39 protein-coding genes, 6 tRNA genes, 3 rRNA genes and 1 pseudogene (1 of these 49 cut by a window edge) are annotated in these 57,671 nt (G+C 41.6%); 31 read left to right on the top strand and 18 right to left on the bottom strand.

The annotated features are described in order from the left end of the window. The 9 genes from AB1Z56_RS24140 to AB1Z56_RS24100 all read left to right on the top strand — a co-directional run. A protein-coding gene (locus AB1Z56_RS24140; RefSeq protein WP_313268908.1) for a SurA N-terminal domain-containing protein crosses the window boundary here: on the top strand, positions 1 to 106 show its 3' end. Its footprint begins 2,000 nt before the window's first position; 106 of the gene's 2,106 nt are visible here — the last part of the coding sequence; its start codon lies beyond the left edge, outside the window; the stop codon is at positions 104 to 106. A gap of 61 nt (positions 107 to 167) precedes the next feature. Further along, a complete protein-coding gene (locus tag AB1Z56_RS24135; RefSeq protein ID WP_426790367.1) occupies positions 168 to 689 on the top strand; it encodes a DUF2480 family protein in 522 nt (173 codons plus the stop codon). A gap of 118 nt (positions 690 to 807) precedes the next feature. Further along, positions 808 to 1,593, top strand: a complete 786-nt coding sequence (locus AB1Z56_RS24130; RefSeq protein ID WP_309364744.1) for a DUF3108 domain-containing protein — start codon at positions 808 to 810, stop codon at positions 1,591 to 1,593. A gap of 5 nt (positions 1,594 to 1,598) precedes the next feature. Next, complete coding sequence (locus AB1Z56_RS24125) at positions 1,599 to 2,162, top strand: DUF3109 family protein (protein ID WP_046672325.1); 564 nt, start codon at positions 1,599 to 1,601, stop codon at positions 2,160 to 2,162. Positions 2,163 to 2,212: 50 nt separating this feature from the next. Then, complete coding sequence (locus tag AB1Z56_RS24120; protein ID WP_309364745.1) at positions 2,213 to 3,184, top strand: polyprenyl synthetase family protein; 972 nt, start codon at positions 2,213 to 2,215, stop codon at positions 3,182 to 3,184. Position 3,185: 1 nt separating this feature from the next. Further along, positions 3,186 to 4,238 carry a TerC family protein gene (locus AB1Z56_RS24115; protein ID WP_309364746.1) on the top strand — a complete coding sequence of 351 codons (1,053 nt, stop codon included), beginning with the start codon at positions 3,186 to 3,188 and terminating at the stop codon, positions 4,236 to 4,238. 223 nt (positions 4,239 to 4,461) lie between these two features. Continuing rightward, positions 4,462 to 5,649: an aminopeptidase C gene (locus tag AB1Z56_RS24110; RefSeq protein ID WP_309364747.1), complete on the top strand. Its 1,188-nt coding sequence runs from the start codon at positions 4,462 to 4,464 to the stop codon at positions 5,647 to 5,649. Between the two features lie 111 nt (positions 5,650 to 5,760). Continuing rightward, positions 5,761 to 6,999: a thioredoxin family protein gene (locus tag AB1Z56_RS24105; protein WP_309364748.1), complete on the top strand. Its 1,239-nt coding sequence runs from the start codon at positions 5,761 to 5,763 to the stop codon at positions 6,997 to 6,999. A gap of 54 nt (positions 7,000 to 7,053) precedes the next feature. After that, positions 7,054 to 8,292, top strand: coding sequence for a thioredoxin family protein (locus tag AB1Z56_RS24100; RefSeq protein ID WP_426790366.1), 1,239 nt, complete (start codon positions 7,054 to 7,056; stop codon positions 8,290 to 8,292). 102 nt (positions 8,293 to 8,394) lie between these two features. On the opposite strand, the gene AB1Z56_RS24095 is transcribed toward AB1Z56_RS24100, so the two are convergent. Next, positions 8,395 to 10,518 carry a prolyl oligopeptidase family serine peptidase gene (locus tag AB1Z56_RS24095; protein WP_426790365.1) on the bottom strand — a complete coding sequence of 708 codons (2,124 nt, stop codon included), beginning with the start codon at positions 10,516 to 10,518 and terminating at the stop codon, positions 8,395 to 8,397. 320 nt (positions 10,519 to 10,838) lie between these two features. Between AB1Z56_RS24095 and AB1Z56_RS24090 the strand changes: the two genes are divergently transcribed. The 9 genes from AB1Z56_RS24090 (at position 10,839) to AB1Z56_RS24050 (ending at position 16,452) form a co-directional block, all read left to right on the top strand. After that, a complete protein-coding gene (locus AB1Z56_RS24090; protein WP_426790364.1) occupies positions 10,839 to 13,007 on the top strand; it encodes a M1 family aminopeptidase in 2,169 nt (722 codons plus the stop codon). A 59-nt stretch (positions 13,008 to 13,066) separates the two neighbouring features. Further along, positions 13,067 to 13,822 (top strand): UDP-2,3-diacylglucosamine diphosphatase, encoded by a 756-nt coding sequence (locus AB1Z56_RS24085; protein WP_309364752.1) that lies wholly within the window; start codon positions 13,067 to 13,069, stop codon positions 13,820 to 13,822. Continuing rightward, a complete protein-coding gene (locus tag AB1Z56_RS24080; RefSeq protein WP_309364753.1) occupies positions 13,804 to 14,394 on the top strand; it encodes a Crp/Fnr family transcriptional regulator in 591 nt (196 codons plus the stop codon). The genes AB1Z56_RS24085 and AB1Z56_RS24080 overlap by 19 nt, the downstream gene beginning before the upstream one ends. A gap of 67 nt (positions 14,395 to 14,461) precedes the next feature. Beyond that, positions 14,462 to 14,791, top strand: a complete 330-nt coding sequence (locus tag AB1Z56_RS24075) for a DMT family transporter (protein ID WP_288065263.1) — start codon at positions 14,462 to 14,464, stop codon at positions 14,789 to 14,791. Between the two features lie 98 nt (positions 14,792 to 14,889). Continuing rightward, positions 14,890 to 15,963 carry a peptide chain release factor 1 gene (gene prfA, locus AB1Z56_RS24070; RefSeq protein ID WP_309364754.1) on the top strand — a complete coding sequence of 358 codons (1,074 nt, stop codon included), beginning with the start codon at positions 14,890 to 14,892 and terminating at the stop codon, positions 15,961 to 15,963. Between the two features lie 73 nt (positions 15,964 to 16,036). Beyond that, positions 16,037 to 16,110: transfer RNA gene (locus tag AB1Z56_RS24065), tRNA-Asp, on the top strand. A gap of 59 nt (positions 16,111 to 16,169) precedes the next feature. Continuing rightward, positions 16,170 to 16,246 (top strand) — tRNA-Asp (locus AB1Z56_RS24060). 31 nt (positions 16,247 to 16,277) lie between these two features. Continuing rightward, positions 16,278 to 16,351, top strand: a tRNA-Asp gene (locus AB1Z56_RS24055). Between the two features lie 24 nt (positions 16,352 to 16,375). Beyond that, positions 16,376 to 16,452, top strand: a tRNA-Asp gene (locus tag AB1Z56_RS24050). A 63-nt stretch (positions 16,453 to 16,515) separates the two neighbouring features. Here the strand turns inward: AB1Z56_RS24050 and AB1Z56_RS24045 are convergent. The 3 genes from AB1Z56_RS24045 to AB1Z56_RS24035 form a co-directional block, all read right to left on the bottom strand. Then, entirely contained in the window at positions 16,516 to 16,740 is a 225-nt protein-coding gene (locus AB1Z56_RS24045; RefSeq protein ID WP_426790363.1) for a (4Fe-4S)-binding protein, read from the bottom strand. Between the two features lie 48 nt (positions 16,741 to 16,788). Beyond that, positions 16,789 to 18,030, bottom strand: a complete 1,242-nt coding sequence (locus tag AB1Z56_RS24040) for an MFS transporter (RefSeq protein ID WP_426790362.1) — start codon at positions 18,028 to 18,030, stop codon at positions 16,789 to 16,791. Between the two features lie 224 nt (positions 18,031 to 18,254). Next, a complete protein-coding gene (locus AB1Z56_RS24035) occupies positions 18,255 to 22,301 on the bottom strand; it encodes a glycoside hydrolase family 2 TIM barrel-domain containing protein (RefSeq protein WP_426790361.1) in 4,047 nt (1,348 codons plus the stop codon). A 384-nt stretch (positions 22,302 to 22,685) separates the two neighbouring features. On the opposite strand from AB1Z56_RS24035, the gene AB1Z56_RS24030 reads away from it, so the two are divergent. Beyond that, positions 22,686 to 23,258 (top strand): RNA polymerase sigma factor, encoded by a 573-nt coding sequence (locus tag AB1Z56_RS24030; protein WP_426790360.1) that lies wholly within the window; start codon positions 22,686 to 22,688, stop codon positions 23,256 to 23,258. Positions 23,259 to 23,273: 15 nt separating this feature from the next. Further along, a complete protein-coding gene (locus AB1Z56_RS24025) occupies positions 23,274 to 24,389 on the top strand; it encodes a S1 family peptidase (RefSeq protein WP_075990960.1) in 1,116 nt (371 codons plus the stop codon). 78 nt (positions 24,390 to 24,467) lie between these two features. Here AB1Z56_RS24025 and AB1Z56_RS24020 read toward each other — a convergent pair whose 3' ends face one another. Beyond that, the gene (locus AB1Z56_RS24020; RefSeq protein WP_075990959.1) at positions 24,468 to 25,103 is read right to left on the bottom strand and encodes a peroxiredoxin; all 636 of its coding nucleotides are present in this window, start codon (positions 25,101 to 25,103) and stop codon (positions 24,468 to 24,470) included. Positions 25,104 to 25,596: 493 nt separating this feature from the next. Here AB1Z56_RS24020 and AB1Z56_RS24015 point away from each other — a divergent pair. After that, positions 25,597 to 26,734, top strand: a pseudogene (locus AB1Z56_RS24015) (acyl-CoA dehydrogenase). A gap of 147 nt (positions 26,735 to 26,881) precedes the next feature. Here AB1Z56_RS24015 and AB1Z56_RS24010 read toward each other — a convergent pair. From AB1Z56_RS24010 to uvrB, 5 genes are all read right to left on the bottom strand, one after another. Then, complete coding sequence (locus tag AB1Z56_RS24010) at positions 26,882 to 27,286, bottom strand: hypothetical protein (RefSeq protein ID WP_309364759.1); 405 nt, start codon at positions 27,284 to 27,286, stop codon at positions 26,882 to 26,884. Between the two features lie 9 nt (positions 27,287 to 27,295). Then, entirely contained in the window at positions 27,296 to 28,546 is a 1,251-nt protein-coding gene (locus AB1Z56_RS24005) for a glutamate-5-semialdehyde dehydrogenase (protein WP_309364760.1), read from the bottom strand. Further along, positions 28,543 to 29,574: a glutamate 5-kinase gene (proB, locus tag AB1Z56_RS24000; protein ID WP_309364761.1), complete on the bottom strand. Its 1,032-nt coding sequence runs from the start codon at positions 29,572 to 29,574 to the stop codon at positions 28,543 to 28,545. Before proB ends, AB1Z56_RS24005 begins: the two co-directional genes overlap by 4 nt. 327 nt (positions 29,575 to 29,901) lie before the next feature. After that, complete coding sequence (locus AB1Z56_RS23995) at positions 29,902 to 30,510, bottom strand: outer membrane beta-barrel protein (RefSeq protein ID WP_309364762.1); 609 nt, start codon at positions 30,508 to 30,510, stop codon at positions 29,902 to 29,904. A gap of 130 nt (positions 30,511 to 30,640) precedes the next feature. Continuing rightward, positions 30,641 to 32,674 carry an excinuclease ABC subunit UvrB gene (uvrB, locus tag AB1Z56_RS23990; RefSeq protein ID WP_309364763.1) on the bottom strand — a complete coding sequence of 678 codons (2,034 nt, stop codon included), beginning with the start codon at positions 32,672 to 32,674 and terminating at the stop codon, positions 30,641 to 30,643. 283 nt (positions 32,675 to 32,957) lie between these two features. Here uvrB and upp point away from each other — a divergent pair, with 283 nt between their 5' ends. The 8 genes from upp to AB1Z56_RS23950 all read left to right on the top strand — a co-directional run bounded on the left by upp (position 32,958) and on the right by AB1Z56_RS23950 (position 41,624). After that, positions 32,958 to 33,605, top strand: coding sequence for a uracil phosphoribosyltransferase (gene upp / locus AB1Z56_RS23985; RefSeq protein ID WP_309364764.1), 648 nt, complete (start codon positions 32,958 to 32,960; stop codon positions 33,603 to 33,605). Between the two features lie 104 nt (positions 33,606 to 33,709). After that, positions 33,710 to 34,183 carry a ribonuclease H-like YkuK family protein gene (locus tag AB1Z56_RS23980; protein WP_046672303.1) on the top strand — a complete coding sequence of 158 codons (474 nt, stop codon included), beginning with the start codon at positions 33,710 to 33,712 and terminating at the stop codon, positions 34,181 to 34,183. Between the two features lie 51 nt (positions 34,184 to 34,234). Further along, positions 34,235 to 34,837: a nicotinamide riboside transporter PnuC gene (gene pnuC, locus AB1Z56_RS23975; protein ID WP_309364765.1), complete on the top strand. Its 603-nt coding sequence runs from the start codon at positions 34,235 to 34,237 to the stop codon at positions 34,835 to 34,837. A gap of 23 nt (positions 34,838 to 34,860) precedes the next feature. Then, on the top strand, positions 34,861 to 35,394 hold the full coding sequence (locus AB1Z56_RS23970) for an AAA family ATPase (RefSeq protein WP_426790359.1): 534 nt from the start codon (positions 34,861 to 34,863) through the stop codon (positions 35,392 to 35,394). Positions 35,395 to 35,546: 152 nt separating this feature from the next. Then, positions 35,547 to 35,957 (top strand): BrxA/BrxB family bacilliredoxin, encoded by a 411-nt coding sequence (locus AB1Z56_RS23965; RefSeq protein ID WP_333865591.1) that lies wholly within the window; start codon positions 35,547 to 35,549, stop codon positions 35,955 to 35,957. Between the two features lie 271 nt (positions 35,958 to 36,228). After that, entirely contained in the window at positions 36,229 to 37,863 is a 1,635-nt protein-coding gene (locus AB1Z56_RS23960; protein ID WP_426790358.1) for an amidohydrolase, read from the top strand. A gap of 195 nt (positions 37,864 to 38,058) precedes the next feature. Next, the gene (locus tag AB1Z56_RS23955) at positions 38,059 to 38,964 is read left to right on the top strand and encodes a GLPGLI family protein (protein WP_426790357.1); all 906 of its coding nucleotides are present in this window, start codon (positions 38,059 to 38,061) and stop codon (positions 38,962 to 38,964) included. Beyond that, complete coding sequence (locus AB1Z56_RS23950; protein WP_426790356.1) at positions 38,964 to 41,624, top strand: hypothetical protein; 2,661 nt, start codon at positions 38,964 to 38,966, stop codon at positions 41,622 to 41,624. The genes AB1Z56_RS23955 and AB1Z56_RS23950 overlap by 1 nt, the downstream gene beginning before the upstream one ends. 295 nt (positions 41,625 to 41,919) lie before the next feature. On the opposite strand, the gene lipA is transcribed toward AB1Z56_RS23950, so the two are convergent. Next, positions 41,920 to 42,801 (bottom strand): lipoyl synthase, encoded by an 882-nt coding sequence (lipA, locus tag AB1Z56_RS23945; protein WP_046672297.1) that lies wholly within the window; start codon positions 42,799 to 42,801, stop codon positions 41,920 to 41,922. Between the two features lie 149 nt (positions 42,802 to 42,950). Here lipA and AB1Z56_RS23940 point away from each other — a divergent pair, with 149 nt between their 5' ends. Both AB1Z56_RS23940 and carB read left to right on the top strand, forming a co-directional pair. Beyond that, the gene (locus AB1Z56_RS23940; RefSeq protein ID WP_426790355.1) at positions 42,951 to 45,209 is read left to right on the top strand and encodes a beta-N-acetylhexosaminidase; all 2,259 of its coding nucleotides are present in this window, start codon (positions 42,951 to 42,953) and stop codon (positions 45,207 to 45,209) included. Between the two features lie 261 nt (positions 45,210 to 45,470). After that, positions 45,471 to 48,290 (top strand): carbamoyl-phosphate synthase large subunit, encoded by a 2,820-nt coding sequence (gene carB / locus AB1Z56_RS23935; protein WP_313268837.1) that lies wholly within the window; start codon positions 45,471 to 45,473, stop codon positions 48,288 to 48,290. 44 nt (positions 48,291 to 48,334) lie between these two features. Here the strand turns inward: carB and AB1Z56_RS23930 are convergent, their stop codons facing one another. The 7 genes from AB1Z56_RS23930 to AB1Z56_RS23900 form a co-directional block, all read right to left on the bottom strand. Then, positions 48,335 to 49,273: a formylglycine-generating enzyme family protein gene (locus AB1Z56_RS23930; protein WP_426790354.1), complete on the bottom strand. Its 939-nt coding sequence runs from the start codon at positions 49,271 to 49,273 to the stop codon at positions 48,335 to 48,337. A 168-nt stretch (positions 49,274 to 49,441) separates the two neighbouring features. Next, on the bottom strand, positions 49,442 to 50,848 hold the full coding sequence (locus AB1Z56_RS23925; RefSeq protein WP_309364773.1) for a Gfo/Idh/MocA family protein: 1,407 nt from the start codon (positions 50,846 to 50,848) through the stop codon (positions 49,442 to 49,444). A gap of 809 nt (positions 50,849 to 51,657) precedes the next feature. Next, positions 51,658 to 51,769 (bottom strand): 5S ribosomal RNA (gene rrf, locus AB1Z56_RS23920). 103 nt (positions 51,770 to 51,872) lie between these two features. Beyond that, positions 51,873 to 54,756 (bottom strand): 23S ribosomal RNA (locus AB1Z56_RS23915). A 228-nt stretch (positions 54,757 to 54,984) separates the two neighbouring features. Then, positions 54,985 to 55,058: transfer RNA gene (locus AB1Z56_RS23910), tRNA-Ala, on the bottom strand. Positions 55,059 to 55,068: 10 nt separating this feature from the next. Next, positions 55,069 to 55,142, bottom strand: a tRNA-Ile gene (locus tag AB1Z56_RS23905). Positions 55,143 to 55,262: 120 nt separating this feature from the next. Then, a 16S ribosomal RNA gene (locus tag AB1Z56_RS23900) occupies positions 55,263 to 56,789 on the bottom strand. The 16S, 23S and 5S rRNA genes sit together here with 2 tRNA genes alongside, the layout of an rRNA operon. Between the last annotated feature and the right edge of the window lie 882 nt (positions 56,790 to 57,671).

The raw sequence follows: 57,671 nt of genomic DNA, 5'->3' as shown, positions 1-57,671 counted from the left end.
AAAGAAACAAATGCTTGCAGCAAAAGCACAACGCGCTTGGGGATCTATTTTCCGCGCATTGCAAGACAAAGCTGAAATCATTGACAATAGAGTGAAATTCTTTTAGAAGATTTTTAAGTAAATTTGTAGCCGGACGAATTATCGTCCGGCTTTTTTTTGATGTAAATATGGATATTCAAACAAATATTGTCAACAAAGTTGCGCAAAGCGGGTTAGTCACTGTTGACTTGGCCGACTACCATCCCAAAGCAGACAATGTAGTATATGATATTAAGGATAATCTCTTCCATGGTCTAATTCTGAAAGAAAAGGATTTCCGGGAATTCATTAAAACACACGACTGGTCGCAATATACAGACAAACATGTCGCCATTACGTGTACAGCCGATGCTATTGTCCCAACATGGGCTTATATGTTATTGGCCAACAAATTGGAGCCCTATGCCCCGACAGTTATTTTTGGCGATCTAGATGAGTTATTGCGTATTCAGTATGCTGCGGCAATTGAACAGATTGACATGGAACAGTTCAGGGATCAACGTGTGGTTGTGAAAGGTTGTGGTGATACGTTTATTCCCGAGTCTACATTTGTACAGTTTACGGTAAAACTAAGTAAGGTAGCGAAAAGTATTATGTACGGCGAACCTTGTTCTACGGTTCCTGTGTTTAAGCGTGCACGGCCTAGATAAAGTTGGTCAAAAGTCAGTATAAGTCACCGTCCATGAGCACTTCATTAACAGCAAAAGTTAAATTTATTTGAATGAAATTAACATTTCTTTTTCAAACAAATTTCGTAAACTTACGTACATGAAACTTATATCGACTTTGCTCCTTTACTTATCCGTTTTAGTAAGTACTGCTTTTGCTCAAGATTTACCGCATTTAAAAGAATCAGCATTTAAAGGCGGCGAGAAATTAAAATATAAACTCCGTTATGGCTTTATTTCTGCCGCAACGGGAACATTAACTGTTGAAGATACTAAGGATGGATCTGGAAATCCCTCCTTTCATTTATACGCTGCCGGTAAAACAGCGGGTGCCTTTGCAATATATACAGTAAGAAATGAATACAACTCGTATATCAACAGCAAAACATTTTTACCGTATTACTATACGGAGAACATTCGCGAGGGGGGATACAGACGCAATGATAAGGTACGCTTCAACCAAGAGACAAATACAGTTGTAGGTAATAAAGGGACTTTTAATTCGAAGGTAGATCAGACTTTCGACTTGCTTTCCTCCTATTATTTCGCCCGTAATCTAGATCTATCGACTGTTAAACCAGGAGAATCTTTTAAGCTGACTTATTTTTTGAATGATGAGATTGCCACTTTAGGCATACAATATATTGGAATAGAAAAAATAAAAACAGAATTAGGCACATTAGAATGCCTCAAATTCAGTCCTGAGATTAAACCGGGACGTATCTTTAAAAAAAATAGCAAGCTTTATTTGTGGGTAACCAATGATGGCAACCGCATTCCGGTCAAAGCCAATGTAGATATTCTAATCGGCTCGGTAACATTGGAATTACTCGAAGCCAGTGGATTAAAATACAAATTGGGACAAAGAGCAAGCTACTCAAAATAATTAGAATGATTGAAGTAGGAAATGTATTGGTACACGAAGATCTAATCAACAATGACTTTGTGTGTAATTTATCAAAATGTAAAGGAATCTGTTGTATTGAAGGCGATTCAGGCGCTCCTCTATTGGAGAGTGAAAAGGCTATATTGGAGGAGATTTATCCAAAAGTAAAGCCCTATATGACCGAGAAAGGTATTGAAGCGATTGAAGAGCAAGGGAAGTATGTTGTCGATGTTGATGGCGATCTAACCACCACCTGTGTCGATGGAAATAAAGAATGTGCCTATGTGACCTGGGAAAATGGTATTACAAAATGCGCTATCGAAAAAGCTTACGAACTTGGCGAGGTCCATTGGCGCAAACCCGTTTCGTGTCACCTCTACCCTATCAGAACAACACATTATCCCGAATTCGACGTACTTCACTATGACCGTTGGCATATCTGTAAAGATGCATGCTCATTTGGCAAAGAATTACAGGTCCCTGTATTTAAATTTTTAAAGGATCCTCTCATCCGCACCTATGGTGAAGAATGGTACAAAAATCTTGAGAAAGCAGTCGAAGAGTTGTAACAAAATCACTATCTTTAAGCTTTAACTATTTTGGTATTTCACCCCAATTCATGTCAAAATTAAGAGAGATCCAACGCCCTATTGTCCACGAACTTGAGGCTTTTGAAAAAAAATTCAAAGCTTCAATGAAAAGCTCCGTCCCCTTGTTGGATCGTATTACCCAATACCTGATCAAACGTAAAGGCAAACAAATGCGGCCTATGTTTGTGTTCTTTTCTGCTGGTATATGCAACGGAATTAATGAATCCACTTACAGAGGGGCTGCTCTCGTAGAATTGCTGCATACCGCCTCACTGGTACATGATGATGTGGTGGACAATTCCTACGAACGCAGAGGTTTTTTCTCCATCAATGCATTATGGAAAAATAAAATCGCTGTTTTGGTAGGTGATTTTCTGCTGTCAAGGGGCCTGCTTCTTTCTGTAAAACATCAGGATTATCACTTACTCAAAATTGTATCAGAAGCTGTTGATCAAATGAGCGAAGGTGAATTGCTTCAAATCGAAAAGGCCCGTAAACTGGATATTGAAGAGTCTATTTATTTTGAGGTCATCCGAAAGAAAACAGCTTCGCTGATTGCCTCTTGCTGTGCCTGTGGATCGGCTTCTTCAAATGCAGATCAGGAAACAATAGATAAGCTCCATCAATTTGGTGAAAAGATCGGAATTGCATTCCAAATCAAGGACGATTTATTCGACTTTGGGCTAGATGACGTTGGCAAGCCACTCGGCAATGACATCAAAGAGAAGAAAATGACCTTACCGCTAATCTATGCCTTGAATCAAGTGACTTCAAGTGAAAAGCGAAGGATCATTAATTTGATTAAAAACCATAATGAAGACACACACAAAGTGGCCGAAGTCATTGACTTTGTCCGCCAGAGTGGAGGACTCGAATACGCTACAAATAAGATGCTCGAATACCAACAAGATGCTTTCCTGATTTTGGAAGACTTTCCCGACAGTGAATACAAAGCGGGGTTGGAGCAGCTGGTAAAATATACAACAGAAAGAAAAAAATAAAATGAGTCACGAATTAATGTTTTTTGGCGGATTCCTTATCTTTATTGCACTTATGCTAGCAATAGATCTAGGTTTATTCTCCAAAGGCGACAAACCAGTTAGCCTAAAGATGGCTAGCATCATGAGCGCCATCTGGGTCTTATTCTCATTGGGTTTCTATTGGCTTCTTCGTCACTATGGGTTTGAATTACACAATATCCATGACTTGGACCACCTTCAAGAAATCATTACCAAACACCACCACGATATTAAAATAATTCCGGGTGATTTAGCCGCCAGTCTCGAGGTCTATAATAAGAATCTCGGTCTGGAATATCTCACAGGCTATGTTGTAGAATATGCCTTGTCCGTAGACAATATCTTTGTGATGGTCCTATTATTCACCTCTTTTGGTATTCCGGAGCGCTATTACCATAAAGTTTTGGTATGGGGAATCTTGGGCGCAATCATTATGCGATTCTTATTTATTTTCCTTGGCGCGACCCTTATTGCTAAATTCGGCTGGATCCTCTATGTTTTTGGCGCTTTTCTGGTCTTTACAGGTGTCAAAATGTTTATCAACCGTAATCAGGAAGAAGAAGTGGATCCACAGAATCATCCAGTTGTTAAATTCGCTTCCCGATACTTTAAGGTAACACCAAAATTAGATGGCGGGCACTTCTTCCATGTAGAAAACGGAGTGAAATATATGACGCCACTATTTCTTGTACTACTGGTCATAGAATTTACGGATTTGATTTTTGCGGTGGATTCTATCCCTGCCATTTTCTCGGTGACCAAAGATGCCTATGTGGTATTTTTCTCCAATATTTTTGCAATCCTCGGATTACGATCTATGTTCTTCCTATTGGTCAACATTATCCACAAATTCCAATACCTCAAAGTAGGCTTAGCCTTTTTGCTGGTCTTCATTGGTCTAAAGATGCTGCTGCACCATTGGTTGGCCGAAGTAGGTTTCACAACAACACATTCGCTGATCGTTATTGTCGGCATACTTGCATTGAGTATTATTGCTTCACTGGTTTTCCCAAAAAAGGCTGAACCGGCTGATTAAGCCAATGCGGCTTAAAAAAATGGTTTTACTAAAACACAATGGTCAGAAAGAAATTTCTGGCCATTTCTGATCAATATCGCTGCTTTTTAAGCATCCTATTTTCCAGCAGCAGAATAGCAGAAAAACAGCCAATTTTTAAGAACAATTATTTTACAGAGGAATTTACCTTACTAAATTTTATTTATTTAATTTAGCACCACATTAAATTAACAAAACACTAACAATGAATTGGAATAAAACGATTGTACTAGCCGCATCACTTTTCGCAGCTTCCTTCCAAGTACAAGCACAAGACAATTTGATCAATGCCTTAAAAGCAAATCAAAATGACAATAGCAAATCCGGATTTACCTTTACTGAAGTTATCAATCTAGGTAACACATCCATCAAAAACCAAGGTTCATCAGGTACTTGTTGGTCCTATTCAGGTAATTCTTTCCTGGAGTCAGAAATGATTCGTATGGGTAAAAAACCTGTTGAGATCTCCCAAATTTATACTGCACGCAACACATACTTAGACAAAGCACGTACTTATGTACGTCTTCACGGAGGATTGTCACTAGGTGAAGGTGGTCAATTCCATGATGTATTGAACTCATTCCGTAAATACGGTACAATGCCACAATCGGCTTATACAGGTCTTCACTACGGTACTACACGCAACAACTTTGGTGAAATGACAAATATGTTGGATGCCATGTTAGGTGCAGTAGTAAAAGGTAAAACATTGACGCCAAACTGGGAGAAAGCCTATACAGCTGCAATGGATTCTTACCTTGGTGAGGTCCCTGAGAAATTTGATTACAATGGTAAATCTTATACACCACGCACCTTTGCAGATCAGGTAATTGGTATCAATCCGGATGATTATGTAGGTATCGCTTCTGTAACTGATCACCCTTACTACAGCCAATTCGTATTGTTGATTCCAGACAACTGGTCATTCGACCGTTTCTATAATGTGAAGATGAATGATTTAACGGATATCATTGACAACGCATTGCAAAAAGGTTATACGGTAGCTTGGGCAACTGACGTATCAGAAAAAGGTTTCTCTTGGAAAAATGGCGTAGCTTATGTACCCGAAAAACCATTTGAAGAAATGACTGACCAAGAAAAGTCAACCATGTTTGTTGGTCCTAAGCCAGAGTTAAAAGTAACAGAAGAAGAAAGACAAAAAGCCTTCGACAACTGGCAAACTACAGATGACCATGGCATGCATATCGTAGGTCTTGTCAAAGATCAAAACGGAAAAGAGTATTACATCGTTAAAAACTCTTGGGGCACAACAAATGACTACCACGGTTACTTATATGCATCGAAAGAATTTGTGCGCTATAAAACAACTTCTTTGATGTTACATAAAGACGGTCTAACAAAAGATTTAAAATCGAAGATAAATATCAAATAAGCGATTTATCAGTCCACGAAAACACCTCTGAAATTAATACTTCAGAGGTGTTTTTGTTTTCAGATTAATTTAATAACTTAAACATAATTATGAATCTTTTGTTGAGTGAGTATGAGAAGTATAATCGCATTATGCCTTACGATTTTATTCGGGAATTTGGCGCAGGCCCAAACTAAGGGGGTGAAATTTGTAGATGGGTTGAGTTGGAAACAAGTTAAGGAGCGAGCACAAGCCGAGAACAAGTTTATTTTCGTGGAGCTATTTGCAACCTGGTGTGGCCCCTGTCAATATATGAGCAATGAAATATTCCCTTTAGAACAGGTTGGACAGCCAATTAATCAGAACTTCATTAGCGTTAGGGTACAAATGGATTCCACAGAGTCCGACAATGCCAATGTCAAAAAGTGGTATGCCGATGCGCGTACCCTTTCCAATGAATACAATATTCAATCGTTTCCAACATTTCTTATCTTTAATCCCAATGGACAAGCGGTGCATCGTATAGTTGGTGCAAGTGATGCCCCTGAATTTATCAGTCATGTGATGGATGGGCTCTATCCCGAAACACAGTATTACACGCTGCTAAAAAAATTCGAGAAAAGGCCTCAGGATATTTACACCGCCAAACAGATGCTGAAAGCCGCGAATATCGCCTACGATGAAAATACTGCGCAAAAGGCAGAAAATACCTTAGCAAACTCATTGGGAACGGATGAATTATTCAAAAAAGAAAATGTACATATTCTATTGGCTGCCGCTAAATTCACCAACTCCAAAGCCTTTAATCTGATCCGCAACAATAAAGAAAAAATTGATATTCTATTAGAATCACCGGGGATTGCCAACCGCACGCTGGCTAATGTTGTCGTCAACGAATTATTTCAGATTAAAATAGATGCCAAACATGAACCCAACTGGGATAGTTATCAAAATGAACTTGCTGCAAAATATCCAGACATCGATTTTGTCCCGATGTTCAAGAAGATAAAGGCACACTATTACCTTCAGGTGAAAAATTATGTAGCCATGAAGAATACCATCAATGATTACCTTTCGTCGGAAGATTTTACCCCCCATCAATTAAATACCTTTGCCTGGACGATATTCAACAATAGCAGTGATCCTGCCTGTATCGAATCCGCATTAAGCTGGAGCAAAAAATCAATTATTGAAGATCCAAGCAGTGCATTTTTGGATACCTACGCAAATCTACTCTATAAGAAAGGAGAAAAAGATAAAGCCCTAAAGTGGCAAAACAAAGCTATTGAAATGGCCAGTGAGGACGATCGTCCGATTTATCAGGAGACACTCGACAAAATGATGAAGGGTATAAAGACTTGGGACAACTGATGCTATCCTGCACAAAAGCTAACTATTAAATTAAAATTCTAAAATACCAACGTTATGAAAAAATTGATTTTAATGCTATTTCTCATTCCAACCTTACTATTTGCGCAAAGCGAAGGTGTCAAATTTGAGCATGGCCTCAATTGGAGCCAGATAAAAGAAAAAGCGGCTAAAGAAAATAAATTCATATTTGTAGACTGTTTCACAACCTGGTGCGGGCCATGTAAATACATGTCGAGCACCATTTTCCCACAAGCCAAAGTAGGTGATTTCTTCAATGCTAAATTTATCAATGCGAAGATCCAGATGGATAAAACCAAGAATGATAATGAAGATGTGAAATCATGGTATGAAGAAGCGGATCGTTTTGCAAAAGATTATAAAGTAAGAGCTTACCCTACCTTTTTGATCTTTGATGCCAAAGGAACTCTTGTTCACCGTATCGTCGGTGGTGGTGAAGCAGATGATTTTATCGCCAAAGCCCAAAAAGCACTTGATCCAAATACACAATATGAAACCTTATTGGCAAAATTCAATGCTGACCCCCAGAATGTAACTATTGCAAAAGCCATGGCGCAATCAGCAAAAGATGCCTACGATCAAGAGACTCAAGCAAAAGCGGAAGGCATTGTATTAGCATCTTTATCAACAGATCAAATATTTACAAAAGAGAATGCCAGCTTGTTACTTTCTGCAGCTAATGTAGTCGATTCGAAGGCATTTAATTTAATCAAAGACAATCCTGCTAAATTTGATGCCGTTAGTGAAAAAGTAAAAGCAAATGATTTCTTGTCGCAATTATTGGTGAGTAACGCTGTAAATACCAAAATTCGTGCGAAGGAAGCTGTTGATTTCGCGAGCATAGAAAAAGAGTTGGCGCAAAAATATCCTACGATCAATACTGAGAAAGCAAGCCTCGAAATGCAACCACGTTATTATGGTTATACAAAAAACTATCCTGGATTGAGAGATAGCTTTAACAAATACATTGCAAAATACGGTTCCAGCATCACCGCAGCAGAATTGAACAACATGGCTTGGTCCATTTTTGAAAACTGCAATGACCCGGCATGTTTAAAAGCAGCAGCTGAATGGAGCAAATTGTCCAATGAGAAAGAAAAAGATACACCAATGTATCTAGATACATTTGCAAACATCCTGTATCGCCTTGGAGAAAAGGAAAAAGCGATTAAAACACAGGAAAAGGCCATCTCACTTATTACAGATGCGACGCAAAAAGAAGAATATGTAGCAACCTTACAAAAAATGAAAAAAGGTGAAAAGACATGGCAATAAGAAGATCTTCTTCTCGTCAATAAATAAAAATACCCGATCAATAAATTGATCGGGTATTTTTTATCATGCATCTGCCGAAAGCCTTTTCAAAGGGCAGTTTGCTTATTTTAATTCCCTAATACCCATATTCCAAAGGGCAAAAGCGTACTTATCAACCGTACTATTAATCAGAACTTCTGTCGACCTACCGGCACCATGACCGGCTTTTGTCTCAATACGGATCAATACAGGGTTATCACAAGCTTGTTTTGCTTGCAGCTCAGAAGCAAACTTATAGGAGTGCGCTGGTACCACACGGTCATCGTGATCGCCGGTAAAGACCATCGTCGCAGGGTAACAAACACCTGTTTTCACATTATGCACCGGAGAATAAGCTTTCAGGTAATCAAACATCTCTTTGCTATCACTGACCGTCCCGTAATCATAGGACCAGCCTGCTCCAGCAGTGAAGGTATGGTAACGCAACATATCCAAAACACCAACCTCCGGAAGTGCAACCTTAGCTACGCTAGGATCTATTGTCATTGTTGCTCCAACGAGCAAGCCACCATTAGAGCCCCCCGATAAAGCGGTATACGCTGGTGATGTATAACCATTCTCCTGAAGGTAATGTGCCGCCGAAATGAAATCGTTAAACACATTCAACTTGTTGAACTGCCTTCCGCCATCATGCCATTTCTGGCCATATTCACCACCCCCACGCAAATTGGGAACCGCATACACACCGCCATTTGCTAACCATACCGCCACCGAAGTACTAAAGGCAGGTGTCAGGCTGATATTAAAGCCACCATAGCCATAGACAATAGTCGGATTTTTCCCGTTCAATTCGATTCCCTTTTTATACGTGATAATCATCGGCACTTTTGTACCATCTTTGGACGTATAAAAAACCTGTTTCGATTCATATTGATCAGAGTCAAATTTCACCTTAGGTTTGATATAAAGTGTAGATAGGCCAGAATTCACGTCAAACTTATAGCTTGAAGAAGGTGTAATGTAATTTGAGAACCCAAAATAGATTTCCTTTTCCTTCTTCTTTCCTGAGAAACCGCTCGCTGTCCCTACTCCCGGCAATTCAATTTGCCGAATCTTTTTACCTGTATAATCGTATTGAATTACCACAGAAACAGCATCCTTTAAATAGTTTGCAAAAAGATAGCCTCCGCCCGTAGTGATTGAAAGCACATTCTCGGTCTCTGGAATAACATCTTTCCAGTTCTCTTTCGCAGGATTTTTCAAATCTACTTTGACCAATCTATTGTTGGCAGCTTTGTAATTTGTCTCTAATAAGAAACTATCGCCAATATTGTCAACAACTCCAGTGTTGGCATCAAAATGATCCTGCAGGCAGACAATTTTGCTATTCGGCTGATTGAGATCCTGATAATAAAGTTCATTGCCTGTTGTCGTATTTGCAGCGGAGATAATCAAGTATCGTTGATCATCCGTTAATGAAGCCCCTACATAACGCCTCGGCGTTGCAGGACCACCAAAAATTAATTTGTCGGTAGACTGTGCTGTTTTAAGTTTATGGTAGTATAATTTATGCTGGTCTGTTTTTTCCGAAAGTTCAGATCCTTTTGGTTTATCGTAACTCGAGTAATAAAAACCATCGTTGCCTTTCCATGCGATACCGGAAAATTTGACATCAACCAACGTTTCTCCCACCGAAGACTTGTCTTTGGCATTCAGTACAATGACTTTCCGCCAGTCCGATCCCCCTTCAGAAATAGAATAGGCTACTAAGCTTCCATCTTTTGAAAACGAAACATCTGCCAAAGAAGTCGATCCGTCTTTCGAGAATGTATTCGGATCCAAGAAAATTTCCTCAGCTCCTTTCTCTCCTAGTTTACGATAAAGTACCGCATGTTGTTGTAAGCCGTTATTTTTAAAAAAATAGGTATATTCCCCCTCCTTAAACGGTGTCCCTATTTTTTCATAATTCCATATTTCAGTTAATTGATCTTTCAATTTTGTACGGAATGGAATCGCATTCAAATAATCAAATGTGACTTTATTTTCAGCCTGCACCCAGCTTTTCGTCTCAGCTGAACGATCATCTTCCAACCAGCGATAAGGATCTGCGACCTTCTCACCCCAAAATTCATCTACGACAGTCCCCTTGTTTGTCGTTGGATAGGTTAACTGTTGTCCATAACCCGTTGTCGCCGTACCTGCCATACCTATCATCATGAGGATAAGACCAAAATTTTTGTTTATCATAAAAAATCGTCTACTTGTTTCAATCCAGCTAAATTTCATTCACTTAGCATCTGAAAATTCAATTTGAGTTGAATATAAACAAATTTATCGACCTCTTACCTACCTCATGCAGTTTTTTATCTTGTCGAAATAATAACTAAAAAATCCACATTCATAACTTCCTGCCTGTCCTTTGCACTAACATCCAAACACCTAGATAAAAGCGAATAAATAAAAAACATGAGCCGCTCATAGTAGCATTAAACACATTTCTGCACAGCATATTTTTATAGCAAGCGAAATTTTTTTAGATTTATTTAAATCTTGAAAACACTATAACCATGTTCAAAAAAGTCGTATACCTCACTTTGTCCATTTCCATTCTTCATATTGGAATAAGCGAAGCCCAACAACTCCCTATAGATCAGCAATATCGAACCACTCCCACCAAGATCAACAATCTTGTCCATACCAAACTCGATGTACGTTTTGACTATGAAAACCAATTCTTGAATGGCAAAGAATGGGTCACTTTACAACCCCATTTCTACCCAACAGACTCCCTTCGCCTTGATGCAAAAGGCATGGATATCAAACAGGTATCTTTGGTCAATGGCGAACAGATGATCCCGCTGAAATACAGCTATGACGATCATTCTCTTTTGATCAAACTGGACCGCAATTATCTTTCAAATGAGAAGTATACCATATACCTCGATTATACCGCAAAACCCAATTTATTGAAGGCGCAGGGCAGTGCAGCAATCAACGATGCAAAGGGGCTCTATTTTATCAATCCAGATGAACGTACGCCAAACAAACCGCGGCAGATATGGACTCAAGGCGAAACCGAGGCCTCATCGGCTTGGTTCCCAACGATAGATCGTCCAAATCAGAAAACCACCGCAGAAATCTCCATGACAGTACTCGACAACTATGTCAGTCTATCGAATGGAGCACTGAGCAGTCAGCACAAAAATAGTGACGGTACGCGCACAGATACCTGGAAAATGGATCTGCCCCATGCTCCATACCTTTTCATGATGGCAGTTGGTGATTTTAAAATCTATCAGGACAAGTACAACAATATCCCCGTTGACTATTACCTGGAGCCAAAATATGCCCCCTATGCAAAAGACATTTTTGGTAAGACACCGGCCATGATGGACTTCTATAGCAAGACTTTGGGTGTTCCTTACCCTTGGAATAAATATGCGCAGATCGTCTGTCGCGATTATGTCTCAGGCGCCATGGAAAACACAAGTGCAACTTTACATGGTGAACATGTACAGAAAACAAAACGCGAATTGTTGGACGATAATCAGGAAGGAACGATTGCGCATGAACTATTTCACCAGTGGTTCGGTGATTTGGTTACTGCCGAGTCCTGGTCCAATTTAACCATGAATGAATCTTTCGCTACCTTTGGGGAGGTCATCTGGCGCGAACACGATGGCGGTAAAGACCGTGGTGATAAATCAAGATTTGAAAAACTTCAATCTTACTTAAAATCTACTAAAAATGGCAAGAGCCCTACTTTAGCCCGTTATTATTATCACGACAAGGAAGATATGTTTGATAATATCAGCTACGCCAAAGGATCCTTGATTCTTTATGCGCTCAAGGAGCAGATGGGTGATGTGGCCTTCTATCAATCACTGAAAAAATACTTGACAGACAATTCCTTTAAAACGGGCGAACCGCAACAGCTGCGCCTAGCCATGGAGGAAGTAACAGGGAAAGACTGGGCCCCCTATTTTAATCAATGGTATTATCAGGGCGGACACCCCGTTTTAAAGATCACAACAAGAAATGCTGAAAATAGTTTATTGCTCAATGTAGCCCAAGTGCAGGACTCTACGGTCCAAACATTCCAAGTTCCTTTGGTTGTAGATGTCTATACAAAAAATGGTAAGATCAGACAAACTTTTCAGCTCAACAAGCGCAACGCACAATTTATGATCCCCTTACCTGCTGCCGTTGAATTTATTGATATCGACCCCGAAAAAACACTCGTTGGTCAAATCCTTATCGACAAATCAGATGCCGATTACCTGTACCAATATGAGCATGCGCCTTCATTTGCCAACCGCGTCGGTGCGATTGCCTACGCCTCAAAGAATCCGACAAATACCAGCAGCCAGCAAATCTTAACAAAAGCATTGGCGGATACCGATGCGGATCTTGCTGCAACAGCAATTCAAGGTCTCGATCTAAGCAATCCCGCGGTTCGCAAGTCAACAGAAAAAACAATCTTGACACTTGCAGAGAAATCCGAGGCCTCTGTTATCCGTGCCTCCGCGATTCAAAAGCTTGCACAGACAAAAGATAAAAAATATAAAAATCTAATTTTGAATGCTGTAAACGACAAATCCTATATGGTTATCGCAAGTTCAATCATGGCGATAAAAAGTGCTTATCCCGATCAGCTTCAACAGTCCCTCAAGCGAATTGATCCGGATGCGACGGAATATCTAAAGGCGCTCATCACCGAATTATCTAAATCATAGCAAAATATATTGTGGAGGTGAATTTTGTATTCGCCTCCATTTTTTTTAGTTTTGGCCACATGTCAACAAGAACAAAAATTTATTTTGCCTCCGACTTTCATCTTGGATCTTACCCCTTGGAACGTTCACGGGAAAGGGAGTTGCAAATTATACGGTGGCTGGACCAGATCAAAACAGATGCTGCACAGCTCTATCTTGTTGGTGATATCTTTGATTTTTGGTTCGAGTATGCGACTGTGGTTCCCAGAGGTTACATACGCTTTCTTGGCAAATTAGCCGAAATTTCCGATCTCGGCATTCCCATCACTTTATTTAAAGGAAACCACGATATGTGGATGTTTGATTACCTCAAAAAGGAATTAAATGTCCGGATCATCGACAATGAGTTGGAATTAGAACTCAACGGAAAACACTTTTATATTCACCACGGGGATGGATTGGGCTCGGGAGATTACAAATATAAACTGCTGAAGAAAGTATTTCGAAGCCGCCTCTGCCAGTGGTTATTTGCGCGATTACATCCAAATCTTGGTATCGGAATCGCCACACGCTGGTCCAAACATAGCCGGCTTTCCAATAACGAGGACGAAAAGTTTCTGGGCGAAGACAAAGAATGGCTGATTGGCTATGCCAAGGAACTTGAAGCCAGCAGACATCACGATTACTATATATTTGGACACAGACACCTTCCTTACGATGTTACGCTAAATCCCCATAGTCGTGTCATCAATTTGGGCGAATGGATAAACTATCATACTTATGCAGTATGGGATGGTGAAACTTTACGTTTGGAAAAATGGGCGAGCAAATCCTAATTTCTTTATCCGATTGCCTGAATGGTTATCACTTTCTTACGCCAGAAAGCGCTGCAAAATTGGAGCAGGTCAGTAAGAAAATCATGGCGAAAAGAAATAGCCTATTGATTGAACAGGACAAAATTCAAAAAGACATCTATTTTCTGGCTTCAGGATTAGCCCGCGTTTATTACGAGACGGCCAACCGTCAGATTACGCTGGATTTTGTTTCACCCGGTGGAACACTCATATCCATGAATAGTTATGTCCATGATACCCCGGGCTATGAAAATATAGACCTTTTGGAGGATAGTGTTGTTTATCAAATAGACCAAAAACAACTTTTTGACCTCTATGAAAGTGATATTGCTATTGCCAACTGGGGAAGAAAGATGGCTGAACTGGAATTCATCAAAGCCGAACAACGAACCATGTCCAAGCTCTTTAATACTGCCCAAGAGCGCTATGCGGAATTGCTTCAAAAATACCCCCAATATATTCAACGGATCAAACTTGGTTACATCGCCTCCTATCTCGGTGTCAGTCAGGTTACCCTAAGCCGAATTCGCGCAAATATTCATACAAATTTTTAACATTTGTAAAAATTATTACAGGCAAAAAGCAGGAACTTTGTCCCCGAAACAAAAAATCTAAAAAGATATGAACTGGATATTTTTAATATTGGGCGGATTATGCGAAATTGGTTTCACCACCTGTTTGGGCAAAGCCAAAGATGCAACCGGAAGCGGACAATGGTTTTGGTACGGTGCTTTTGTGGTTTTCCTATTTGCGAGCATGGGTTTATTGATCAAAGCAACACAGACACTTCCATTAGGTACAGCCTATGCGGTATGGACCGGAATAGGCGCAGTGGGAACTGTTTTAATGGGGATCATCTTCTTTAAGGAACCTGCAGATTTCTGGCGCATATTCTTTATTTTCACGCTGATTGCTTCCATCGTAGGACTAAAAGCAGTTTCCTCTCATTAATAGCAGGCTAGGTAGTTTAAAAGCAACAAAATTTCCTTACTTTTGTACACTCAATAGTAATCTAGGTCATACATTCCTAGAAGAAGCATTTTTGATATATGTTAGACAAATTACAAGCGATAAAAGAAAGATGGGAAGAAGTGGAAGCTGAATTGAGCAACCCTGACACCATGCAAGATATGAAACGTTTTGCCAAATTGAATAAAGAATACAAAGATTTAGGCAAAATCGTGGACCAATACCATATTTACAGAAATATGGTGAGCAATATTGACACCAACAAGGACATCATCATGAACGAGAAGGATCAGGAACTTCGTGAGATGGCCAAAGAAGAGTTGGATCTTTTATATGTAGCGAAAGAAGAAAAAGAAGAAGAAATACGCTTAATGCTGATTCCGAAGGATCCAGAAGATGCGAAAAACGCTATTATCGAGATCCGAGGTGGAACAGGTGGTGATGAAGCAGCCTTATTCGCGGGTGATCTTTACCGTATGTATACACGCTATTTCGAAACGAAAGGCTGGCGCAACGAAGTAATGGATGTTACCGAAGGAACTTCCGGTGGTTACAAAGAGGTGATCCTAAAAGTTATTGGAGATGATGCTTATGGTCAATTAAAATACGAATCTGGTGTACACCGTGTCCAACGTGTACCTGATACCGAAACACAGGGACGTGTACATACATCTGCTGCATCGGTAGCTGTTCTTCCTGAGGCCGAAGATGTGGATGTTGAAATCAATCCAGGTGATATTGAGTTACAGACATCCCGTTCGGGTGGTGCCGGTGGTCAGAACGTCAACAAGGTAGAAACAAAAGTACAGTTGACGCATAAACCAACAGGTATCGTTGTCGTTTGTCAGGTAGAACGTTCTCAATTAGCCAACCGAGAGTTAGCTATGGAGATGTTGCGGAACAAACTTTACGAGCTTGAGTTGAACAAAAAGAACGGCGACATTGCTGCAAAAAGAAAAACTTTGGTATCTACTGGAGACCGTTCTGCAAAAATTCGTACCTATAACTACCCACAAGGTCGCGTAACAGAGCATCGTATTGGAATGACGATGTACAACTTACCAGCAATTATGGACGGTGATATTCAAGGAATTATAGATGCATTGCAGTTTGCGGAGAATGCAGAAAAGATGAAAGAAGGTCAAGTAGACTAGTTTTTTTTCAAAAAATCTTTGCAGATACGTAAACAAACGCTATATTTGCACACCTTCTGAGGAGAAGGGTTGAGGTCTGGTAGTTCAGCTGGTTAGAATACATGCCTGTCACGCATGGGGTCGCGGGTTCGAGTCCCGTCCAGACCGCTTCAAAAGAGAGAGAAATCTCGCAAGTTCTTTAACAAATTAAGTTTTTAAGATTTTTAGGTCTGGTAGTTCAGCTGGTTAGAATACATGCCTGTCACGCATGGGGTCGCGGGTTCGAGTCCCGTCCAGACCGCCAAAAATTATTAAAAACAATCCTTAAGATTTTAGGTCTGGTAGTTCAGCTGGTTAGAATACATGCCTGTCACGCATGGGGTCGCGGGTTCGAGTCCCGTCCAGACCGCTAAAATTTTAAAAACACATTGTTGGTCTGGTAGTTCAGCTGGTTAGAATACATGCCTGTCACGCATGGGGTCGCGGGTTCGAGTCCCGTCCAGACCGCCAACAAAAAAAGCATCATTTAATTATAAATGATGCTTTTTTTTTGCCTTAACAATACAACAACTATTATTTTTTTAATTCGTACTGAAGTGCTCCCGAAGGGCAGTGTTTAATCTGTTCAATCAATTCAGCTGTACTGGCATTTTGAGCAGTGATCCAAGGCCTATCTTTCGGATGATACACATTTGGCAGACTCTTCACGCAAACCGCAGCATGTGCACAGCGTTCAGGTATCCAAAGAACAGTAATCTCTCCATTTGGATGTGGATAGCGAATTATTTTTTCTTCCATAATACAAATCTCTCTTTAAGGACTAATAGCAATAAGAGCAATTTTGTTTTAAGAATCGACACGTCGTTTTCGGATCATACGACTCACCCGATAGATCATAAAAATACCGACAACGGAAAGTAAAATAACAATCATCCCCAAGGTAGGATAATGTTCCAAGGGGCTTTCTTTTGTTTCTTGGACAATGATTACACCTGCTAGTGAAGCTGCCACGCCACCTGCCAGCTGCTGCAGCGACGAACTGATACTCATAAATGCGCCCCGATCTTTCATCTCCGGAACAGCAGTGATCAAAGCCGAAGATGGCGTCATCCGACTTAAAATGCCCGCCATCATTAAAATGTTTAAGATAACAACAATATAAAATGGAGTAACACCTAGGTTCGTGTAGATAAATACGACAACCATTAGCCAAAGGGAAGCGAAAGCAAAAATTTTAAACTTATCGTAACGATCACTCAATTTCCCTACGATAGGCATAATAATCAATGAAGCAATACCCGAAATCATAAACAACATCGGCAGCTGTTCGTGGCTCACTTTTAGGTTATTGACTGCAAAAGCACTTCCAAAAGGCATCATCATATAACCTCCAATGGATAGCAAGGCTGTTGCAGCAAAGCCGACGCGGTACTCTTGCTGTGAAAAAGTCAACCAAAGATGCTTTAACGCAGATTGATGTTTCTGAAGACCTATATGTGCGGTAATAGGAATGAGTTTGACCGCTATGATAACGACAATAATCAAAGCCATCACTGCAATCCACAGGAAGGCACTATGCCAACCCCAATTATTTGCAATATATAATCCGATGGGGATACCCAGGACTTGACTTGCACCGAAGCCCATCTGCACAAAGCCCATCACACGTCCGCGCTGTTGGAGCGTAAAGATATCGGTGATAATGGCCATAGAAATCGAACCGATAACACCGCCAAACAATCCCGTGACGATTCGTGCAGCAACCAAAGTCCAGTAATCGTTGGCAAAGCTACAGCAGAAGGTCCCGATAATAAAGCCAGAATAGAAAAATAACAGTAGTTTCTTCCGATCAAAACGATCGGCAAAGCCCGCGGTCAGCAGACCCGAAGCACCAGCGCTAAAAGCATAGGCCGAAACCGCAATACCAAATTGAGCTGGTTTGAGATCGATCGCTTTCATCAGGATATCCCCCATCGGTGACATCACCATAAAATCAAGCACGACGGTGAATTGTGTCATTGCCAATAAAAACACCACAAGTTTTTGATAGGCCGTAAAGGGGGCGTTATCAAGTTTATTTATTTCCATACTCTCCGTATTGCTTCGGCTTAAACTGGCCTAAAAATACAGAAGTGCGCGAACATTCTTTGTAATAAGTTTGCAAAATTATCGCACGAGATCTTACCCAATGCCGCTGAAACCATACAATCGCCAGTCCCTAACGACCACTCTATTTAATCTCAGCATAATTTCTAACAAAAAAGCCGGCACCTGTTTGACAGGTGCCGGCTCAATATGCGATATAAAGCAAATTATTCAGCTATAACAGCAAATTCAGCTCCGGAAGCATAGTCATCACCACGCTGTGAGTTAAGTCCTGTAAAACGAATATAACGTCCTTTCACAGGCTTTTCGAATCGAACAGTTTTTAATTTTTTATTCCGTTCAAAAGATCCCGACATCACATCCTCCCAATTCTTCCCATCCTTGCTCACCTGAATCTTATAATCCTTAATATCACCATTCGGTCCATCCTGTCTTGGCAGAAAAGTGAACCCTTTAATTGTTTTGATACTCGCAGCATCAAAATCAACCCAATGCGGATATTGTGCCACAGTAACCGAATACATGGTGTGCCAGATCGAAGATGGGTCTCCATCCAATAGATTCTTGGCATCACCTTCACCAGTTTCCTGACTTGAAGCAAAGACAACTTCCATTGGAATGGTCTCGATTTTTGTATATTGCTGTGTTACCTTTAATTTCTCGTTATGCTGATACCAAGCGGTTACGGTACCCCCGGTGCGCAAATCAAAAGGAGCTTTATAAACCGTTGCCTTCCCATTGTTCAGACTATATACAACAGGTTCATTCTTATTACCAGACAAAATAGAAACTTCACCGTTTGAACTTCTTGCCAAAGAAATTGGCGCATCGCCTGCGGTTGTTACATGAGCTTTCTCCATCACATCATCCTGCTGAATCGGGCGGATAATAAAGCCTATTGCGGTTGGCACTGCCTTCACGCGATCTTTGTCCAATGGTGGCCCTTGTCCGCAGCTGTTGCCCCCTAGTCCTGTAACCGCAGCATCGAGATGCAGGTGTACTCCCGAGCTTTTTGGCAATTGATAAGGATGTGGTGCAAAGGTCAATTCAAGCTCACTATATTCCAAAGCCGAAGTCGCTAAATGTTCTTTCGCAACAAAGATAGCCCCTTGTCCAGCGCTGTTTGTCAATGCTGTCCAGCGTACATCCTCATTGTTGCTCATATTTTGTGGATTAGGCCATGGTACAAACTGGTCTTTTACCGTACTTCTGTGCAATTCAATAAATTGTGCTGTCTTCCGGTCCGCATAATTATTGATCGGCCCACGCCCATAATAACTATAGTTGCTGTATTCAGCAGGCAGCTGCAGAGAATATCCCAATCGAGCTAATACCACACTTGCATTATTGGAAGTAATACTCGACGATAATTCAATAGAGCCATCCTTATAGATTGTCCAGATCTGATTGCTTGTAAATTTAAAATCATCTTTACCAAAAGGCTTGTCCGTATGCTCTTTAAGGGTGTAGGTTCCCGAAGTTCCGCCCAACAAGGACGCACCATATGGAGCTTGTGATTCAATGGTAAATGCCAATACAACTGTTCCATCTTTCTTGGTATAACTGTTTGAAGACAAAACCTTATGTTTCAGATTATGCAATCCTTTTTCAAACCATTGTTGGTAGGCCCAGTTATCATTGTCAACCGGAGCACGTAATGCATCCAATTTAGGGCCTTCACCATCGCGGATAATTTGCTTACCGGCATAAGTTAGATTATATATCGAACCTGTTTTATTGTCAAACTTAGCGATAAACTGATCACCCTTCACCACCTGCAAATCACCTTCTTTGGAAAGTACCGGATTTCCCCCTTGGGCAACAGAAGAAATCAGCGGTTTATTTTCAGCAGCTTTGACAAAAAGCTGTTCCTCCATTTGTACAAAACCTTTTGTTGCCCATAGTCTATCGTCATTGAGGATAAACTGTACTTTCACAAAATATTCCGATCCCGCATCTAACTGTGCGTAATTTATTGGCAATAGAAGTTGCTTGCGTTGGCGTGCCTTGGGCAAATCCGCCGTACTGATTGTACCTTTGCTATTTGTTACTTCTACGCCATCTTTGAATAACGACCATTGTACCTGATAATCGGATAGATCCTTAAAGTAATTTTTATTAAATAATTCGATTTTACCCTGCTGAATATCAACAGCCTTTACACCTACATTCTGGTAAACTTTTTTTACCTCATAATACTGCGGTTTAGGTTTCATATCGGCAAAGATCAACCCGTTATTGACAAAGGTTCCATCATTGGGTTTATCCCCAAAGTCACCACCATAGGCCAGAAAGCGTTCGCCGGTCTTTTTATCATAATAATACATGGCCTGATCAATCCAATCCCAGATGGCACCGCCCATAAAGAAATTGGTCGACTCTATAGCTTCCCAATAATCAATTAAGTTACCAGCAGCATTCCCCATTGAATGTGAATATTCCGAGATATGGAAAGGATATTTCAATTTGTAAGTACCTTTTACAGCTCCTCTTACCCAGTCAATCGAAGGGTATTGATTGGAGCCCATATCAACAATTGCATTGTTACGCTCGTATTGAACAGGTCTTGACGTATCAATTTTCTTGATAGCCTGATAGGCTGCCACAAAATTATCACCCGGACCGGCTTCGTTTCCTAAAGACCAGATAACGACAGCCGGATGATTGATGGTCGAATGCACCATTTCGATATTACGGGCTACATGCGCATTCTTCCATTCAGGAACATGCGAGAGAGATTCTTTGCCATAATAATACTCATGACTTTCGATATTGGCTTCATCTTCGAGATAAATCCCATATTTATCGCATAGGTAATACCAATATGCAGGTTCTGGATAGTGTGAGTTACGAACGTGGTTGATGTTCGCCCTTTTCATCAATTTTACCTCAGCTTCCATCTGTTCTCTGGTCACCACTTTACCATGCTCAGGATTGGTCTCATGCCGGTTTACACCTTTTAGTTTAACTGTCTTACCATTGATATAATAATAACGTCCCGCCAGGCCAAATTCATCATCCGCAGCCTTGGTATCTTTGATCTCAACCTTTCTAAATCCAACGTAGGTAGAAATGGTCTCTATCGTTTTGTTCTTTTTATCCTTCAATTCAGCCACCAAAGTATACCGATAAGGTAATTCGGCAGACCATTTATTCGGATTTTTAACATTCAACGTTGCTGCGATGCTATTGGAAACTTGACCATCCAGGGCTGGCACAGCTGATGAGGCTTCTGTCTGGTCGACAAGTGTATTCTCATCACTGTACAGCTTATTTTTATAAAGTGAGTAAACAACTTTATACCCTTCAGCTTTCTTATTACCAAGATTGCGTACAGTACTCGTAATTTTCAACGAACCATTTTCGTAATTGCTGTCCAAGTCTGGAATAGCCGCTAAATCGCGAATCTGAACTTTTGGCGTTGAAGTCAGAGAAACATCCCGAAATATCCCGGGCAATCGAAACATATCCTGATCTTCCAAAAAGGAAGCATCCGAACTGCGGTAAACTTCAACAGCCAACACATTTTCAGCACCCTTTTTTAAGTATGCCGAGATATTAAAAGACGCAACATTTCTTGAATTTTTTGAAAAACCAACATATTTGCCATTTATCCACAGGTAGAAAAACGAGTCTACCCCATCAAAATTGATAAATACTTCACGACCGTCCCAATCGGCAGGCACTGTAAAGTTGCGTCGGTAGGACCCTACTTCATTACGATAAACATAAGTTGTCCAATCTTGGGCTGGCGTTCGCATAACCCCACCGCGCCAATCATCAACCTTCACTTGATGATGAAAGATCACACGCTGGTTGGTATAAATAGGTACACCATATTTTAGGCTTCCATCCTTTTGTATACCATAAATATTCCAGCTCATGGGTACTGGAACAGATTCCCAAGCACCCACATTATAACTAGGATCATAAAAGTCCTTTGGTCGCTCTTCCGGAGTCTTTACCCAGTTGAATTTCCAAGATCCATTGAGCGAAAGCCAATAGTTACTATGTTCGGGAAGTACTTTTCGCGCACTTTCTACGTTTTGAAAGGAGAAGAACGAAGCATGCGGCAACTCCTTATTAAGTGATAATAATTGAGGCGATTCCCATTCATTCCCTTTTGGAGCCACTGTAGCTCCATACTGGAAACCGTCGATAGAAGGCGTAATCGTTTGCCCTATCGTAACGGTAGTGTCCAGCGACAGTAATGAGGCTAGAATCGTTGAAAAAATAACAGAGTTTCTTAACATAATGTAATTAAGCAATTTAGTCCAGGAAACCAAATGTAACTTCATTTTGCAGTAATAACAAGCAGATTATTAAAGCACACGATTGCGAAACTTTTTCGATACAAAAAAAGATCATATCGGACTTTAAAGTTGTCTCATAGGATCTCCTTTCGAGAACCCTACATAAAACAACGTAAAAACATAAAAAATAGACGCGGTGAAAAATGGCTATGTCCTCCCAAAAGCAGCGGATTTCAATAAAAAACAAATGCTTTCGGTTTCAAGGAATAAGCCTTATTTTTGGGGATAGATTTCGCTTTAAACAAATAAAAGTTTACGTTTGAAAATATTTCGAAGAATTTTATTTTTCAAAGGGTTACAATTTAAGTATTAAGGTATTAATAGGTGAGTAAATTCAGTAAATCAGTCCTGCTAGAAAATGATGAGCAAATCATTGGAGGCATCAAAGACGGCAACAGCTTGGCGATAGATGCTATCTATAAGCGGTACTATCCGTCTATAAGCCATATGATCTTGCAAAACAATGGAAGTGAGGATGAAGCGAAAGATATTTTTCAAGAAGCTGTCATTGTGCTCTACGATAAAGTTTCCAAAGGGAACTTTGAGCTCAGCAGTAAACTAAAAACATATCTTTACTCGATTTGCAGAAGGCTTTGGCTTAAGCAACTCAATCGTGCTGGTTTTGGCAACAGTGACATTAGCGGTTATGAAGATTCTTTATTTGAGGAAGAAGATCTACAACAGCATCAAGAACTTGAAAAAAAGTTCGACCAAATGGAACTTGCCTTAGAGAAAATGGGAGAACCTTGTAAGACAATCTTACATGATTTCTACATCTTAAACCATTCGATGCAGGACATCTGTGAAAAATTTGGTTATACCAATACAGATAATGCCAAGACTCAGAAGTATAAATGCCTACAACGGCTGAAAAAAATATTTTTTTCAACAGATTAAAATTAGTGTAACACCATGGGAACAATGAATCAAAAAGAATTTTTCGAATTAGCAGATCACTATCTTCGCGGCGAATTATCGGCCGAAGAAAAAGCTGCATTTGAATCTTTTTGTGCTGATCAACCCTCCTATGCTGCCCAATTACAACAACACCGCGAATTTGTTGCCAATATGAAAGAAACTAGTCAACGGCTAGACTTCAAAAATGCATTGGCACAATCAGCAAAAGAATACCATAAAACCCAAAATAAACCCGCAAAGGTGGTTCCTATAAAACAATCAACGGTAATTTCACTTTGGGAACGTATTAAAGCAAGTTCTTTGGTGGCTGCAGTGGTAGCGGTATTCGCGGTATTTGGCACATTATGGTTGAGCGGTTATTACAGCAACCTCGAGAAAGCATCTTCCGATTACAGTGCGCTACGTAGAGACATGAACAATGTCAAAAAGAACGTCAACGCACATAACGCTGCAATCAGGGATATCAATGACAAAAAATCAGTAAAAGGTACTGAAAGCCAGTTTGGCGCAACAGGATTTATGTTGACAACAGATGGCTATGTCGTTACCAACTACCATGTCATTAGTGGAGCTGATTCAATCTATTTGCAAAATAGTAAAGGTGAATCGTATAAAGCACAAATCGTACATACCGATCCAAGCAAAGACTTGGCTATTTTGTACATCGCAGATAAGACTTTTAAGAAAGCTAAAAGCTTACCATACACCTTCAAAACATCGACTTCAGATCTTGGCGAAGATATTTATACGATTGGGTTTCCTCGTGACGAAGCAGTATATGGCCAGGGATACCTAAGTTCATCTACAGGTTATGCCGGTGATACCATCGCTTATCAGATCTCCGTGCCTGTCAATCCAGGTAACAGTGGCGGTCCGGTATTGGACAGCAGAGGTAATGTGATTGGTATTATTTCCGGAAAACAACGTGGCATAGATGGTGCCGCCTTTGCAATCAAAACGAAATCAATTTTGAATGCTTTAGCGGATATCCCAAGTGATTCACTGGTTACGGGCCTTAAGATCAACAAAAAGAACAGCTTGGCTGGTTTACCACGAACCGAACAAATCAAAAAGATGCAAGACTATATCTACATGGTTAAAGTCTATTAGGATGTATTTAGAACTTATAAAAAAGGCACCGTTTTCCAACGGTGCCTTTTTTGTTCTTTAATTCCAACAATCCAATCCCTACAGATTAGGTTGTGGCGTCGTTCTCAAATACGGTTTGATCTCTTTAAACCCTTTTGGAAATTTAGCAGGAATATCTTCTGTCTTTATTGCCGGTACGACAATAACATCTTCACCATGCTTCCAGTCAGCAGGGGTAGCCACTTGATAATTGGCAGTTAGCTGTAAAGAATCAATGACCCGTAAAATTTCATCAAAATTACGACCTGTTGATGCTGGATAGGTCAACGTCAACTTGATCTTTTTGTCAGGACCAATGATAAATACGGAACGTACGGTCACTGTTGCAGAAGCATTTGGATGGATCATATCGTATAATTCGGATACATGATGATCCTCATCAGCAATAACCGGGAAATTCACTTCGGTATTTTGCGTTTCATTGATATCCTTAATCCAATTCAAGTGATCGTTTACATTATCGACACTTAGCGCAATGGCCTTCACACCTCTCTTGTCAAATTCAGATTTCAGTTTTGCCGTACGGCCCAACTCTGTTGTACATACCGGCGTATAATCTGACGGGTGCGAAAAGAAAACGACCCAGCTATCTTTGATATAATCGTGAAAGTCTATTTCACCAATGGTTGTTTGCGCTTTAAAATTTGGCGCTTCATCCCCTAATCTTAAACTCATAATCTTATTTTTTAAATGTGTTTAAATTATATAGTCTACAAATATAGTAGATTAAATTTAGCAAACAAGTAATTCTTCATTTTTTTAAATTAAGATGAAAAAACTCTACTTAATCCAATTGAAAGTAAGGATTTTACAACTATAAACAAAATGGAACACCAATATGATCTTTTATTTTTATCCCCTAAAGAGGCTTACTTTCTACTGCAAATACATCTCCAGATAAAACGAGACTAGATGCTCTAAACCGCCCATTATTCAACAAAAAACTTATGATGAATACCTAAAATAACCTAAAAAGTAATTTGTTAAATTACTATGCTTGCATAATATATATTTTGTATATTTGAGTATGGAGGTACACCAATCTCATAAAATGATTGTGAGCCGGGGCAAAACTTTTTGACAGCAAATGTTATTAGATAAAGCATAATCACCATTCGATATGGAGTTATCATTGCGACAAATGACGAACCAAAAAACTTGAAATACCATGAACTTTGAATTAAGCGAAGAACACAAAATGATCCGTGACGCAGCACGGGAATTTGCTCAGGAACTAAAGGCCGGAGCAATCGAACGCGATGAAGAAGCAAAATTTCCAGCACAATTTGTCAAGCAAATGGCCGAACTTGGTTTTATGGGCATCATGACCCCGGAGGCCTATGGCGGAGCAGGCATGGATACATTGGCCTACGTTCTTGTCCTGGAAGAAATTGCAAAAATTGATGCTTCTGCGGCCGTTATTGTCTCCGCCCACAATTCGCTGGTATTATATGGACTTAATGCTTTTGGAACAGAGGAACAAAAGCATAAGTACCTGATTCCTTTGGCTAAAGGAGAAAAACTTGGTGCTTTCGCATTATCAGAGCCTGAAGCGGGTTCGGATGCCTCTTCTCAGCATACTATTGCCGAAGATAAGGGCGATCATTATCTGCTCAATGGGACAAAAAATTGGATTACCAATGGCGGTCACGCCGACATATACCTCGTTATTGCGCAGACTCATCCCGAAAAGGGACACAAAGGAATCAACGTGTTAATCGTAGAAAAAGGTTTACCAGGCTTTACTATTGGACCAAAGGAGAACAAATTGGGTATCCGCAGTTCCGACACACATTCCCTTCTATTTTCCGATGTTAAGGTTCCGAAAGAGAATCGCATTGGAGAAGATGGCTTTGGGTTCAAATTTGCGATGAAAACACTAGATGGCGGCCGTATTGGCATAGCTGCTCAAGCTCTGGGAATTGCGGCCGGTGCCTATGACCTTGCTTTAGCGTACTCAAAAGAGCGAAAGACCTTTGGAAAACCTATTTCGGATCATCAAGCCATCCAGTTTAAATTGGCCGATATGGAAGTCGATATTGAAGCCGCAAGAACTCTTGACTTACAAAGCTGCCTGGACAAAAGATCAGGGGCTCCCCTATGGAAAAGAAGCAGCCATGGCCAAACTGCATGCCTCTGAGGTCGCCATGAAACACACAGTAGAAGCAGTTCAGGTGCACGGGGGATATGGCTATGTAAAAGAATACCACGTCGAACGATTGATGCGTGATGCAAAGATTACGCAAATCTATGAGGGTACATCCGAAATTCAGCGTTTGGTGATTGCCCGTGAAATTTTACGGTAATGTTTCTGTCCACAATACCTTAATAAACAATACCTTAATAATAAGCGAGAGCTTTCAGTTGTTGAGCTGACAGCTCTTGCTGTAGAAACACCACTCATATGCAGGGAATGCTTCATCTGTTCGATCAAACAGATTGCTAAGCACCCTTTAAAGACTTTTCAATTTATTATCGATCATCGCTAGATACTGGTAATCCTGAAAAGCAAAACTAGCTGTTTCGGCCATAGCTAGATTCAGAATTAGCTTTGCTTTGCGGAGTAAGTTCTCCTGGCTACCATCCGTAGCATTCAAACCATCAAATAATAGCGTTAACGCCAATGGATGCAATTGCTGTACCTGGAGATCTTCTTTAAGATATACCGCAAGTTCGGTCTCCGAAAGATTTATGAAGTAGTTTCTGCTCTTTTCAAAAAACTTCTCATAAGCTCCTTCAAATACAGCTGGGTCGCTCGGTTCAGCAAAGGCATCATGCCCCTCCGTCCATATGCGAAGAAATTTGCCTATTTCTTCGATCCAGTTCATCAATACATCTTTTTTAAAACTTAATCCCATTTTCTATGCTTATCGGATCTGTCCACTTCCACGGACAATCCATTTCTCTGTAACCAACTTTTCCAAGGCAAATGGTCCCCGTGCATGTAATTTCTGAGTAGAAATTCCAATTTCAGCTCCAAGTCCAAATTCGCCACCATCTGTAAAACGTGTTGACGCATTGGCATAAACCGCCGCGGCATCCACAGTATTTAAAAACTGTTCAATATTAAACTCATTGGAAGAGACAATACACTCCGAATGTTTGGAAGAATATTTTCCAATATGTTCCAGAGCTTCACCCAGTCCATCAACGGTTTTTATCGAACATTTCAAATCTAAAAATTCTCTTCCAAAATCCGCCTCTTCTGCCACTTTTAAATTTGAGAAATTTTCATCCCTTAATACCTCATAGGCGCTTGGATCAGCAAAGACTTCAACCTGAGCCTCTTCCAGATAGGGAGCCAATTTAACTAAAAACTCCGTTACAACATCCTTATCGACCAAAACAGTATCCAAGGAATTGCAGACCGAAGGTCTGGAAATTTTAGCATTGGCGACAATTTTAGCTGCCATATCCAGATCTGCGGTCCGATCCACATAGGTATGACATACTCCCGCACCAGTTTCGATCACAGGCACCTTCGCGTTTTCCCTGACAAAATCGATCAACGACTGTGAACCTCGTGGGATAATGATATCCACATAAGACGTCGCCTCCAGCAATTCCGATACGTACTTTCTATCGACAGGTAACAGCTGTACAATATCCCGTGTAATACCATGTTCGCCCAAGATTCCGTAGATGACTTTTAATAAAGCCGCATTGGTGTATTGCGCGTCGGAACCGCCACGCAGTAAACAAACATTACCCGATTGAATACATAAAGCTGCAACATCAATAGTAACGTTGGGTCGTGATTCATAGATTACACCGACAACCCCGAGTGGGACAGTGATCTTTTCTATTTCCAATCCGTTGGGCAAGACCTTTTTTAATAAGAGCTGATCTGTTGGATCCGCTAACTGCGCAATCTGCTTCACACTGTCAGACAGACCTCTTAGACGATCACCATTGAGCAGGAGACGGTCTTTTTTGGGATCTTCATCCGACATGCGGTCCAAATCACTTTTATTAGCTTGTAATATAGCCGATTCTTGTTCAACAAGAGCGGCTGCAATGGCATTTAAAATGGCGACTTTACTATCTGGAGCCAGCTGCTGCAACACTTGTTTTGCTTTGGCTGCTGCCTGAAGTTGTTCTACGATGGATTCACTCATAATAATACGATATCATTTGCATGCGCAATTTCTACATTCTTTTTACTTGACTGGGACAAAGCGGATGAATCCATCTTGGCCCGGGCGACGGCCACCGTTAAGCCTTCGAGATTAACAATATTCAAGACTTCTCCCTTTTCAAAATGTTCAACAATACGGGTTACGCCTACGGCGAGTAAACTCTTATGTTTCAACAAGGCCTCTTCCGCCCCACGGTCAACCATTAATTCACCTTTGATCAAACTTCCACTTGCAAGCCATTTCTTGCGAGAAGAGATCTTCTTGCTCTCTGCCAGACACAATGTTCCCGTTTCGTGCTTTACAGCTTTCTGAATTGCATCTTCCGTCTGCATGCTAAAAATAACGACTGCAATTCCCATCTGATTAGCTAGTCGGGCAAAGTTCAATTTTGACGTCATTCCCCCCAGTCCTACCGCAGATTTGTCCTTTCTTGCCAATCCTAGGATATCTCGATCGATTGTTTCAATCTGCGGTATAATCTTGTTGTTTGTATCCAATACTCCTGGGACCGAAGTGCTAAACAATAGTTTTTCGGCGCCAAAGCCAACCGCAATTAACGTAGCTAGCTCGTCATTATCTGAAAATTTCAGTTCCTTATTACTCACAACATCATTTTCATTTGCTATGGGAATAACATTATTCCGCCACAATTCCTCGTATGTATTTTTCAATTGCAGAAATTGATCCCGATTGGAAAAATGATGTCGTTCACATAAGCTTTGCGCCAACGAAATTTTAAATGGTCTGAAATAGGTTGAATACGTATTGATCAGTATGGGGTTTCCAATTGCAGCTGCAGCCTTACGTTCTGATAATGTACCCGTATAATTGGGCAGAAAACGTTTACCGGCAGCGACAGCCCCCGAAGACACCAAGACAATATTGTATTTCTTCTGTAAGGAAGCAATTTGCCTAGCGATCTCCAAAACAATACGTTCATCAACTTCTCCCTCTTTCGTGGTAATAGAAGCCGATCCAAATTTGACAACGAGAATTGGCTTTTTCATTCTTTAGTATGTTTTAGTTTAGATTTGAGCACTAATTTACTGAGAAGAATTTGATTTTTGCAAAATATGTTAACAATTGAACAATATAATTCAATACAAAAATTTGTGAAACAAGGCCGAATCTATTGGCCCGGCAGACATTCGATCTGAAAGAAAAGAAACAATTATAACCAATCCCGGATGTCCATGCACATGGCCTAACGATGAAAACCATAAAGCCTAAGAGCACAAAAAAGCAGCAACTCCTAGATAACGCCCAAAAAAGCGGACACTTTCTAAGGCACTACACTTATTCGAGTGCTGCTTTCTGTTAAAGATAGAGTTGCGCTATTTATTTTTTAATATCTGATGGAGATCAAACCGTAGACCAACATTAAACGTGCGGTTATAAAGTTTGACATTTTCATTGACACTCATATCCTTCATCCCATAATTGGAGCCAATGAAGAAACCATAGCCCCCATTCCATTTGTACCCCAAGTTAAAACCCAAACCATAATCCGCCGGATTGGTACTCGCATCATAAAATTTTCCATCATTATTGTTCACCGACATCTGGATACCATAATATGGACTCGCTGCTATATAAGCCCGACCCTCTCCAATCGTCACATTATAGGCGATATTTAACGGAATATCGATTGCGTTCCGACGATAAGTCGTCCAATTATTTTCCAGAGAGTGCTTTGCTTCCATGCCATTTTGGGTAAAGTTGACTTCAGGCTGAATAGAAATTCCGGCAATAAGAGGGATTTCAACAAAAACACCTGCTGTAATCCCCGAAATACTTCGAAAGCTATAATTGTGGGATCGCTTATTGGATACTAACGATCCAGCATTCGTGTACCCAGCATTTATGCCGTAGGAAATTTTGCTTTGGCAGAATGCCGTGGAAAGCACAAAAAACAGTATTACGCTGCTAATTAAATGTTTCATATGTGGTCAATTTATTTACAATTGCCACAAATATGCACGGCGGAATCTTAATTTAAACGCTATTTAGCGTTGTTTAACAAATCTTAATATTGATTAACAATAATTAATACATATTAACAAAAGCCCTCATTTAAGAGGAGAATCGCTCTTCATAAAGCTTCTCCAACGAGAACATTTCATCACGATATTTCGCTGCTTCCAAGAAGTCCATATCCTTCGCGGCTTTATCCATTTTCTTGCGTACGTTATCGATTGCTTTCTTCAGATCCTTCTCGCTCAGATACTGCATCACTGGATCAGCGGCAATGGCCTGCGACGGATCCGGTTCAACATAAACTTTTGGTTCTATACCCGAGAAATCTGCAACTGAAGTCTGCTCCAAAATCTCTTCTCTTGTTTTACCGACAGTACGTGGAGTAATGCCATGTTCCAGATTATATTTCATCTGCTTATCCCGACGACGATTGGTTTCATCTATCGTGACTCGCATACTGTCAGTCATTTTATCTGCATACATAATAACACGTCCTTTATCATTCCGGGCAGCGCGACCGATGGTCTGAATAAGCGATCGTTCGGAACGCAGAAAGCCTTCCTTATCCGCATCAAGAATGGCAACGAGCGTGACCTCGGGTAAATCAAGCCCCTCACGTAATAAGTTCACCCCAACCAATATATCAAATTCTCCCAAGCGAAGCCCCCTCAAGATTTCCACACGCTCCAAGGTTTTAATTTCGGAGTGTATATAACGGACTTTTAAATTCAACTTGGTCATATATTTCGAAAGCTCCTCGGCCATACGTTTGGTTAATGTCGTAGCCAAAACACGCCCTCCTTCTTTGATGGTTTTATCCACCTCTTCCAAGAAATCATCGACCTGATTGATCGCTGGCCGTACTTCAATAATCGGATCCAACAGTCCAGTGGGACGAATAACCTGCTCAACGACTACACCTTCAGTCTGCTGAAGTTCATAATCACCCGGAGTCGCCGACACATAGATCGTCTGATTTGTCAAAGATTCAAACTCCGGAAAGTTTAAAGGTCTATTGTCCAAAGCTGCAGGCAACCTAAAACCATGCTCTACAAGAGAAACTTTACGCGATCGGTCTCCACCATACATTGCACGTAATTGCGGTAAGGTCACATGGCTTTCATCAATGACCAACAGATAATCTTCCGGAAAATAATCCAGCAAACAGAAAGGACGCATTCCCGGTTTCCGGCCGTCGAAAAAGCGAGAATAATTTTCAATCCCCGAACAATAACCCAGTTCACGCATCATTTCCAGATCATAGTTAACCCGTTCCTCCAAACGTTTCGCTTCCAGCATTAGTCCCTCCTCTTCCAGTTGCGTTTTCCGCTGCATCAATTCATCCTGAATAGCCCAGATAGATTCTTTAAATTTTTCCTTCGGTGTAACGAAGAGGTTTGCCGGAAAAAGAGCAAGATCTTCCATCTTGTTGAGTGTTTTACCCGAAATAGGATCGATCTCACTCAGTTCATCAATTTCATCACCAAAGAAAGAAATACGAATGGCGTTATCCAGATACGCAGGGAACACATCTACGGTATCGCCCTTAACACGAAAAGTACCGCGCTTAAACTCGGTAGTCGTCCGTGAGTATAAGATCTCCACCAATTTATGCAGGAAAGCGTTTCTGGTGACCGTCATACCCACGCCGAAACGAAAAATAGAACGGGAGAAGTCCTCCGGGTTCCCCATACCATAGATACAGGATACCGAAGAAACAACAACAATATCACGACGTCCTGACATCAATGACGAAGTCGTCGCCAGACGCAACTTTTCAATCTCCTCGTTAATCGCTAAGTCTTTCTCAATATATGTATTGGTAGAAGCTATAAAAGCTTCGGGTTGATAATAATCGTAATAAGATACAAAATAGTTAACCGAATTATTAGGAAAGAACTGTTTGAATTCACCGTACAACTGAGCCGCCAAAGTTTTATTATGGCTTAAAATCAATGTCGGCTTTTGAGTTTCCTGAATCACATTGGCCACGGTAAAAGTCTTACCCGATCCTGTCACCCCCAAAAGCGTCTGGTATTGCTCTGCCTGCTCAACTCCGGCAACCAATTGCTTAATTGCTTCTGGCTGATCGCCGGTCGGCTTATACTCTGATGTCAATTCAAATTTCATATACTTCCTATTTCTTAAGAAAACTATTTAGGCCTTTTCCAGCAAACATTGCACCAGTAATAGTTTGAGCGAAAAGCTCAAAACAGCTCTTTTAATCCGATGGTTTTAATCTGCAGACAGGACGATTTTTTCGACATGCGGTCCAGGCCATATCCAGCTATGGTCTAACACAAATTTACTAAAAATTTTACCATTTTACTGCAAACTATAATAATACCATAGATGTTATTACTTTCAATTGATTATTTACTATCTTTAGTTTAACTGAACTAGCACGCACGTCATGGTCACTATTCTATCTACCCAAAATAGCATCGCAAATCATTTTATCGCCGAGTTGAGAGATATCACTGTTCAACAGGATCGCATGCGCTTTCGTCGGAACCTCGAACGGCTAGGTGAAATTTTTGCTTATGAAATTAGCAAGACGATGGCCTATACGCCTATGGAGGTTGAAACGCCATTAGGGGTAGCCAAGACACATCTATTAATGGAACAGCCCGTATTGGCCACTATTCTCCGGGCAGGTCTTCCTTTTCACCAGGGGCTGTTGAATGTATTTGATCACGCCGATAACACGTTTATTGCAGCCTATCGCCATACCAAAAAGAGTGGCGAGTTTGAAATTCACAAGGAATATGTCAATACACCCAATTTAGACAACCGGACGGTGATCATCGTGGACCCCATGCTGGCGACCGGAAAAAGTCTTGTTTTATGCTGTAAGGATCTATTGGCCGAATACGATATCAAGGAATTGCACATTGTCGCGGCCATCGCTTCCGAGGAAGGATTGAATCACGTTCAGGCCTTTGTACCTACGGCACATATCTGGGTAGGTGATGTAGACCACGAACTGACATCAAAAGCTTATATTGTACCTGGACTCGGCGATGCCGGAGACTTGGCCTATGGTGTAAAACACCATTAATGTGGATAAATTATTTAAAACTAAATTAACACTTAGATCATTGAAATTCAGTAAATTTACATCAATGATGAAGTTTAATTTTTTTATATCTAATTTATATCGCTATGAGATGGCAAAAATACAATGGCGAATCCATTCGCTCCACGATTTTCGATGCTGTTGAGGAAGTCATTAAACGAGAAGATGCCCTAGGGAATAAGCTCAAGGTTTATATCGGCACCGATTCCCAAGTCAAAAGAGGCATCATCGACTTCGCGACAGTCATCGTCTTTCTCCGAGAACATAAAGGTGGATTTATGTTTATCCAACGGGACAAAAGGCACCACCGAATGAGCATTAAAGAAAGGATGCTGCTCGAAGTCCAAAAATCCATCGATATAGCCTATCAACTCTGCCCCCTCCTCGAAAAACACAAAGTAGACCTCGAAGTCCACGCCGACATCAACACCAATCCAAATTTCCAGTCAAATGTTGCTCTTAAAGAAGCTATGGGCTATATTATGGGTATGGGATTTGTTTTTAAGGCCAAGCCCGAGTCATTTGCCAGTACCAATTGCGCCAATAAACAGGTTCAATAATTGACTATTGGATAGACTTTGTATATTTAGGTGTAATTTTTAGTACACCACATGCAGGATTTTTTTCAGCAGATTGCCAGTCAATTTGCCCAAACCCCTTGGCTCGAATGGTTAGGCACGCTAACTGGCTTTCTTTGCGTCTATTTGGCAGCCAAACAAAATATTTGGAACTGGCCAATCAGCATCATCAGCGTAGGATCCTATGCAGTGCTGTTTTACGACGCCAAATTATACGGAGATACTGTATTACAATTCTATTTTCTCTCCACCGCGATTTACGGCTGGTATTATTGGATAAAGCGAAGAGAAGAAAAAAAGAAACCCATCGTCAAAGCCAGCGGCAATCAATTGTTCCTCTGCTTCCTAGCCATCATTGTCCTCACGATCTCAATAGGTTATCTTCTCGACAGCAAAACCAATTCCGATGTCCCCTATATTGATGCATTCTGTACTTCGGTCAGTTTTGTCGCCCAATTTCTGATGACCAGAAAAATTCTTCAGAACTGGCTTCTTTGGGTGTTTGTAGACATTTGTTATATCCCACTCTACATACATAAAGATCTTATGCTGACAGCTGTGCTCTATTTTGTTTTCACAGTCATCGCCTGGAATGGCTACCGTGATTGGCAGAAAACCTATAAAAATTTTGCGTAATATTGCCTATCAAAACGATCGATGTGGGAAAAGAATTCATAAAAATTGCTGTTGTTGGCCCCGAGTCTACTGGAAAATCAACGATGGCACAGTTTCTTGCCAAAGCGTTTAAAACGGTATGTGTGCCCGAATATTCACGCTATTATTGTCAAAGCCTCAACAATAAATACACCTTACAGGACGAGGTCAATATGTTCTATGGGCAGGTGGCACTCGAGGAAGCACTGGTTCCTTTAGCACAAGGACAGCTCCTCATCTGTGACACCACCTTTCTGACGGTAAAAATTTGGTCGGATCATCTCTTTGGTCATACGACACAGGAAGTTACCGATAAAATTCAGCAACATCCCTACGACCTGTATCTCCTGATGGATATCGATCTGCCCTGGCAAGATGATCCGCTACGAGATTTTCCCGAACAGCGGGATCATTTTATGGAAATCTGGAAAAGTGAATTAACAGCCCTTAATGCACAATATCGCATCATCTCAGGGCTCGATGAGCGGCGTCTTGAAAATGGACTTCGCGCTGCAAAAGATTTTCTGACATTGATTTGAGACAAGTATCTTGACGAAGCTGCCTTTTACAGCTATATTTGTAGAAATAAAGTATAGCCTAGGTCTGCATCACTTAAAATTGCTTGATCAATCGCGAAGTCTTTATGATATACAATTGAAAATAGAATATTAACATTTTACTAGAAGAAATAATGTATCCAGAATATTTAGTAACTCCAATGCGTCAAGAGTTAGTTGATGCAGGATTCGAAGAATTAAAAACACCTGAAGCAGTTGACAATGCAATCGCATCAGAAGGAACTGTTTTTGTGGTCGTCAACTCTGTATGTGGGTGTGCTGCTGCAAATGCGCGTCCTGCTGCGAAAGCAGCCGTGAAAAACGAAAAACATCCCACTAAATTGGTGACTGTTTTCGCAGGTATGGAAACTGATGCAGTAAACACTGCACGTAACTACATGTTGCCTTACCCTCCATCTTCACCAGCAATGGCTTTATTTAAAGACGGGAAATTGGTACACATGATTGAAAGACATATGATTGAAGGTCGCCCGGCACAAATGATTGCTGATAATTTAGTTGCAGCATTTGACGAGTACTGTTAATCACGTATTTTGATTTTTGAATTAAAAAGGCTGTCCAAGTTATTTGGATAGCCTTTTTTGCCTATTGGATAATCTGTATTTTCCTTACTTTTCCTGCACGTCCCCTTTCAAAGCTTTACAGATGGTCTCCTCTCCGAACAATATGCGGGAACTCGGCATAGGCGCTTCACGTAAAGCAATTCAATACGCCAAAACCTCAATTCCGCATATCCAGTAGACCTAGCCCCAAGCCTAGTTTCCGTTTATTAAAAGCTTTTTCTATTTTTAGGATATGAAAACCTTTCCAATAATCATTCTTTTGTTCTGCTGGACGATCATCGCATGCTCTCCACAAACCAAAGTGGACCTTATCGTATATCATGCGCAAGTATATACTGTAGATTCCACGTTTAGCACGGCACAGGCATTTGCGATTCAAGATGGTAAATTTATAGCAATCGGTTCGGATGATGAAATACTGCGAAAATATAAAGCAAAGGAAAAGATTGATGCGGAAGGAAAAGCCATTTACCCAGGATTTTATGATGCGCATGCGCATTTGTTTGACGAAGCCGAATTAATGGATCAAGTCGATCTCAATGGGGCTGATTCCTTCGAAGAAGTGATTCAACGTGTCAAAAACTACAGGCAAAAAAATCCAGACAAAACCTGGCTGATCGGTGGCGGCTGGGACCAAAATCGCTGGAAAGATAAGGCTTTTCCCACCAAAGATTTATTGGATAAAGCATTTCCTGATATTCCCGTTTATCTTATACGGGTAGATTATCATGCGGCAGTCGCCAATTCCAAAGCGCTGGAATGGGCCAAATTAACCAGTATCCCAAGCATCCGCGGTGGTGTGGTCGGGGGGACCAATAACATACCAAACGGTCTTTTGATCGACAATGCAATGGATCTGGTCAATAAGACAATCCCGGTTCCGACTGAGAAAGACTACCTAAGAATGATCAAACGCACGCAGGATTCATTACTTTCCGTAGGTCTCACCTCAATTGTTGATGCAGGTCTGTCGAAAGAAAGGCTTGAACTTTTAAAAAAATACTATCGGGAAGGAGAATTGAAATTTAGAGATTATGCCATGATTCTTGGCAACCCTCAAAATATAAAATCATTCATTGAACAAGGTTTCTATGAAACCGATCGGTTCGAAATCAAAGGGTTCAAGCTCCTTGCCGATGGCGCGCTAGGTTCCCGTGGAGCCTGTCTCCTCGCCCACTACCATGATGCTCCCACATATGGTTTTCTACTTCATAGTCCACAGGAATATGAAGAAATGATCAAACAGATTGCCGAAAGTAAGTTTCAGGCAAATACACATGCAATAGGCGATTCGGCCAATCGCATCATCTTGGATATCTACGGCAAATACCTCCACAATAATGGTGATCGTAGATGGCGAATCGAGCACGCCCAAATTATATCGCCTACAGATTTTGATAAATTTCGAAAGTATCAAATCATACCATCTGTACAACCCACCCATGCCACCTCCGATATGTACTGGGCCAAAGATCGACTCGGTGAAGAACGAATGAAAGGTGCCTACGCTTATAAGCACCTATTGCAGGAATATGGCAAACTCGCTTTGGGCAGTGATTTTCCGGTCGAACATTTCAACCCCTTGTATGGTTTCCACGCAGCGGTAGCCCGCGTCGACAAAAAAGGGTACCCTAACCACGGATTTCAGATGCAGGATGCCATAAGCCGTGAAGATGCCCTGCGAGGAATGACGATCTGGGCGGCATATTCCTGCTTTCAGGAAAAGAAACGAGGTAGCATCGAAGTTGGAAAAGATGCCGATTTTATTATCCTCGAAAAGGATATCTTGAAAATTCCGAATGAGCAACTACGAAATGTAAAAACAGAACGAACAATAATTGCAGGTGAGACCGTGTTTAAAAGATAACAATAGCGCATATGCGTACATATGTCACTAAACTTATACCACTAACGAAACAAGATAGCCAACAAAAAGCATAGCTAACGAATCAAACATTTCTTCACTTGCACTAGCCTGATCTGAAGAAGTTAATGACTAAAAGTTCAAATAAATTTTCATGATTACGAATATTTCGTATATTTACGATATAAACATATTTTTATGAAATATTCATTATCACTCCTATTATCTGTAGTTGCACAGCTTCTATATGCGCAAGAGAGTCCAAAAGCCATTGCGAAAGTACATTACGAATTCAAACATGTAAACGACAGTACCCAGCGGGATCAATTTATACGTGATGAAACAGCGGTTTACCTTAATCCGCAAGCCAGCTATTACACCTCCTATTCCTCCAAACGCATGCAGGAAGAGGTCAAGAAACAGATGGAAGATCCTGCATTTTCTGGCAATCTAACCCTTACTACACGCTCGACACCATCAAGCTCATCCTATTTATTAGATGCCGATCAAAACAAAATGACCGAAGTAGTCAGCGTTGCCAGTGACAATTTTGCCATTCCACAGGCCTACCCCACACAGGATTGGGAAATACTGGGTGAACGCAAAGAAATTGGTGGCTATAACTGTCAGAACGCAAAAACAACATTCAAAGGCCGGACCTATATCGCCTGGTTTACAACTGAACTGCCGTTTTCCTATGGCCCCTGGAAACTCCATGGTCTACCAGGACTTATCCTAGATGCCCGAGACACAAAAAATGAAGTAATTTTTGCTTACGCCGGGTTCGACAAAATTGAGGATGGCAAAACATCGGTCGCCCTGCCACAAAATGCCATCGTAAGTACTTCAGAAGAAGTAAAAAAAATTCAGGAAGCCTTTAAGGCCAATCCACAAGCTTATATGCAAGCCCAATCGGGGAAAAATAGAACCATCAGTGTAGGTTCATCGGGAAACATGGTTGCCGTTCGATCCAGCACTAGCTCGGGAGGGAGCTCTCCTCTTGGTGCGTTGGATCCGTCAAAAATAAAGAGTTTCAATATTTCACGGGACGATAAATACAAACCTTCAAAAGTTACCAATAATCCGATAGAGCTAACGCCTTAATGAAAGTATTTCTATGTTTATTTATAGTCGTTTTGCTTGGGCAAATAACCTTTGCCCAGCAAACGATTAATGGAACGGTCCAAGTGGATAAGACACAACATCCCGTACCCTTTGCCAGTGTCAATGTCCTTTCAGACAACAAAATCATCGCTTTCAAACCGACAGATAAAGAAGGCCGTTTTACAATTACATTAACAAAGGAATATGCAAATCTTTACCTGCAGATCAATCACCTGACCTACGAAAAATTTGAGCTTAAACTTGGCCCACAGGCATCAAACCTTCGAATTGCTCTTATCCCAAAAACCAATCTTTTGCAAGATGTGATTGTAAAAAGCAAACCTAAAATAACCCGTTCCAATGATACCATCTCCTACGATGTCGGCTCTTTTGCCAAAGAGGAAGACCGGAATATAGGCGATGTCATCAAGCGTCTTCCGGGCATGGAAGTTACCGAATCGGGACTTATCAAATACCAGGACAAAACTGTTTCTAAACTTTACATCGACGGAGACGACCTATTGGAAAATCGTTATGGAATCGGTACACGGACTATCCCCCACAAAATGGTGAAGGACATTCAGGTACTTGACAACCACGAACATTATAAGGTCCTTAAGAATAAAAGATTTACAGACGACGTCGCTATAAATCTCGTTATTAAAGAGGAAGCAAAGCTAAAACTTACTGGGCAAGCGAAAATTGGGGTCGGCGCCCCCAATCTCTATGATCCTGAATTGAATTCAATCCTATTCAACAAAAAAGTAAAGATGCTGAATGTCCTCAGCGGGAATAATACCGGTAATGATCTTTCTGGAGATATCATCGGTGCCAATCAATCCTCTTTACTGGCCAAGTTTGGTAGCTCTACCATCAACAATCTCCTGGCGACGAGCACAACGGGCAGTCCCAATATTCCTAAAAACAATTATTATTTCAACAATACCGGTTCACTAAACACCAATAACCTATACAACCTCAAGAATCTCTGGCAGCTAAAATCCAATATTCAGGTTTTATACGACAACGATAGGCAAAATAATGCCTCAAACACGCAATACCTGCTCGACGATGGTGACGTCTATTTTAATGAACAAAATCACCTAAAAACAGCGCGGTGGCTTGGCGCGGCCAGGCTTTCGGCATCCACCAATACGGAAAAGAAATATGCGAGCAATACCTTATCATTTGAGTATGAAAAAAAAGATATTACAGCATTGCTAACCAACTCTTCGGGCCAGATCGAGCAGTTCCAAAAACACCACATCAAGGGATTCAGCAACTTGTTCAGCTATATACCTCAACTTAAAAACAATGACATTATTGCAATCAACTGGTCTTTAAATTATGGTAATAAACCGCAGACTTTACAGATCTATCCCGGTGTTTTTCCAGAAATACTCAACGATAGTATTCCCTATAAAAGTAGCCGCCAACAAATTGAAGTTCCCTCCTTTTTTACGGAGATCAGTACAGGTTATCGCTTCAATAAAGGTAAAATAAAGCAGTACTATCAAATTGGATTCAATACAGATCGTCAACATTTCAGTTCACTCCTTACAATAGAGGATAATGATCAACGTATTCGAACACTGGGCGATAATACCCACAATAATCTGCATTGGAGCAGGTCCCAAGCATTTATTACACCGCAATACTCCTGGAAAACAAATCAATTTGAAACCCAGCTCGACATCCCGATCACCTATCTATTTACGCATTATGAAGACGTCGGCCACCAGCTGGCCACTTCTAAAAATTCCGTGCTGATCAATCCAAATTTAAAAGCAAGATGGCAGTTTTCGCAAGAAGACTATCTTCAATTTAACTATCAATTTGCGCAGGACATTGGCAATATAGAAGATATATACCGCGGTGCAGTATTACGGAACTACAGAATGCTCAGCCAAAATAATGCAGCGTTAAATGAATCCAAAAAACATACATTTAATCTCAATTATAATTTGGCCCGCACCCTAAAAGTATTATTTGCAAATGCTGGTATTAGCTATACAAGATCGCATTCCAACACCATATTATCTTCCGTTATAAAAAATAATATCACCGAAAATATCTTGGTTAATATGGATAACCTGCAGGACCGATGGTCTTCTCAGATCGGATTTGACAAATACATTTTCCCCTTGGCAAGTACCCTCAAACTAAAAGGAAGCATTTCTTACTTCAAATACAATCAATTGTTAAACAATGCCTTGGTCCCTATTCGGAGTATGAGCTATCTATTTCAGCCCAGTATAGAGGCTAAAGTATTTAAAACTTATAATATTTCCTATTCCGGCCTATTCAATTGGAGCAGGAGCAAACAACAGGGCCTTGACAATGCGATCCAAAATAAAACCACCACAATGATGCATAATATAGGTTTTCCGGCCAGCCCTTTTAAAAATGGCTTTATGCGGCTAAACCTGCGCAATCTTTCCACCTTTCAAACAAACATGAAGAATGCAAGTTATACCTTCATCGACCTTTTTACGCGCTATAAGGTCAACAAGTGGAAAATGGATTTCGAATTGGAAATGAATAATTTGGCCAATATCAAAAACTATCGTACTTACCTGATGACGGCCAATATGATTTCTCAGAATGAATTTGAACTTCGCGGGAGGACAATTTTACTCCGTACTGTTTTTAACCTATAAGGCATCACACCAACTCGGAAAAAGACAATTGCGTTGGCCTAATGTTCGTCTATTGTTGATTTATTGTTGCGCCTATAGACCAATCTCTTCCAATCGAAATCTTGCTATTTTAGCAAATTCATCAATGATGAACATAAGTAGTGGTTTTTTCAAACCCAAGAGGCAGACCGGTTAATAAAAAAAGCAGAAAAAAGAAGCCTGAGCAAAAAAATCACTCAGGCTTCTTTTTTATATCGTGCAAAGATAATTCCACTATAAGGCGAAATATACCTTCAAAAAACTTTAAAACCGTTTTCTATTGCATGTCGAATAAATGTTTTTCAGCATGGTAGGATGAACGTACCAATGGTCCAGATTCGACATACTTGAATCCCATTTCCAAACCAATTTTCTGATATTTCTCAAACTGCGCCGGTGTAATCCACTCGATAACTGGATGGTGAGCTTTCGTAGGTTGTAAATATTGACCAAGTGTCAAAATATGCACCCCAACATTATATAGATCTTGCATTGCCTCGATCACATCTTCTTCTGTTTCACCCAAACCAAGCATAATACCTGATTTCGTACGAAGACCAGCTTCAGAAATTCTGCGTAGGCATTCCAATGAACGATCATATTTCGCTTGAACACGAACTTCTCTTGTCAGACGACGGACAGTTTCCAAGTTGTGGGAAACAACTTCAGGACGAACTGCGATCACGCGATCCAAATTATCCCATTGTCCTTTAAAATCAGGTAAAAGTGTTTCTAAGGTCGTTTCAGGGCTTTCCCTACGGATAGCGTTGATCGTCTCGGCCCAAATAATTGAACCACCATCTTTCAGATCGTCACGATCCACCGAAGTAATCACACAATGTTTTACCTGCATCAATTTAACAGAATTCGCAACCCGATTTGGTTCATCCAAATCTACGGCTAGCGGACGGCCAGTTGCTACCGCACAAAATGAACAAGAACGTGTACAGATATTTCCCAAAATCATGAAGGTTGCCGTTCCAGCACCCCAACATTCGCCCATATTCGGACAATTTCCACTCTCACAAATCGTATGTAATTTATGCTCGTCTACAAGACTTCTGACATGTCTATACTCTTTACCAACAGGCAATTTGACACGCAACCAATCAGGCTTGCGCTGTGCAGGAGTTGCCGGAATAACTGGAAGTTCAATCATACAACAAAGTTAAGGATTAAAAATGTAATTTCTAACCGTCAATTTGTTGGTTTTATATCATAAAAATTGACCGATTATCGGCATTAATAGAATAATGAAACAAAAATTAGGATATTTGTGTTGATTATCATTAATCTAATAACAAAACTATGCGACTGAGCCAATCTTTATCCATGTTGTTACTTGGGAGTGCATCCATCTTTGCTGCACAGGCCCAAACCAACTTTGACATTATACCCAAACCTTCTAAAATCACATTGGCCACAGGTACCTATACTATCCCAACCCATCTTCCGGTTATTGTTTCAGATGAGTTTCAGGAAGCGACCCAATTGCTTACCGAACACCCCGCTATCAAAAGCCTAGCCATCGAAGTACTCAAGAAAAATAAAAAAGGCCCAAAAGAAGGCTTTCGCATTATCAAAGCAGTCGATGCAGACAATCTTAGCAAAAACGCCTACTCCATTCAAATCGATGAAAAAGGCCTACTGCTCAGGTCTTGGAATGTACCTCAGGTTATCAATGGGATATACACCCTCATTCAATTAGGCTATCTACAGGCTGACCCAAGTAAAATAGCCTTTGCGACAATTGTTGATGAACCACGATTTACCTACCGCGGTTTACACCTCGACGTGTCACGCCATTTTATGCCATTGTCTTTTGTAAAAAAATATATCGACATCATGGCTATTTATAAATTCAACAATTTTCATTGGCATCTAACAGATGGTGCTGGATGGCGGCTTGAAATCAAAAAATATCCAGAGTTAACACAAAAGGCTGCCTGGCGTACGCATACAAGCTGGAAAGATTGGTGGAATAATGGCCGTCAATACGTCGAAAAAGGCACCGCAAACGCTAGTGGCGGTTTCTATACGCAAGAAGAAGCACGCGAACTGGTCGATTACGCAGCACGCAAAGGAATCAATGTGATTCCGGAGATAGAAATGCCAGGGCATTCGGAAGAAGTGCTGGCCGTTTATCCCGAACTCTCCTGTTCTGGAAAACCCTACGGTCAAGGAGAATTCTGTATTGGCAATGAAAAAACCTTTGAATTCCTAAAGAATGTACTGGATGAAGTCCTCACCATATTCCCCTCGCAATACATTCATATCGGCGGAGATGAGGCTGAGAAAAAACATTGGGAAACCTGCCCTAAAGATCAGGCACTCATGCAAAAAGAAGGATTAAAGTCTGTCGATGAGCTGCAGAGCTATGCCATCAAACAAATGGACCTTTACCTGCAATCCAAAGGCAGAAAGCTTATTGGTTGGGATGAGATTCTACAGGGAGGCCTCACCGAAGGAGCTACAGTCATGAGCTGGCGCGGTGAAGATGGCGGCATAAAGGCTGCTAATGCCGGTCACGATGTCATCATGACCCCAGGGTCACACCTCTATTTTGATTCCTATCAGACGGACCCTAGAACACAGCCTGAAGCCATCGGCGGATACCTGACACTAGACAAGGTGTATTCCTATGATCCTATTCCAGCGGCCATACAAGGAGATAAAGCCAAACATATCCTTGGTGCGCAAGCAAATATATGGACAGAATATGTACCTACCACAGAACATCTGGAATATATGGTATTCCCACGTGCGCTGGCATTATCGGAGGTCAATTGGACAAATAAGGATGCGAAGAGCTGGACAGACTTTCAACGAAGGTTGCAATCACATTACAAGCTATTACAAGATCTGAGCGTCAATTATTATCGTCCTTCCTTTAATGTCGCTTATACGGCCACATACAATGCAGCTAAAAACAATAATAAAATTACGCTGACAACGGAGCAGCTAAAAACAGATCAGATCCGGTATACTATTGACAGTAGTGAGCCAACGATCCAATCTACCCCCTATACAGGTCCATTTGAATTAAGTTCAACAGGGCATATCAATGCGGCTTATTTTCAAGATTCGATCAAAATCGGCCCAACGCTCTCCTTTGATATTGATATCCACCGCGCCATTGGGAAAAAAGTAACCTACAATACGCAATGGTCGGGATATCCGGCACAGAAAGATTCCACCTTAACAAACGGAATCATGGGCGGTCTTTCCTACCATGATGGCCAATGGCAAGGATTTACAAGCCCGATTGATCTTGTTGTGGATATGGAACGTCGCGAAGAAATCCACCAAGTTGCCATGAATTTCATGCAGATGATTGGCCCCGGCGTTTATATGCCAGGAGAAATGGAAGTCCTGCTTTCGGATAATGGCCGTACCTTCAGATCTGTAGGAACAATCAAAAATGACATATCCGATAAAGAATCCAAGTTGACTTTCAAAAGGTTTGAACTCAAACTTGACAAAGCCCAACAGGCTCGTTATATAAAAATTAAAGCCAGCAATCCAAAAAAAGGCTACTTGTTTACGGATGAAATCATCGTTTATTAAACAAATCAGCCCCATTATTGCCTACGAGTTGGAAAACATACTGCTTATGTTTTCCAACTCGTTTTTGTTTTTTCAGAGCCACTTTTCTAAAAAACTACATTTTTTTTTGAAATATTCTTAAAATAAATAGTTAATTTTCAAAATTTAAAATGTAACTTTGCACTCCGACAAAGCAGTCGGAATGACCCTTCCCCATGAGCTAGTTTTGATTGTCTTTGCTCAGATTTACAATAGGAAATTTAATTTTTTGAACTAGATATAATGCCAAGAAACACTTCCATTAAGTCGGTTTTAATCATCGGATCAGGTCCCATCGTTATCGGTCAGGCTTGCGAATTTGATTATTCTGGATCTCAAGCATCCCTTTCATTGAAAGAAGAAGGTATTGAAGTATCCATCATCAACTCAAACCCTGCAACAATCATGACGGACAAAGTTGTTGCAGACAATGTCTACTTACTTCCATTAACATGCGAAAGTATTGAAGAAATTTTGCAAAAACACAACATTGACGCTGTACTTCCTACCATGGGTGGCCAGACGGCTTTGAACTTATGTATCGAAGCTTCTAACCTAGGTCTTTGGGAAAAATACAACGTAAAAGTTATCGGTGTTGATGTTGCTGCCATTGAAAAAACTGAAAACCGTGAAGAGTTCCGTCAATTAATGGTTGATATCGGTGTGGGCGTTGCAACATCCAAAATTGCAAACTCATTCCTTGAGGGCAAAGAGGCTGCACAAGAAATTGGCTATCCCCTTGTTATACGTCCATCGTATACCCTTGCAGGTACAGGAGGTGGATTTGTTCACAGAAAAGAAGATTTTGATGCAGCCTTAAATAGAGGTTTACATGCTTCACCAACACACGAAGTTTTGGTAGAACAAGCTGTATTGGGCTGGAAAGAATTTGAGTTGGAATTACTTCGCGATACCAACGACAATGTTATCATCATCTGTACCATTGAAAACTTTGATCCAATGGGTATCCATACAGGAGACTCGATCACGGTTGCACCAGGCATGACATTATCAGACAAATGTTATCAAGATATGCGTAATCAGGCTATTCTGATGATGCGTTCAATTGGTACATTTGCAGGTGGTTGTAACGTTCAGTTCTCTGTAAACCCAGAAAACGAAGAAATCATTGCCATCGAAATCAATCCACGCGTATCACGCTCTTCAGCTTTAGCATCGAAAGCAACGGGTTATCCAATTGCGAAGATTGCAGCTAAATTGGCGATCGGTTACAACTTGGATGAATTGCAAAATCAGATTACGAAGACAACATCCGCATATTTTGAACCAACATTAGACTATGTAATTGTTAAGATCCCTCGTTTCAACTTCGATAAATTCAAAGGCGCAAATAAGGAATTAGGTCTACAGATGAAAGCGGTAGGTGAAGTAATGGCAATCGGCCGTACATTTATCGAAGCTTTACAGAAAGCATGTCAATCGTTAGAGACTGGCCGCGCTGGTTTAGGTGCTGACGGTCGTCAATGGAGAAACCTCGACGAAATCATGGATAGTTTGGAACATCCAAGTGGTGACCGCTTATTCCATATCAAAGATGCTTTCGAATTGGGCGTTCCTTTGGAATCTATCCGTAAGGCAACACGTATCGACAAATGGTTCTTAGTTCAAATCCAAGAGTTGGTACACCTTGAGCAAGAATTACGTCGTTATCAATTGAATAATATTCCACGCGACTTCTTCATGACCTTAAAACAAAAAGGTTATTCAGATGTACAAATCGCATGGTTATTAGGAAATGTAACCGAGGATCAAGTTTACGATCGTCGTAAGGAGTTAGGCATCAACCGTGTTTACAAAATGGTCGATACTTGTGCTGCAGAATTCCCTGCACAAACACCATACTACTATTCGACATTCGAAGAAGAGAACGAATCCATCTCTTCAGATAGAAAGAAAATCATCGTTTTAGGTTCCGGTCCAAACCGTATCGGTCAAGGTATCGAGTTTGATTACTCTTGTGTACACGGTTTACTGGCTGCTAAAGAATGTGGTTACGAAGCGATTATGGTCAACTGTAACCCGGAGACTGTTTCGACAGACTTCAATATGGCTGACAAATTATACTTCGAGCCCGTATTCTGGGAGCACGTACGTGAGATCATTGAATTAGAGAAACCAGAAGGTGTTATCGTTCAGTTGGGTGGACAAACGGCTCTTAAAATGGCTGAACGTCTAGAGCAACTTGGCGTAAAAATCATTGGTACCTCATTTGAGAATATGGACTTGGCAGAAGACCGTGGCCGTTTCTCAGATCTATTGAAAGAATTGGAAATTCCATATCCAAGATATGGTGTAGCAACTTCAGCAGAAGAAGCATTACAAGTTGCAAACGAAGTTGGATATCCAGTATTGGTGCGTCCTTCTTACGTATTGGGTGGACAAGGCATGAGCATTGTTATCAACGATGAAGATTTAGAAAAAGCTGTTGTCAACTTGTTGAAAAACCTTCCTGGAAACCATATCCTGATCGACCACTTCTTGGATCGTGCAGAAGAAGCTGAATCAGATTCAATCTGTGATGGTGAAGATGTACACATCATCGGTATGATGGAACACATCGAGCCTGCAGGTATCCACTCTGGTGACTCATCGGCTGTATTGCCGCCATTTGGCCTATCACAAGCTGTTCAGGACAAAATGGAAGAATACTCTATTAAATTAGCAAAAGCGTTAAACGTTCGTGGTCTATTAAATATTCAGTTTGCTGTCAAAGGTGAAAATGTGTATGTCATCGAGGCCAACCCACGTGCATCACGTACCGTTCCTTTCATCGCTAAAGCTTATGATGTTCCTTACATCAATATTGCAACTAAAGTCATGTTAGGCGTTAATAAATTGAAAGACTTCACGATCGAACGTAAGCTGAAAGGATACGCGATTAAAGAACCTGTATTCTCTTTCAATAAATTCCCTGAAGTAGACAAACAATTAGGCCCTGAAATGAAATCAACTGGTGAAGCAATTCGCTTTATCAAAGATCTTCACGATCCTTATTTCAGAGAATTGTACAATCAAAAATCAATGTTTTTGAATGCGCAATAAGGCATATCAATTAAATAGAAAAGGCTTGCAAATGCAAGCCTTTTCTATTTAATATCTTTTACACAGCGGAATCCAACATTATTTGTAGGACTGTTGACCTCCCCTTTTCCTCGGCTTCCGGCTTTATACCTTTCGCAATATTGATCATTGCAAAGAAATGACCCACCCCGCTGAACACGTTTTTCAAGGTTTGGTTCCTGTGGATCATAAGAATCTTGTGGTCCTTTGGGATTAGCCATTGTACTATGCTGATAATAATCAGGCCGATAAAAATCAGCACACCATTCCCAGACATTCCCTTCCATGTCATATAGCCCCAGTGCATTTGCCTGAAATGATTTTACGGGTGCTGTCCCCTCGAATCCATCTTCTTTTGCATCTTGTACAGGAAACTTTCCCTGGTAAATATTTGCGGTCCATTTACCATCAGGCTTCAAATCTTTGCCCCAATAATACAAGTCGTCGTTTGCATCTTTACGTCCTCTAGCCGCATACTCCCATTCCGCTTCTGTAGGTAATCGCTTGCCTGCCCATTTCGCATAAGCTGCGGCATCTTCATAGGCAACCTGAACAACGGGATAATTCATTTTGTCCTTTATCGAGCTGTTCGGCCCCTCGGGATGTTGCCAGTTTGCACCAGGGACATACTCCCACCACATCAGATAATTATTTAATGAATTGAGTTCTTTGGGTTTGGAAAATACAGCCGATCCCGGGACTAACATCTTAGGATCCACCCCCGGAAAATCTTTTGGATCCAGCTCCCGCTCAGCAACAGTTACGTAACCCGTCTCCTTTACAAACTCCGCAAACTGTGCATTTGTAACCTCATGTTCATCCATATAAAATGAATTTAGCTCAACCTGATGTAAAGGCTTACTATCTTCAAAATTTGAACTTCCCATCAAAAATTTGCCCCCTTCGACCAATATCATCTGGTCCGCCGTCTTGTTTTTTAACTGCGTAATTTGGGATTTTATCATACCTGCGCGAGTAGGTATATTTTCACCAACACAACAGGAAAGTGTATCCTTGGTGGAAAATAACGACAAACAGGTCATTAGAGTCAGATTGAATAACATAATTAAAGATAAACATAAAAGGGGAACAATAAAAAGTTCCCCTTCAATAAGTCATTTCATATAAGAGTACTATACACCCAGTTGTATATTTTCTTTTTTCGGCGCTCTAGCACGAATAGGCGTATTTCCACCGCCTTTCAGCGTGATTTCTACCGGTGTATTATTTTTCCATGCACCCTTTGTAAAATCCGGTACATCAACAGTTTTACAATTCTTTTCTACAGATTCAAAACTCAAAGGTACGATACAACTCCATGAAGCAGCATCATAGACATCCTGATCCAAAGGTAATCCATTACGCAAACAGTCAATTAGACGCCAGTCCATCATAAAATCCATACCACCGTGTCCACCGACCTGTTTCGCCTGCTCACCAATATATTTTACCAACTCTGGTGTGTACTTATCATACAGTTCTTTTAATTTCTGTTCTGTAATGAATTCATGACCGAAAGCAATATTCTCCGTAGGATACTTTTGTGCAAATCCTTTGGTGCCACTCAATGTATGCAGTCTAGAATAAGGTCTAGGAGAAGTGACATCATGCTGCAACATAATCGTTTTCCCTTTGGCGGTACGAATAAGCGTTGTATTCATATTACCACGGTATTTTTTCCCTACAAATTCCTGGAAAAAAGAATCCTTTGCCGCTAACTCTTTTGCCTTTTCTCCCATCATAAAATCATTGGAAGACATCGCCACAAGATGATCCATTTTATCCCCTCTATTGATATTTAAGCATTGTGCAACAGGCCCAAGTCCATGAGTAGGGTATAGATTTCCATTTAGTTTTATATTTTCTCTTAGGCGCCACATGTTATCATAGCCATTCTTTGCAAAATTAAGATCCAGCAAATCGTGAATATAAGCACCTTCTGCATGAACGAGTTCGCCAAACAAGCCTTGGCGCACCATATTCAATGTCAGCATTTCGAAGAAATCATAACAGCAGTTTTCCAGCATCATACAATGCTTTTTAGTTGCCTCGGATGTCTTCACTACCTCCCAACAATCCTTGATCGTCAATGCGATCGGAACCTCACAAGCCACGTGATTACCCGCTTTCATAGCAGCAATGCTCATGGGAGTATGATAATCCCATGGGGTACAGATATAGACGAGATCAAGTTTCTCTTCTTTCAATAAGGATTTCCAGCCATCCTCCCCAGAATACGCTTTAGGCGCTGCCAAACCCTTTGATGTAACGATCTTAGTTGCACGCTCCACCCGGTCTGGATGCTTATCGCAAAGCGCAACAATTTCGCAGCCCTCAATATAAGATAAGCGTTCAACAGCACCAGGACCACGCATACCGAGCCCAATTACAGCTACTCGGACTTTATCAATTTTTGGAGCTGCATAACCACACATATTAAACGACGCTGCGGCTGCATTGGCATTAACCAAAGTAGGGAGTGAAACAGCCAGTGATGACAATATACCGGCTTTTTTAAGAAAATCTCTTCTAGAATCCATAATTTAAAGTTCATATAAATTTAGAGGGACCAATTGGTCCCTCTAAAAAATCACCTATTTTAAAACAAACTAAACAGTCAATAGAAAAATCCTTTTGGATCGGATTTATATTTGGTTCTATTTAAAGAACTTAATCTCTATAACAATAATAGAACACTTTTCTCTAAATAAAAAATGAAACTTGAAAGCAATCGTTTGCTTAATCTACACAAACGATTGCTTAAATTTTTATCTTCATTGTTTTTCAATCGATCCTAGCAAATAAGCAGGACGTTCGAGATTCCATCGAAGTCGCCGTCTCTACAATAAATAGCATGTTTAAGGTCGTTAAAGGTTTCCATTCTTAGTGCGAATACACCAATGGAAGCATACAGACTTTACTTCTTCCGATTGCTCCAGGTCAAAGCTTTCTCCTATTCCAGCTAGGTCAAGTAGGAGGAGAGATGAGAAATCCTACAACAGAGCCCCCGCAGCAAGGAAGATCAATGCCTACCTAGACAGCTCGGCTAAGCGAAGGAGCTTCTACAAGCATTGATCCGTTTATCCAGGACTCATCCTATAACTTGCGGCTATAAATAAGGGAGCATTTGGGTTAAGGGCTAATGCTGATGCACCATCCCACTAAAGGACAGTGACAGTTGCAGGGTAGCGGCGGTTGCGGAACAGCTGCCGATGGACCGGGCTCACCGAAGGCCATGTGCTGCGATAACCAACAATGTGGAGGATATGCAATAGCTTGTACATGCAAATACGGAAGTACTTAAACGAAAGAAGCCCTTGACTGTTTCCAGCAAGGGCTTCTGTGTAAAAAAAGGCACCGACCTACTCTCCCACCTGTTACGGCAATACCATCGGCTCTGGCGGGCTTGACTGCTCTGTTCGGAATGGGAAGAGGTAGACACCGCCGATATAGGCACCTAAAAATCTTTATTGGCTGATTCCTTATCGGAACATCAGACCAACTGACATATATATTGAAAGATCATTTTAAAAATTAAAGAGGAAGACAACAGTGTCTGTCTGCTTGAGAAAGCTTCGGGCTATTAGTACCACTTGGCTTTGGTCTCTCAACCTTTACACCTATGGCCTATCAACGTAGTCATCTTCTACGACCCTATAAGGAAGTCTCATCTCGTGGCTAGTTTCGCACTTAGATGCTTTCAGCGCTTATCTATTCCAGACGTAGCTACCCTGCCGTACACCTGGCGGCATAACAGGTTCACCAGAGGTCTGTCCAACCCGGTCCTCTCGTACTAAGGTCAGATCCACTCAAACTTCCAACGCCCACAACAGATAGGGACCGAACTGTCTCGCGACGTTCTGAACCCAGCTCGCGTGCCACTTTAATGGGCGAACAGCCCAACCCTTGGGACCTTCTCCAGCCCCAGGATGTGACGAGCCGACATCGAGGTGCCAAACCTCCCCGTCGATATGAGCTCTTGGGGGAGATCAGCCTGTTATCCCCAGCGTACCTTTTATCCTTTGAGCGATGGCCCTTCCATACAGAACCACCGGATCACTATGTCCGTCTTTCGACCCTGTTCGACTTGTCGGTCTCACAGTCAAGCAAGCTTATGCCATTGCACTCCGCGTACGGTTACCAAGCGTACTGAGCTTACCTTTGAAAGCCTCCGTTACCTTTTTGGAGGCGACCACCCCAGTCAAACTACCCACCAAACAATGTCCTCGGTAAGACCGAGTTAGAAACCGAATACAGAAAGGGCGGTATTTCAAGGTTGATTCCATGACTCCTGGCGAAGCCACTTCAACATCTCCCGCCTATCCTACACATCCTGTACCCAATCTCAATGTTAAGCTATAGTGAAGGTGCATGGGGTCTTTCCGTCCCGTTGCGGGTAATCGGCGTCTTCACCGATACCACAATTTCACCGAGCTCATGGCTGAGACAGCGCCCAGATCGTTACACCATTCGTGCAGGTCGGAACTTACCCGACAAGGAATTTCGCTACCTTAGGACCGTTATAGTTACGGCCGCCGTTTACTGGGGCTTCGATTCAATGCTTCTCTTGCGATGACATCCCCTCTTAACCTTCCAGCACCGGGCAGGTGTCAGGCCTTATACTTCATCTTGCGATTTTGCAAAGCCATATGTTTTTGTTAAACAGTCGCCTGGGCCTTTTCACTGCGGCTGCTCTTCTCAGAGACAGCGCCCCTTCTCCCGAAGTTACAGGGCCATTTTGCCGAGTTCCTTAGCCATGACTCACTCGAGCACCTTAGGATTCTCTCCTCGACCACCTGTGTCGGTTTGCGGTACGGGTCTTCATAACCTGAAGCTTAGCGGGTTTTCTTGGAAGTCTGTTTACCTGCTCTATCAGCGCCACCGAAGCTTTGCTGTACTATTGGGGTTCAGCTAGAGTTGCGGATTTGCCTACAACTCCAATACCTACGCCTTTCAACGAACTATTCCGTCAGTTCGCGGCAGTGTCACTACTCCGTCACCACATCGCAGTTATGAAGAGTACTGGAATATTAACCAGTTGTCCATCGGCTTGCCCCCTTCGGGTGCGCCTTAGGTCCCGACTGACCCTGATCCGATTAACGTTGATCAGGAAACCTTAGTCTTTCGGTGGGCGGGTTTCTCACCCGCCTTATCGTTACTTATGCCTACATTTGCTTTTCCATAACCTCCACAGTTCATTGCCAAACTGCTTCCCCGGCGATGGAATGCTCCCCTACCAGATGCATATATTTCAATGCAAATCCATAGCTTCGGTACCGTTCTTGATGCCCGTTTATTATCCACGCCCGGCCGCTCGACTAGTGAGCTGTTACGCACTCTTTAAATGAATGGCTGCTTCCAAGCCAACATCCTAGCTGTCTGGGCAACCGGACCTCGTTAGTTCAACTTAGAACGAATTTGGGGACCTTAGCTGATGGTCTGGGTTCTTTCCCTCTCGGCCTTGGACCTTAGCACCCAAAGCCTCACTGCCGGCTATATTTGATAGCATTCGGAGTTCGTCTGGATTTGGTAGGATTTGACTCCCCCGCACCCAATCGGTAGCTCTACCTCTATCAAACTCTACGCCGACGCTGTTCCTAAAAACATTTCGGGGAGTACGAGCTATTTCCCAGTTTGATTGGCCTTTCACCCCTACCCTCAGGTCATCCGGAAACTTTTCAACGTTTATCGGTTCGGTCCTCCATTACATGTTACTGCAACTTCAACCTGCCCAAGGGTAGATCACAAGGTTTCGCGTCTACCTCATCTGACTATGCGCCCTATTAAGACTCGCTTTCGCTTCGGCTGCGTCCCTGAAGGACTTAACCTTGCCAGACAAGAGTAACTCGTAGGCTCATTATGCAAAAGGCACGCTGTCACAGAATCTCTCTGCTCCAACCGCTTGTAAGCACACGGTTTCAGGTTCTTTTCACTCCCCTGTTCGGGGTTCTTTTCACCTTTCCCTCACGGTACTGGTTCACTATCGGTCTCTCAGGAGTATTTAGCCTTACCAGATGGTGCTGGTGGATTCCCACAGGATTTCTCCGGTCCCGCGGTACTCAGGATACCACTATGTCAACATTCTTTACCTGTACGGGGCTCTCACCCTTATCGCGCAGTTTCCCACCTGCTTCCAGTTCATAGCGCTGTACAATCTCGTGGTCCTACAACCCCGGCCATGCCGTAACATGATCGGTTTGGGCTCTTTCCCGTTCGCTCGCCACTACTTGGGAAATCATTGTTATTTTCTTCTCCTACGCCTACTTAGATGTTTCAGTTCAGCGCGTTCGCGTTTTATACGACTATTCTTCAAATAGTCAGGTTGCCCCATTCGGAAATCTCTGGATCAAGTCGCATTTGCCAATCCCCAAAGCTTATCGCAGCTTATCACGTCCTTCTTCGCCTCTGAGAGCCTAGGCATCCCCCGTGTGCCCTTATTTACTTTCTTCACCGGCATAGCCTTTTGCTACTATGCGGCTGCTTTTGATATATATACCCGTATGCTACGCAAAGATTCGTTCGGCCTTGACCGAGGGTCTCCTCTTTACATCAAACACATACACGTATTGTCTCTACTGTTGTCTTCTCTTGTAATTTTTTTTCTCTTTCAATATGTCAAAGAACTCTTTTTCCGGTTTTTATTCTGGAGCATCTGTCGATGTTCCTTCCGGAGATGTGGAGAATAACGGATTCGAACCGTTGACCCCCTGCGTGCAAGGCAGGTGCTCTAGCCAGCTGAGCTAATTCCCCGTACTTTTCGTAGTCCCGAGCAGATTTGAACTGCTGACCCCTACATTATCAGTGTAGTGCTCTAACCAACTGAGCTACGGGACTAGCTTATCTTGTTCATCTCTTTCTCTCGGTCCTGCTCCTTTCGGGGCGGGCACTTTCTTCTGATGTTTTCTTCTTGTCAATCATATGTAACGTGACGAGCACCGATCTTCGATACTCTAGAAAGGAGGTATTCCAGCCGCACCTTCCGGTACGGCTACCTTGTTACGACTTAGCCCCAATTATCGGTTTTACCCTAACACGCTCCTCGCGGTAACATGCTTTAGGTACCCCCAACTTTCATGGCTTGACGGGCGGTGTGTACAAGGCCCGGGAACGTATTCACCGCGTCATTGCTGATACGCGATTACTAGCGAATCCAACTTCATGGGGTCGAGTTGCAGACCCCAATCCGAACTGTGAATGGCTTTTAGAGATTAGCATCATATTGCTATGTAGCTGCCCGCTGTACCATCCATTGTAGCACGTGTGTAGCCCCGGACGTAAGGGCCATGATGACTTGACGTCGTCCCCACCTTCCTCTCTGTTTGCACAGGCAGTCTGTTTAGAGTCCCCACCTTAAATGCTGGCAACTAAACATAGGGGTTGCGCTCGTTGCGGGACTTAACCCAACACCTCACGGCACGAGCTGACGACAGCCATGCAGCACCTAGTTTCGTGTCCCGAAGGACGAGTGCGTCTCTGCACTCTTCACTAACTTTCAAGCCCGGGTAAGGTTCCTCGCGTATCATCGAATTAAACCACATGCTCCTCCGCTTGTGCGGGCCCCCGTCAATTCCTTTGAGTTTCACCCTTGCGGGCGTACTCCCCAGGTGGATAACTTAACGCTTTCGCTGGGACGCTGGCTGTCTATCGCCAACATCGAGTTATCATCGTTTAGGGCGTGGACTACCAGGGTATCTAATCCTGTTCGATCCCCACGCTTTCGTGCATCAGCGTCAATACCAGCTTAGTGAGCTGCCTTCGCAATCGGAGTTCTAAGACATATCTATGCATTTCACCGCTACTTGTCTTATTCCGCCCACTTCAAATGGATTCAAGCCCATCAGTATCAAAGGCACTGCGATGGTTGAGCCACCGTATTTCACCCCTGACTTAATAGGCCGCCTACGCACCCTTTAAACCCAATAAATCCGGATAACGCTCGGATCCTCCGTATTACCGCGGCTGCTGGCACGGAGTTAGCCGATCCTTATTCTTCCAGTACATTCAGCTATCTACACGTAGATAGGTTTATTCCTGGACAAAAGCAGTTTACAACCCATAGGGCAGTCATCCTGCACGCGGCATGGCTGGTTCAGGCTTCCGCCCATTGACCAATATTCCTTACTGCTGCCTCCCGTAGGAGTCTGGTCCGTGTCTCAGTACCAGTGTGGGGGATTCTCCTCTCAGAGCCCCTAGACATCGTCGCCTTGGTAAGCCGTTACCCTACCAACTAGCTAATGTCACGCGAGCCCATCTCTATCCTATAAATATTTAATCAACTGAACATGCGAACTGTTGATGTTATGCGGTGTTAATCTCTCTTTCGAGAGGCTATCCCCCTGATAGAGGTAGGTTGCTCACGCGTTACGCACCCGTGCGCCACTCTCACCAATGGTAGCAAGCTACCACCGGATCCCGTCCGACTTGCATGTATTAGGCCTGCCGCTAGCGTTCATCCTGAGCCAGGATCAAACTCTCCATTGTAAAATGAAGTTTTTGATTCCAACTATTTACATAATCAGAATTCTTTTTTATATCTCTGATCTTGGATCGAATTGAACTAATTCTTGAATTTGTTCATGACTTTCGACTTTCGTCTGTCTACTCGTCACGCTTACATGATTGTGTTTTCTTAAAGAACTTTTGCCGCTTCAACTTCCGTATCCGCTATATTCCGATAGGCATTGCGCCTCTCTTTATCTTTTTTTTTGTTTTTCCTCCGTTTCCGTTGGGACTGCAAAGGTAGAAATCTTTTCTGAACTTCCAAAAACTTTTTCAAGTTTTTTTTCTTTTCTCTTTCTTCGATTTCCGCGTTTAAAATAAACTCAGCGGGATTTTAAATCCTGTCAAACTCTCTTAAACCCTTCTTTTTTCATGATTCCTTCTTTCGAAGCAACCGTGCCTCCCTTGCGGAGTGGTGCAAAGATAGGGAGTTTAAACACAAACTTCCAAGCCTTTTGTTCTTATTATTTTCATTTTTCCCTTAACTGCCTGTAACGGTGCGAGATTCTTTTTGGTTTTTGGTAGCGGCAGGTGCAGCAGCTGGCAAATAACGGCTGATCCTGGCGCAGAATAGGGCCGCAGAATAACCCCTTTCATAACTATACTTTCTTACCCTTTTAGTTAGGGTTTAGTTAGGGTTTGTTTAGGGTTAGTTTAGGTATAGTATAGGTAAGACCTAAACTAAACCTAACTTAATGCTAGGCTAAACATAAACAAAAGCTAAACTAAGAAATAAGAAGTCCTCAACTCTTCTTTATTTAGAGGGGACCATGGGATCGTTCGGGGATAGGACTACGGATACAGCGCAGAGCCTGCAGACGGAAATTTCTGCGGAAGTCATTAAAGCAACAGGCCGTCTCCGCC

Origin of the sequence: Sphingobacterium sp. WOUb80, from assembly GCF_050058145.1 — a bacterium.
Lineage (GTDB): Bacteria > Bacteroidota > Bacteroidia > Sphingobacteriales > Sphingobacteriaceae > Sphingobacterium.
The sequence above is the reverse complement of the archived record's forward strand: the minus strand, read 5'-3'. Positions and strand labels throughout refer to the sequence as shown.

What these genes read in the sequence shown, in the direction of transcription:
- AB1Z56_RS24135 (WP_426790367.1), top strand. Translation starts at nt 168, where the DNA reads ATGGATATTCAAACAAATATTGTCAACAAAGTTGCGCAAAGCGGGTTA.
- AB1Z56_RS24130 (WP_309364744.1), top strand. Translation starts at nt 808, where the DNA reads ATGAAACTTATATCGACTTTGCTCCTTTACTTATCCGTTTTAGTAAGT.
- AB1Z56_RS24125 (WP_046672325.1), top strand. Translation starts at nt 1,599, where the DNA reads ATGATTGAAGTAGGAAATGTATTGGTACACGAAGATCTAATCAACAAT.
- AB1Z56_RS24120 (WP_309364745.1), top strand. Translation starts at nt 2,213, where the DNA reads ATGTCAAAATTAAGAGAGATCCAACGCCCTATTGTCCACGAACTTGAG.
- AB1Z56_RS24115 (WP_309364746.1), top strand. Translation starts at nt 3,186, where the DNA reads ATGAGTCACGAATTAATGTTTTTTGGCGGATTCCTTATCTTTATTGCA.
- AB1Z56_RS24110 (WP_309364747.1), top strand. Translation starts at nt 4,462, where the DNA reads ATGAATTGGAATAAAACGATTGTACTAGCCGCATCACTTTTCGCAGCT.
- AB1Z56_RS24105 (WP_309364748.1), top strand. Translation starts at nt 5,761, where the DNA reads ATGAGAAGTATAATCGCATTATGCCTTACGATTTTATTCGGGAATTTG.
- AB1Z56_RS24100 (WP_426790366.1), top strand. Translation starts at nt 7,054, where the DNA reads ATGAAAAAATTGATTTTAATGCTATTTCTCATTCCAACCTTACTATTT.
- AB1Z56_RS24095 (WP_426790365.1), bottom strand. Translation starts at nt 10,518, where the DNA reads ATGATAAACAAAAATTTTGGTCTTATCCTCATGATGATAGGTATGGCA.
- AB1Z56_RS24090 (WP_426790364.1), top strand. Translation starts at nt 10,839, where the DNA reads ATGTTCAAAAAAGTCGTATACCTCACTTTGTCCATTTCCATTCTTCAT.
- AB1Z56_RS24085 (WP_309364752.1), top strand. Translation starts at nt 13,067, where the DNA reads ATGTCAACAAGAACAAAAATTTATTTTGCCTCCGACTTTCATCTTGGA.
- AB1Z56_RS24080 (WP_309364753.1), top strand. Translation starts at nt 13,804, where the DNA reads ATGGGCGAGCAAATCCTAATTTCTTTATCCGATTGCCTGAATGGTTAT.
- AB1Z56_RS24075 (WP_288065263.1), top strand. Translation starts at nt 14,462, where the DNA reads ATGAACTGGATATTTTTAATATTGGGCGGATTATGCGAAATTGGTTTC.
- prfA (WP_309364754.1), top strand. Translation starts at nt 14,890, where the DNA reads ATGTTAGACAAATTACAAGCGATAAAAGAAAGATGGGAAGAAGTGGAA.
- AB1Z56_RS24045 (WP_426790363.1), bottom strand. Translation starts at nt 16,740, where the DNA reads ATGGAAGAAAAAATAATTCGCTATCCACATCCAAATGGAGAGATTACT.
- AB1Z56_RS24040 (WP_426790362.1), bottom strand. Translation starts at nt 18,030, where the DNA reads ATGGAAATAAATAAACTTGATAACGCCCCCTTTACGGCCTATCAAAAA.
- AB1Z56_RS24035 (WP_426790361.1), bottom strand. Translation starts at nt 22,301, where the DNA reads ATGTTAAGAAACTCTGTTATTTTTTCAACGATTCTAGCCTCATTACTG.
- AB1Z56_RS24025 (WP_075990960.1), top strand. Translation starts at nt 23,274, where the DNA reads ATGGGAACAATGAATCAAAAAGAATTTTTCGAATTAGCAGATCACTAT.
- AB1Z56_RS24020 (WP_075990959.1), bottom strand. Translation starts at nt 25,103, where the DNA reads ATGAGTTTAAGATTAGGGGATGAAGCGCCAAATTTTAAAGCGCAAACA.
- AB1Z56_RS24010 (WP_309364759.1), bottom strand. Translation starts at nt 27,286, where the DNA reads ATGGGATTAAGTTTTAAAAAAGATGTATTGATGAACTGGATCGAAGAA.
- AB1Z56_RS24005 (WP_309364760.1), bottom strand. Translation starts at nt 28,546, where the DNA reads ATGAGTGAATCCATCGTAGAACAACTTCAGGCAGCAGCCAAAGCAAAA.
- proB (WP_309364761.1), bottom strand. Translation starts at nt 29,574, where the DNA reads ATGAAAAAGCCAATTCTCGTTGTCAAATTTGGATCGGCTTCTATTACC.
- AB1Z56_RS23995 (WP_309364762.1), bottom strand. Translation starts at nt 30,510, where the DNA reads ATGAAACATTTAATTAGCAGCGTAATACTGTTTTTTGTGCTTTCCACG.
- uvrB (WP_309364763.1), bottom strand. Translation starts at nt 32,674, where the DNA reads ATGAAATTTGAATTGACATCAGAGTATAAGCCGACCGGCGATCAGCCA.
- upp (WP_309364764.1), top strand. Translation starts at nt 32,958, where the DNA reads ATGGTCACTATTCTATCTACCCAAAATAGCATCGCAAATCATTTTATC.
- AB1Z56_RS23980 (WP_046672303.1), top strand. Translation starts at nt 33,710, where the DNA reads ATGAGATGGCAAAAATACAATGGCGAATCCATTCGCTCCACGATTTTC.
- pnuC (WP_309364765.1), top strand. Translation starts at nt 34,235, where the DNA reads ATGCAGGATTTTTTTCAGCAGATTGCCAGTCAATTTGCCCAAACCCCT.
- AB1Z56_RS23965 (WP_333865591.1), top strand. Translation starts at nt 35,547, where the DNA reads ATGTATCCAGAATATTTAGTAACTCCAATGCGTCAAGAGTTAGTTGAT.
- AB1Z56_RS23960 (WP_426790358.1), top strand. Translation starts at nt 36,229, where the DNA reads ATGAAAACCTTTCCAATAATCATTCTTTTGTTCTGCTGGACGATCATC.
- AB1Z56_RS23955 (WP_426790357.1), top strand. Translation starts at nt 38,059, where the DNA reads ATGAAATATTCATTATCACTCCTATTATCTGTAGTTGCACAGCTTCTA.
- AB1Z56_RS23950 (WP_426790356.1), top strand. Translation starts at nt 38,964, where the DNA reads ATGAAAGTATTTCTATGTTTATTTATAGTCGTTTTGCTTGGGCAAATA.
- lipA (WP_046672297.1), bottom strand. Translation starts at nt 42,801, where the DNA reads ATGATTGAACTTCCAGTTATTCCGGCAACTCCTGCACAGCGCAAGCCT.
- AB1Z56_RS23940 (WP_426790355.1), top strand. Translation starts at nt 42,951, where the DNA reads ATGCGACTGAGCCAATCTTTATCCATGTTGTTACTTGGGAGTGCATCC.
- carB (WP_313268837.1), top strand. Translation starts at nt 45,471, where the DNA reads ATGCCAAGAAACACTTCCATTAAGTCGGTTTTAATCATCGGATCAGGT.
- AB1Z56_RS23930 (WP_426790354.1), bottom strand. Translation starts at nt 49,273, where the DNA reads ATGATAAAATCCCAAATTACGCAGTTAAAAAACAAGACGGCGGACCAG.
- AB1Z56_RS23925 (WP_309364773.1), bottom strand. Translation starts at nt 50,848, where the DNA reads ATGGATTCTAGAAGAGATTTTCTTAAAAAAGCCGGTATATTGTCATCA.